At 69.0% G+C, this 55,580-nt stretch carries 51 protein-coding genes, 1 tRNA gene and 1 pseudogene; 25 read left to right on the top strand and 28 right to left on the bottom strand.

What is annotated here, in order from left to right; all coding sequences use genetic code 11:
- The 4 genes and pseudogenes from CFN17_RS01940 to CFN17_RS01955 form a co-directional block, all read right to left on the bottom strand.
- Positions 1-224, bottom strand: a pseudogene (locus tag CFN17_RS01940) (IS5/IS1182 family transposase); the annotation flags it as partial.
- 105 nt (positions 225-329) lie between these two features.
- Positions 330-1,010 carry a CoA pyrophosphatase gene (locus CFN17_RS01945; protein ID WP_208749722.1) on the bottom strand — a complete coding sequence of 227 codons (681 nt, stop codon included), beginning with the start codon at positions 1,008-1,010 and terminating at the stop codon, positions 330-332.
- Positions 1,007-1,795 (bottom strand): endonuclease III, encoded by a 789-nt coding sequence (gene nth, locus CFN17_RS01950; protein ID WP_208751288.1) that lies wholly within the window; start codon positions 1,793-1,795, stop codon positions 1,007-1,009. Before nth ends, CFN17_RS01945 begins: the two co-directional genes overlap by 4 nt.
- An 84-nt stretch (positions 1,796-1,879) precedes the next feature.
- The gene (locus CFN17_RS01955; RefSeq protein WP_208749723.1) at positions 1,880-3,205 is read right to left on the bottom strand and encodes a hypothetical protein; all 1,326 of its coding nucleotides are present in this window, start codon (positions 3,203-3,205) and stop codon (positions 1,880-1,882) included.
- A 420-nt stretch (positions 3,206-3,625) separates the two neighbouring features.
- Between CFN17_RS01955 and acs the strand changes: the two genes are divergently transcribed.
- The 3 genes from acs (at position 3,626) to CFN17_RS01970 (ending at position 7,392) form a co-directional block, all read left to right on the top strand.
- On the top strand, positions 3,626-5,632 hold the full coding sequence (acs, locus tag CFN17_RS01960; protein ID WP_208749724.1) for an acetate--CoA ligase: 2,007 nt from the start codon (positions 3,626-3,628) through the stop codon (positions 5,630-5,632).
- A 168-nt stretch (positions 5,633-5,800) separates the two neighbouring features.
- Entirely contained in the window at positions 5,801-6,277 is a 477-nt protein-coding gene (gene aroQ / locus CFN17_RS01965; RefSeq protein ID WP_208749725.1) for a type II 3-dehydroquinate dehydratase, read from the top strand.
- 2 nt (positions 6,278-6,279) lie between these two features.
- Positions 6,280-7,392, top strand: a complete 1,113-nt coding sequence (locus CFN17_RS01970) for a DUF2332 domain-containing protein (protein ID WP_208749726.1) — start codon at positions 6,280-6,282, stop codon at positions 7,390-7,392.
- 112 nt (positions 7,393-7,504) lie between these two features.
- Here the strand turns inward: CFN17_RS01970 and CFN17_RS01975 are convergent, their stop codons facing one another.
- Positions 7,505-8,689: a MarP family serine protease gene (locus tag CFN17_RS01975; RefSeq protein WP_208749727.1), complete on the bottom strand. Its 1,185-nt coding sequence runs from the start codon at positions 8,687-8,689 to the stop codon at positions 7,505-7,507.
- Between the two features lie 222 nt (positions 8,690-8,911).
- Between CFN17_RS01975 and CFN17_RS01980 the strand changes: the two genes are divergently transcribed.
- The gene (locus CFN17_RS01980; RefSeq protein ID WP_011693220.1) at positions 8,912-9,589 is read left to right on the top strand and encodes a Crp/Fnr family transcriptional regulator; all 678 of its coding nucleotides are present in this window, start codon (positions 8,912-8,914) and stop codon (positions 9,587-9,589) included.
- A gap of 437 nt (positions 9,590-10,026) precedes the next feature.
- On the opposite strand, the gene CFN17_RS01985 is transcribed toward CFN17_RS01980, so the two are convergent.
- Genes CFN17_RS01985 through CFN17_RS01995 form a run of 3 tightly spaced genes read right to left on the bottom strand, consistent with a single transcriptional unit; the run spans position 10,027 to position 11,631 of the window.
- Positions 10,027-10,938, bottom strand: coding sequence for an NUDIX hydrolase (locus CFN17_RS01985; RefSeq protein ID WP_208749728.1), 912 nt, complete (start codon positions 10,936-10,938; stop codon positions 10,027-10,029).
- 16 nt (positions 10,939-10,954) lie between these two features.
- Positions 10,955-11,473, bottom strand: a complete 519-nt coding sequence (locus CFN17_RS01990; RefSeq protein WP_208749729.1) for a RidA family protein — start codon at positions 11,471-11,473, stop codon at positions 10,955-10,957.
- A gap of 2 nt (positions 11,474-11,475) precedes the next feature.
- Entirely contained in the window at positions 11,476-11,631 is a 156-nt protein-coding gene (locus CFN17_RS01995; RefSeq protein ID WP_009359196.1) for a DUF4177 domain-containing protein, read from the bottom strand.
- Between the two features lie 38 nt (positions 11,632-11,669).
- Here CFN17_RS01995 and CFN17_RS02000 point away from each other — a divergent pair, with 38 nt between their 5' ends.
- The 5 genes from CFN17_RS02000 (at position 11,670) to CFN17_RS02020 (ending at position 19,195) form a co-directional block, all read left to right on the top strand.
- On the top strand, positions 11,670-13,952 hold the full coding sequence (locus CFN17_RS02000) for a transglycosylase domain-containing protein (RefSeq protein ID WP_208749730.1): 2,283 nt from the start codon (positions 11,670-11,672) through the stop codon (positions 13,950-13,952).
- Between the two features lie 3 nt (positions 13,953-13,955).
- Positions 13,956-14,909 (top strand): metallophosphoesterase, encoded by a 954-nt coding sequence (locus tag CFN17_RS02005; protein ID WP_208749731.1) that lies wholly within the window; start codon positions 13,956-13,958, stop codon positions 14,907-14,909.
- A gap of 358 nt (positions 14,910-15,267) precedes the next feature.
- Positions 15,268-17,115: an ABC transporter ATP-binding protein gene (locus CFN17_RS02010; protein ID WP_208749732.1), complete on the top strand. Its 1,848-nt coding sequence runs from the start codon at positions 15,268-15,270 to the stop codon at positions 17,113-17,115.
- Complete coding sequence (locus CFN17_RS02015; protein WP_208749733.1) at positions 17,112-18,977, top strand: ABC transporter ATP-binding protein; 1,866 nt, start codon at positions 17,112-17,114, stop codon at positions 18,975-18,977. The genes CFN17_RS02010 and CFN17_RS02015 overlap by 4 nt, the downstream gene beginning before the upstream one ends.
- A 141-nt stretch (positions 18,978-19,118) precedes the next feature.
- Positions 19,119-19,195: transfer RNA gene (locus CFN17_RS02020), tRNA-Pro, on the top strand.
- 129 nt (positions 19,196-19,324) lie between these two features.
- Here CFN17_RS02020 and CFN17_RS02025 read toward each other — a convergent pair.
- Positions 19,325-19,543: a hypothetical protein gene (locus CFN17_RS02025; protein WP_208749734.1), complete on the bottom strand. Its 219-nt coding sequence runs from the start codon at positions 19,541-19,543 to the stop codon at positions 19,325-19,327.
- 130 nt (positions 19,544-19,673) lie between these two features.
- Here CFN17_RS02025 and CFN17_RS02030 point away from each other — a divergent pair, with 130 nt between their 5' ends.
- Positions 19,674-20,939: a helix-turn-helix transcriptional regulator gene (locus CFN17_RS02030; RefSeq protein ID WP_208749735.1), complete on the top strand. Its 1,266-nt coding sequence runs from the start codon at positions 19,674-19,676 to the stop codon at positions 20,937-20,939.
- 95 nt (positions 20,940-21,034) lie between these two features.
- Here the strand turns inward: CFN17_RS02030 and CFN17_RS02035 are convergent, their stop codons facing one another.
- Both CFN17_RS02035 and purD read right to left on the bottom strand, forming a co-directional pair.
- Positions 21,035-22,015, bottom strand: a complete 981-nt coding sequence (locus tag CFN17_RS02035; protein ID WP_208749736.1) for a phosphoribosylaminoimidazolesuccinocarboxamide synthase — start codon at positions 22,013-22,015, stop codon at positions 21,035-21,037.
- A complete protein-coding gene (purD, locus tag CFN17_RS02040; RefSeq protein WP_208749737.1) occupies positions 22,012-23,322 on the bottom strand; it encodes a phosphoribosylamine--glycine ligase in 1,311 nt (436 codons plus the stop codon). Before purD ends, CFN17_RS02035 begins: the two co-directional genes overlap by 4 nt.
- Before the next feature lie 681 nt (positions 23,323-24,003).
- On the opposite strand from purD, the gene CFN17_RS02045 reads away from it, so the two are divergent.
- The 3 genes from CFN17_RS02045 to CFN17_RS02055 are packed head-to-tail and all read left to right on the top strand — an operon-like array spanning position 24,004 to position 27,086.
- A complete protein-coding gene (locus CFN17_RS02045; protein ID WP_208749738.1) occupies positions 24,004-25,593 on the top strand; it encodes a molybdopterin-dependent oxidoreductase in 1,590 nt (529 codons plus the stop codon).
- A 36-nt stretch (positions 25,594-25,629) separates the two neighbouring features.
- Positions 25,630-26,646, top strand: a complete 1,017-nt coding sequence (locus tag CFN17_RS02050; RefSeq protein WP_208749739.1) for an asparaginase — start codon at positions 25,630-25,632, stop codon at positions 26,644-26,646.
- A gap of 17 nt (positions 26,647-26,663) precedes the next feature.
- The gene (locus CFN17_RS02055; RefSeq protein ID WP_208749740.1) at positions 26,664-27,086 is read left to right on the top strand and encodes a sterol carrier family protein; all 423 of its coding nucleotides are present in this window, start codon (positions 26,664-26,666) and stop codon (positions 27,084-27,086) included.
- A gap of 36 nt (positions 27,087-27,122) precedes the next feature.
- On the opposite strand, the gene CFN17_RS02060 is transcribed toward CFN17_RS02055, so the two are convergent.
- Together CFN17_RS02060 and CFN17_RS02065 are read right to left on the bottom strand one after the other, a co-directional pair.
- Complete coding sequence (locus tag CFN17_RS02060; RefSeq protein ID WP_208749741.1) at positions 27,123-27,884, bottom strand: SDR family oxidoreductase; 762 nt, start codon at positions 27,882-27,884, stop codon at positions 27,123-27,125.
- A gap of 162 nt (positions 27,885-28,046) precedes the next feature.
- Positions 28,047-28,376 carry a hypothetical protein gene (locus CFN17_RS02065; protein ID WP_208749742.1) on the bottom strand — a complete coding sequence of 110 codons (330 nt, stop codon included), beginning with the start codon at positions 28,374-28,376 and terminating at the stop codon, positions 28,047-28,049.
- A 63-nt stretch (positions 28,377-28,439) separates the two neighbouring features.
- Between CFN17_RS02065 and CFN17_RS02070 the strand changes: the two genes are divergently transcribed.
- Positions 28,440-29,357 carry a CHAD domain-containing protein gene (locus CFN17_RS02070; protein ID WP_208749743.1) on the top strand — a complete coding sequence of 306 codons (918 nt, stop codon included), beginning with the start codon at positions 28,440-28,442 and terminating at the stop codon, positions 29,355-29,357.
- Between the two features lie 7 nt (positions 29,358-29,364).
- Here the strand turns inward: CFN17_RS02070 and CFN17_RS02075 are convergent, their stop codons facing one another.
- Both CFN17_RS02075 and CFN17_RS02080 read right to left on the bottom strand, forming a co-directional pair.
- Entirely contained in the window at positions 29,365-29,673 is a 309-nt protein-coding gene (locus CFN17_RS02075; protein ID WP_208749744.1) for a hypothetical protein, read from the bottom strand.
- Positions 29,674-29,770: 97 nt separating this feature from the next.
- Entirely contained in the window at positions 29,771-31,633 is a 1,863-nt protein-coding gene (locus CFN17_RS02080; RefSeq protein WP_261792311.1) for a glycoside hydrolase family 15 protein, read from the bottom strand.
- A 148-nt stretch (positions 31,634-31,781) separates the two neighbouring features.
- Here CFN17_RS02080 and CFN17_RS02085 point away from each other — a divergent pair, with 148 nt between their 5' ends.
- Positions 31,782-32,549 carry a DUF72 domain-containing protein gene (locus tag CFN17_RS02085; RefSeq protein WP_208749745.1) on the top strand — a complete coding sequence of 256 codons (768 nt, stop codon included), beginning with the start codon at positions 31,782-31,784 and terminating at the stop codon, positions 32,547-32,549.
- Positions 32,550-32,635: 86 nt separating this feature from the next.
- Positions 32,636-33,703 carry an App1 family protein gene (locus CFN17_RS02090; RefSeq protein WP_208749746.1) on the top strand — a complete coding sequence of 356 codons (1,068 nt, stop codon included), beginning with the start codon at positions 32,636-32,638 and terminating at the stop codon, positions 33,701-33,703.
- An 8-nt stretch (positions 33,704-33,711) separates the two neighbouring features.
- Here CFN17_RS02090 and CFN17_RS02095 read toward each other — a convergent pair whose 3' ends face one another.
- The 4 genes from CFN17_RS02095 to CFN17_RS02110 all read right to left on the bottom strand — a co-directional run bounded on the left by CFN17_RS02095 (position 33,712) and on the right by CFN17_RS02110 (position 36,689).
- Complete coding sequence (locus CFN17_RS02095) at positions 33,712-35,214, bottom strand: GH1 family beta-glucosidase (protein WP_208749747.1); 1,503 nt, start codon at positions 35,212-35,214, stop codon at positions 33,712-33,714.
- 136 nt (positions 35,215-35,350) lie between these two features.
- Entirely contained in the window at positions 35,351-35,740 is a 390-nt protein-coding gene (locus tag CFN17_RS02100; RefSeq protein WP_208749748.1) for a hypothetical protein, read from the bottom strand.
- Positions 35,741-35,805: 65 nt separating this feature from the next.
- Positions 35,806-36,198, bottom strand: a complete 393-nt coding sequence (locus tag CFN17_RS02105; RefSeq protein ID WP_208749749.1) for a DnaJ domain-containing protein — start codon at positions 36,196-36,198, stop codon at positions 35,806-35,808.
- A gap of 62 nt (positions 36,199-36,260) precedes the next feature.
- Positions 36,261-36,689: an Hsp20/alpha crystallin family protein gene (locus tag CFN17_RS02110; protein WP_315968648.1), complete on the bottom strand. Its 429-nt coding sequence runs from the start codon at positions 36,687-36,689 to the stop codon at positions 36,261-36,263.
- A gap of 137 nt (positions 36,690-36,826) precedes the next feature.
- Between CFN17_RS02110 and CFN17_RS02115 the strand changes: the two genes are divergently transcribed.
- A complete protein-coding gene (locus CFN17_RS02115; RefSeq protein WP_208749750.1) occupies positions 36,827-37,114 on the top strand; it encodes a MerR family transcriptional regulator in 288 nt (95 codons plus the stop codon).
- A 22-nt stretch (positions 37,115-37,136) separates the two neighbouring features.
- On the opposite strand, the gene CFN17_RS02120 is transcribed toward CFN17_RS02115, so the two are convergent.
- Positions 37,137-37,919 (bottom strand): phosphatase PAP2 family protein, encoded by a 783-nt coding sequence (locus CFN17_RS02120; RefSeq protein WP_208749751.1) that lies wholly within the window; start codon positions 37,917-37,919, stop codon positions 37,137-37,139.
- Between the two features lie 303 nt (positions 37,920-38,222).
- Between CFN17_RS02120 and CFN17_RS02125 the strand changes: the two genes are divergently transcribed.
- Positions 38,223-38,432 carry a hypothetical protein gene (locus CFN17_RS02125; protein ID WP_208749752.1) on the top strand — a complete coding sequence of 70 codons (210 nt, stop codon included), beginning with the start codon at positions 38,223-38,225 and terminating at the stop codon, positions 38,430-38,432.
- Between the two features lie 100 nt (positions 38,433-38,532).
- Here the strand turns inward: CFN17_RS02125 and CFN17_RS02130 are convergent, their stop codons facing one another.
- On the bottom strand, positions 38,533-39,564 hold the full coding sequence (locus CFN17_RS02130; RefSeq protein ID WP_208749753.1) for an aldo/keto reductase: 1,032 nt from the start codon (positions 39,562-39,564) through the stop codon (positions 38,533-38,535).
- A 53-nt stretch (positions 39,565-39,617) separates the two neighbouring features.
- Complete coding sequence (locus CFN17_RS02135) at positions 39,618-40,490, bottom strand: NAD(P)-dependent oxidoreductase (RefSeq protein WP_208749754.1); 873 nt, start codon at positions 40,488-40,490, stop codon at positions 39,618-39,620.
- 175 nt (positions 40,491-40,665) lie between these two features.
- On the opposite strand from CFN17_RS02135, the gene CFN17_RS02140 reads away from it, so the two are divergent.
- Together CFN17_RS02140 and CFN17_RS02145 are read left to right on the top strand one after the other, a co-directional pair.
- Positions 40,666-41,130, top strand: coding sequence for a universal stress protein (locus tag CFN17_RS02140; RefSeq protein WP_208749755.1), 465 nt, complete (start codon positions 40,666-40,668; stop codon positions 41,128-41,130).
- The gene (locus CFN17_RS02145; protein WP_222612652.1) at positions 41,127-41,858 is read left to right on the top strand and encodes an SRPBCC family protein; all 732 of its coding nucleotides are present in this window, start codon (positions 41,127-41,129) and stop codon (positions 41,856-41,858) included. The genes CFN17_RS02140 and CFN17_RS02145 overlap by 4 nt, the downstream gene beginning before the upstream one ends.
- 29 nt (positions 41,859-41,887) lie before the next feature.
- On the opposite strand, the gene CFN17_RS02150 is transcribed toward CFN17_RS02145, so the two are convergent.
- Both CFN17_RS02150 and mgtA read right to left on the bottom strand, forming a co-directional pair.
- A complete protein-coding gene (locus tag CFN17_RS02150; RefSeq protein WP_208749756.1) occupies positions 41,888-43,258 on the bottom strand; it encodes a phosphoribosyltransferase in 1,371 nt (456 codons plus the stop codon).
- Positions 43,259-43,377: 119 nt separating this feature from the next.
- Complete coding sequence (mgtA, locus tag CFN17_RS02155) at positions 43,378-46,110, bottom strand: magnesium-translocating P-type ATPase (protein ID WP_208749757.1); 2,733 nt, start codon at positions 46,108-46,110, stop codon at positions 43,378-43,380.
- Between the two features lie 243 nt (positions 46,111-46,353).
- On the opposite strand from mgtA, the gene CFN17_RS02160 reads away from it, so the two are divergent.
- Positions 46,354-47,088, top strand: a complete 735-nt coding sequence (locus CFN17_RS02160) for a GAF and ANTAR domain-containing protein (protein ID WP_208749758.1) — start codon at positions 46,354-46,356, stop codon at positions 47,086-47,088.
- A 38-nt stretch (positions 47,089-47,126) separates the two neighbouring features.
- Here the strand turns inward: CFN17_RS02160 and CFN17_RS02165 are convergent, their stop codons facing one another.
- The 3 genes from CFN17_RS02165 to CFN17_RS02175 form a co-directional block, all read right to left on the bottom strand.
- Positions 47,127-47,336 (bottom strand): hypothetical protein, encoded by a 210-nt coding sequence (locus CFN17_RS02165; protein WP_208749759.1) that lies wholly within the window; start codon positions 47,334-47,336, stop codon positions 47,127-47,129.
- Positions 47,337-47,407: 71 nt separating this feature from the next.
- Positions 47,408-47,821: a VOC family protein gene (locus tag CFN17_RS02170; RefSeq protein WP_208749760.1), complete on the bottom strand. Its 414-nt coding sequence runs from the start codon at positions 47,819-47,821 to the stop codon at positions 47,408-47,410.
- Between the two features lie 114 nt (positions 47,822-47,935).
- On the bottom strand, positions 47,936-48,502 hold the full coding sequence (locus CFN17_RS02175) for a type 1 glutamine amidotransferase domain-containing protein (protein WP_208749761.1): 567 nt from the start codon (positions 48,500-48,502) through the stop codon (positions 47,936-47,938).
- Between the two features lie 185 nt (positions 48,503-48,687).
- On the opposite strand from CFN17_RS02175, the gene CFN17_RS02180 reads away from it, so the two are divergent.
- From CFN17_RS02180 to CFN17_RS02190, 3 genes are all read left to right on the top strand, one after another.
- On the top strand, positions 48,688-50,556 hold the full coding sequence (locus CFN17_RS02180) for a Na+/H+ antiporter (protein WP_208749762.1): 1,869 nt from the start codon (positions 48,688-48,690) through the stop codon (positions 50,554-50,556).
- 108 nt (positions 50,557-50,664) lie between these two features.
- Entirely contained in the window at positions 50,665-50,916 is a 252-nt protein-coding gene (locus tag CFN17_RS02185) for a DUF2630 family protein (protein WP_208749763.1), read from the top strand.
- 32 nt (positions 50,917-50,948) lie between these two features.
- Positions 50,949-51,932, top strand: a complete 984-nt coding sequence (locus tag CFN17_RS02190; RefSeq protein ID WP_208749764.1) for a CapA family protein — start codon at positions 50,949-50,951, stop codon at positions 51,930-51,932.
- A 27-nt stretch (positions 51,933-51,959) separates the two neighbouring features.
- Here CFN17_RS02190 and CFN17_RS02195 read toward each other — a convergent pair whose 3' ends face one another.
- Positions 51,960-53,015: an LLM class flavin-dependent oxidoreductase gene (locus tag CFN17_RS02195; RefSeq protein WP_208749765.1), complete on the bottom strand. Its 1,056-nt coding sequence runs from the start codon at positions 53,013-53,015 to the stop codon at positions 51,960-51,962.
- Positions 53,016-53,139: 124 nt separating this feature from the next.
- Here CFN17_RS02195 and CFN17_RS02200 point away from each other — a divergent pair, with 124 nt between their 5' ends.
- Positions 53,140-55,323, top strand: a complete 2,184-nt coding sequence (locus CFN17_RS02200) for a transglycosylase domain-containing protein (protein WP_208749766.1) — start codon at positions 53,140-53,142, stop codon at positions 55,321-55,323.
- The last annotated feature ends 257 nt before the right edge of the window (positions 55,324-55,580 follow it).

The following is a 55,580-nucleotide window of genomic DNA, read 5'->3' on the forward strand; positions in this document are numbered from 1 at the left end:
GAAAGGCCCTGCAACGCCTGCAGCACCAGCACCGACCCGATCACCGGCGCCGGAACCGAAGGCCGGCCCCTCCGCGACGGGAAGAGGTCCTCCATCATTGAATCCGGAAACAACCGCCCCCGATGACTGGCCAGAAACGCGAAGACGCTGCCCGGAGCCAACAACTCCCCGGCCAGCGCCTCCACATCCAAATACCCGCGTTGCGCGTCCTCGCGTCCCTGCATAAGACCAGTCTTAACCACCAGGCCCACCAGTCCAGCGGACACGCCCGCCCCGCGACTAATTCAGCAGTCTCCTAGCGGACCGGCCTCAGGGCCGGCGTACCGGTCCTACACATCGATTCCGAACAGCCGCGAGCGGTCCCACGGCACCGCCCAGCCCAGCTGATCAAACAGCTGGTTCAGGATCATCCCGGTAAACCCCCACACCACCACGCCATTGACGGTGAACGCGGGGCTCTGGAAGGTCTGGCCGGCCCGGGTGACGGTGGCCATCACGCGGTTGTCCGGGTCCAGCAGGTCCCGGACCGGGACGCGGAACACCTGGGCGGATTCGCCGTAGTCCACAACCCGCACCGGTGACTGGGCGGCCCACCAGGCCAGGACCGGGGTGACGAGGAAGTTGCCCCGGGGCAAGGCCAGTTCGGGCATGACCCCGAGCACGTCCACACCCGTCGGGTTCAGGCCGGTCTCCTCTTCCGCCTCGCGCAGGGCGGCGTCAATCACAGACTCGCCCGGGTCGATGCCGCCGCCGGGAAACGCCACCTGGCCCGGATGGTCATCCAGGGTCTGCGCCCGCTGCAGGAGCAGCACGTCGAGGTCGGCCGGGGCCAGAAGCTTCCCCGACACCGCGGGAACGTTGTCCAGCGTCCCGAAAAGCATCAGCACGGCAGCTTTGCGGATCCGTTCGCCGGGCTCGACGGCGAGTTCCCGCCAGCGCGGGTCCGCCGCCGGGGCCGTGCCGGCCGCCACGGCGGCAACGAGGTCGATCAGGTCCTGCCGGGCGGTCACCGCGGCTTCCTCTGCGATTCCATCCGGATTTCTGCGGCGCGGTGCGTCTCGGCCAGCAACTGGGCCAGGAGCGCCTCCTGCCCCGGCGCGAGTTCGTACTTCAGCAGCTTCCGGGCCTTCTCCGGGTCGGTCTCGCCGGCGCCGTACGAGGGGCACCAGTTGGCGACCGCGCAGGCCCCGCACGCCGGTTTGCGGGCATGGCAGACGCGCCGGCCGTGGAACACGACCCGGTGCGAGAGCATGGTCCAGTCCCTGGGTTCGAACAGCCCGGCGACGTCGGACTCGATCCGGACCGGATCATCGGACTCCGTCCAGCCGAAGCGCCGGGCCAGGCGGCCGAAATGGGTGTCGACGGTAATCCCGGGGATGCCGAAGGCATTGCCCAACACCACGTTCGCGGTCTTCCGTCCGACGCCGGGCAGCGTCACCAGGTCCTCCAGCCGGCCCGGCACCTCGCCGTCGTATTCGTCCACGAGCCGGTTGCCGAGGGCCAGCAGGTTTCTGGCCTTGGCGCGATAGAAGCCGGTGGGCTTGATGATGGCCTCGAGCTCGGCCGGATCCGCCTCCGCCATCCGCCGTGCATCCGGGTAGCGGGCGAACAGCAGGGGCGTGATCTGGTTGACCAGCACATCCGTGGTCTGGGCGGACAGCACGGTGGCCACCACGAGCTCGAACGGGTTGCGGAAATCCAGCTCGGCGTGGGCATACGGATACTGTTCCGCGAGTTCCCGGTTGATCCGCCGGGCGCGGCGCTTGAGCGCCAGCAGGGATTCGGAGGGCCTCAGGGCACCGGTCCGGGTCCTGCCGGACCTCCTGGTTCCGGTGCTTCCGGCTTCGATACTGGCGGGTTCCGTGGTCACGTCCGCGGACTAACCGCGTTCGATGTTGCTGAGGTCCCGCAGGACACCGAGGCGCCCGTCCGTGTGCTGGACCAGGAACTCGTTACCGCGGTCCTCCAGGGCCAGGACCCACCCGCCGGGCTCAATGACGAACGCCGGCGCCCCGGTGCGCTCGTCGACGGCGGTACGGGGCTGCGCGACGGCGAACCAGAACGCCTCGTGGACCGGGTGACCCTGGTCTTCCGCGGGCCGGCTGGCGGGATCGACGGTGGCGCCGATGGGCTCCTGCGGCCGGACTTCCTCCTGCCGCTTGACCTGCGGGTGGACGGCAGTGGGGGCGCTGCCGCCGGAGGATGCAGGAAGGTCGGCTGCCTGGGTCTGCTCCGCCGCGGCCGGCGTGGCTTGGCCGGACGCAGCGCCGGCGGCCTGGGTCGGTCCCGCGGCGGACGCGGCCGCCGCGTCGGCGGACGGTTCGAACCGGGCGGCGGGCGCCGACTCGGCGGACGGTGCGGGGTTGCCCGCGCCCGCTGCCGGGACGGTGTCGGAGAGCTGGGTCGCCGGCGCGCTCGAAGCGGCAACCGCAGCCGCCGGGGCGGCAGCGACCGGCGCACCCGCCGTCGGTACGGCCGGTGACGCTGCGCCCGTCTGCCCGCCGGCGGCCGGGCGCTTGCCCCAGCCTGCGCCCGGTTCGGACGCAGCCGCCCCAACTGCGCCGGCAGCCGCAGCGTCCTTGGCCGGTTTGGGTTCTTTGGGCTTTTTGGGCGCGCGGGGTTTCTGCACCGGCGGGGCCGCTTCCCGGGCCACCACGTGGGCGGGCGTTTCCTCCCGGCCCAGGAAGTCTCCGGCAAAAATCGGGATCCAGCGGGCCAGCACCGTGGCCGAGAACAGTCCCGCGGCGCCGATGACGGCGATGAGCATGCTCGGAACGAACGCCTCGGCGGCGGCGAGGAAGTAGAACGCCAGCGCGAACGACGCCACGACGGAGGCGAACTGGTCAATCGAGAGGGACCCGATCCTGATCCGTGTCCCGGGGCTGAGCCGACGGGCCACGAACAAGGCGGTGACAATGAGCGGCAGGGCAACGCCCAGGCCCAGAAAGAACAGGCTGCCCAGGTTCCACAGGTTGTAGGAGAACGCGAACATGGGAATCAGCGAGGCAATGAAGAGCAGCAGCGTGGAACCGAAGACGGTCAGGTCCCGGATCGTGAAGGGACCCAGGACAGCCTCGTTCTTCTTCGCGGACTTCTTGTCAACCGTGAAGCGCGGCGCGTCGCCGAAGCCGGCGGGTCCGGGTTTCGCCGTTCCGTCCTGGCCCGGGGCCGGTGCCCGGAGCTGCCCGTTGTCTTGCTGGTTCATTCCGTATCTCCTTAGCATGGCGGCGCTCCGGACGGCACCTTCCAGGGCGTCGTCCACAGTGCCGTCTAACGGCAGGCAGAGACAGGACCGCCAGCGGGTCCTGCCGCCTCCCATCGGATGTCACAACTTCATCTCAGCCTAGCCAAGTGGATGGCCGATCACTAGCTGACAAGCCGAGAGCGGACGCGGCAGATCGGCCCGAAAATAGGCGTCCCGGTGCCACTCGGCGCTTAACAAACACCGCTCACGGCGCCCTTTGTGACGGGGCGCACGTTTCGTCGGACCCAAGTACTAGTGTTTATTTCGGAACAGCGCTTGCGGCACCGCCGTGAACTGCCGCCGCCCGACGTCGCGCACGCGGCCCTGCGCGGAGGCTCCACGAACGTCCGCAGCCCGGATCGATGAATGATGAGGTTCACCATGTCGCAGCAGACACCCGGCTCCACGGCCACGCAGGCGCCGCAGGGCGATGCCTTCGAAAACCTGTCCCAGGAGAACCGCCGATTCGCGCCGTCGGCCGAGTTCGCGGCGAACGCCGTCGTCACCGCCGCTGACTACGCCGAGGCCGACGCCGACCGTCCCGCCTTCTGGGCGAAGCAGGCCCGCGAACTGCTGACCTGGTCCAAGGACTTCACGCAGGCGCTCGACTGGTCCAACCCGCCGTTCGCGAAGTGGTTTGTCGGCGGGGAGGTCAATGCCGCGTACAACGCCCTGGACCGCCACGTCGAGGACGGGAACGGGGACCGGGTAGCGATCTACTTCGAGGGCGAGCCCGGCGACACCCGCACCTACACGTACGCGCAGCTGACCGAGGAAGTGAAGAGGGCCGCGAACGCCTTCGAGTCGCTGGGCGTGGCCAAGGGCGACCGTGTGGCGGTCTACCTGCCCATGATCCCGGAGGCCGTCATCACCTTGCTGGCCTGCGCCCGGATCGGCGCAATCCACTCGGTGGTCTTCGGCGGCTTCTCCGCCGAGGCCCTGCGGTCCCGGATCGACGACGCCGAGGCCAAGCTCGTCGTCACCGCCGACGGCACCTACCGCCGAGGCAAGCCCAGCGCCCTGAAGCCCGCCGTGGACGATGCCCTCGCCCACGACGGGCACACGGTGCAGAACGTCGTGGTGGTCAGGCGCAACGGCCAGGACGTGGACTGGCACGAGGGCCGGGACCACTGGTGGGCCGACACCGTCGGCGCCGCGTCCGCCGAGCACACCGCCGTCGGACACGACTCCGAACACCCGCTCTTCATCCTCTACACCTCCGGCACCACCGGAAAGCCCAAGGGCATCCTGCACACGACCGGCGGCTACCTCACCCAGGGCGCTTACACGCACAAGGCCGTCTTCGACCTCCACCCGGAGACCGACGTCTACTGGTGCACCGCCGACGTCGGCTGGATCACCGGGCACTCCTACGTCGCCTACGCCCCGCTCATCAACGGCGCCACCCAGGTCATATACGAGGGCACCCCGGACTCCCCGCACCAGGGCCGCTGGTGGGAGATCGTGGAGAAGTACAAGGTCTCGATTCTCTACACCGCCCCCACCGCGATCCGCACGTTTATGAAATGGGGCAAGGAGATCCCGGCCAAATCCGACCTCTCTTCGATCCGGGTCCTCGGCTCGGTGGGCGAACCCATCAACCCCGAGGCCTGGATGTGGTACCGCGAGGTCATCGGCGCCGACAGCGGCCGCAAGCAGGTCCCGGCACCGATCGTGGACACTTGGTGGCAGACCGAGACCGGGGCACAGATGATCGCCCCGCTGCCCGGCGTCACCGCCACGAAGCCCGGCTCCGCGCAGGTCCCGCTGCCCGGCATCGCCGTGGACGTCGTGGACGAACTCGGCGAATCGGTGCCCAACGGCACCGGCGGCTACCTCGTCATCCGCGAACCCTGGCCGGCCATGCTGCGCGGCATCTGGGGCGACCCGGAACGGTTCAAGGAAACCTATTGGTCCCGCTTCGAGACGATGTACTTCGCCGGCGACGGCGCGAAGAAGGATGAGGACGGCGACGTCTGGCTGCTGGGCCGGGTCGATGACGTCATGAACGTCTCCGGCCACCGCCTCTCCACCGCGGAGATCGAATCCGCCCTCGTCTCCCACCCGGCGGTCGCCGAGGCCGCCGTCGTGGGCGCCGCGGACGAAACCACCGGCCAGGCCGTCGTGGCGTTCGTGATCCTGCGCGGCGACGCCGTGGACTCCGGGGACGCGATCGTCCAGGAACTCCGCAACCACGTGGGCAAGGAAATCGGCCCGATCGCCAAGCCCAAGACCATCCTCGTGGTGCCGGAACTGCCCAAGACCCGCTCGGGCAAGATCATGCGCCGGCTCCTCAAGGACGTCGCGGAAGGCCGCGACCCGGGCGACGCCACCACCCTGGCCGACAACACCGTCATGGCCCAGATCGCCCACTCCCTGAAGAAGTAAGCGGCAGCACCGCAGCCTCCCGGACCCGGTGCACGGGCGACGGCGGCGGCGCCCACCTTGGTGGGCGGCGCCGCCGTCGCCGTGTCCGTCTGCCATCCGCGCGCCCCGGGATGCAGGAACCCGAGTCACGAACGGTCCCGGCATGCCGCGGCGCGATAGATTGGCAGCATGACTGAAGCCACCCCCGCCAGCGCTGCCGGCCGCGGCACCATCCTGGTCCTCAACGGACCCAACCTGAACCTGCTCGGAACCCGCGAGCCCGAGAAGTACGGCACCGCCACCCTCGCCGACGTCGAGCAGCTCGCCAAGGACGCCGGCGCCGCGCACGGCCTGGACGTCGAGTGCTTCCAGTCCAACCATGAAGGTGCCCTCGTCGACGCCATCCACGCCGCACGCGGAAAAGCCGTGGGGATCGTGCTCAACGCCGGCGCCTACACGCACACCTCCGTCGCCATCCGCGATGCGGTCTCCGCCGTGGCGCTGCCCACCGTGGAGGTGCACATCACCAACGTTCACGCCCGCGAGCCGTTCCGGCACCACTCCTACCTCTCGGACATCAGCAAGGCCGTGATCGCCGGTGCCGGGATCCTGGGCTACCGTTTCGCGGTGGAGTACCTCGCCGGGCTGCACACGGACAAGGACTGAGCATGTCCCCCGGGGGCGCCGCAGCAGCGGGCGGGCCGGGCACGCCGGAGGAGTCCGGGCCGCCCGGGGCGCCGGACCCGGCAAAGTGCGACCCCGCACAGTGGGACACAGCCCAGTGGTACCGGCATTTCGGCACGGAAGACGCGCCGGCCTCCTCGCCCTGCTACGCCGAATGGTCCGTGGGGATTGCCGGGGACGCCGAGCTGATCCGGCGCATCGACCGGTGGCCGCACAACAAGCGCCAGCCGCTGCTGATTCTCGCCGCGGCCCGGTTCCTCGGCGCGCAGATCAGCCCCTACCAGGACTTCCGGGAGTTCCTGCTCACCCGCTGGGACGAGGTCTCCGGCGTCGTGCTCTCGCGCGCCACCCAGACCAACGAGGCCGGACGCTGCGCCGCCCTGCTGCCCTCCCTCGCCCGGATCGCGGCCGCCGAAGGCAGGCCGCTGGCGCTGATCGAAGTGGGCGCCTCGGCCGGGCTTGGGCTGTTCCCGGACCGCTACGGGTACGAATATGTCGACGCGCAGAGCGCACGGACGACGCGGCTGGTCCCGGCCGGTGCCGTGCCCGGCACGTTCCCGGTCCTGCGCTGCGTCACGGCGGGCCTGGTCCCGCTGCCGGCGGAACTTCCCCGCGTGGCGTGGCGCGCCGGGATCGACCTGAACCCGTTGGATGTCGCCGACCCGGACGACGTCGCCTGGCTGGAGGCCCTCGTCTGGCCGGAGCAGGAGTTCCGCCGCGAGCGGCTGCGCCAGGCGATCGCGATCGCCCGGGAGCGGCCGCCGCTGCTGGTGGCCGGCGACCTCAACGAACAGCTCGTGGAACTCGCCGGCCGGGCCCCGGCCGATGCCGCCCTCGTGGTCTTCCACAGCGCCGTCATGGCCTACCTGGACGCCGCCGGCCGGTCCCGGTTCCGCCGCACCATGGCCGACCTCGCCACGGAGCGGGGCTGCCACTGGCTCTCGAACGAGGGCCACACGGTGATTGCCCAGGCGGACGGGTCCACGGTGGTCCCGGAGATGGATGATGCCCGGCTCCGCGGCCGGTTCCTGGTGCTGCAGGACGGTCAGCCGACAGCCATCGCCGGCCCGCACGGGCAGAGCCTGGAGTGGCTCTGACGCGGCGCGGCACGCACGCACAGCCGGCCGGGACCTGAGCGGCGCCCGGCCGGGCGCCGCCGTCGTGTGCCGGAAGTTTCGTTCGGGCTGCGTCGCGTCTGGATCGCGGCCGCTATTTCTTGACACACTGCCCGGAGGAGACGGCACTGTCCAGACCCGGCGCCTGCGAGGCGACGGGGCCCAGATCCGCCATGGTGATGGCGAAGCCGAGCGAGGACTCGGTGGTGGCCTTGGCAAAGATGACGCCCGCCACCTGCCCGTCCGTGGTCAGGAGCGGGCCGCCGGAGTTGCCCGGCTGCACGTCACCGGCGAGCCGGTAGACGTCCTCGGGTGCCGCGTTGTTGCCGTAAATATCGGGCACCAGCACGGTGGCGATGTCCTGCACCGTGGCCGGTTTGGACTGGAAGGGACCGCCGTGCGGGTAGCCTGCGAAGGCCGCGGCGCTGCCCGGCGGCAGGTCGGAGGCCAGCGCCAGAGGCGCCGAGCGCAGTCCGTCGACCGCGACGACGGCGAGGTCGTGCTGGGTGTCGAAGTACACGACGCGCCCGGGGAGGGCCCCGCCGCCGGGGGCCTCGACCACCGGCTGGTCGACGCCGGCGACCACGTGGGCGTTGGTCACCACCCGCCCGGGGGCCACCACAAAGCCGGTTCCGGTCTGGTTCTGGCCGCACTGGTAGGCGGTCCCGGCGATTTTCAGGACCGATGCGGCGGCCCGGTTCAGCGCGGGGGTGTCCGTGTCCGTGTCCGGGACGGCAACGGGCTGGCCCTGGCCGAACCCGTCGAGCAGGGTGGGGATGCCCTCGCCGATCACGGCGGACCGCAATTGGGCCATGGAGGCCTTCACGGGTGTAGGCGTGACGCCGTCGATGAACCGGATGACCTTGGATTCGGCAAGCTGCTGGGACACGAGGGGCACGCCCAGTGCCCCGATGCTGAACGCCAGCATCGACATCACCAAGGCGGAGACCGCCACGTTCACGCCGCCGCCAACAAGCCGGTCCGCAGCCCGAAGGGGACGGAACGGCATCACGCTGCGGACCCGCCGGCCGATCATAGTGCCCACTGCGTTCCCTACGACCATCAGCAGCACTGCGGTGGCGATGATCGCCGTCAGGCGCCAGCCGCTGTCCTCAACGAGGCCGCTGACGACCGGAACGGACACGAAGGCCGCGACCGCGCCCGCCGCGAATCCGGCGATGCCGCCGAGCGTCACCAGGAAGCCGTTGCGGAGGCCGTGGATCAGGTAGGACAAGAGCGCCACAACCAGCAGCAGGTCCAAAATGGTCAAGCCAAACACCGGGGCTCCTCACAGACAGTTCAGCCACGATTCTAGCGGTGTAAGCTGAACGTTTGCCGACCGGCCGCCCGCTCGCGGGACTCACCGGGATCGGCGGGGACTTCCCGGGCCGTGCGCTTTCGAGCCAGTCGGGCGTTTCGGTGCCAAGTACGTCACAGAAGCGCAAAAATTCTGAAAGAATGGCTGAAGCGCCCCAGCCGACACAGCTAGTCAGGAGATTTCATGGATATCGAGGTATTGCGCCGCGCCCCCCTTTTCGCCACGCTCGACGACGAGGCGTTCCGTCTGCTGACGGACGAACTCACCGAGGTGGACCTCTCACGCGGTGCCTCGGTATTCCGGGAAGGCGACCAGGGCGACCAGCTGTACTTCATCGTCTCCGGCAAGGTGAAGCTCGGCCGGACGTCGCCGGACGGCCGCGAGTCACTGCTGGCGATCCTCGGCCCGGGTGAACTGTTCGGTGAAATGGCGCTCTTCGACCCGAGCCCGCGCACGGCCACGGCCACCGCCGTTTCCGAGACGCGCCTGGCCGGCCTGAAGAACGAGAGCCTCAACGCCCTGCTGCGCACCCGCCCCGAGGTCTCGGCCCAGCTGTTGCAGGCCCTGGCACGCCGCCTGCGCCGCACCAACGACTCCCTGTCCGACCTCGTTTTTTCCGATGTGCCGGGCCGCGTGGCCAAGGCGCTGCTGGATCTGGCCGACCGCTTCGGCCGGCCGGCGACCGACGGCGTGCTGGTGGCCCACGAGCTGACCCAGGAGGAGCTCGCCCAGCTGGTCGGAGCCTCTCGCGAAACGGTCAACAAGGCCCTCGCCGAATTCGTCCAGCGCGGCTGGCTGCGCCTGGAAGCCCGCGCCGTCGTCATCCTGGACATGCAGCGGCTGCGCCAGCGTTCCCGCTAGTCAGCAGTAGTCCGCAGTACTCTGGAGGCCGGTCCCGTTCACAACGGGGCCGGCCTCCGTCGTTCGCCCCGCGGGTTCTCCCCCGGGGGACATGCTCATTCTTTGCCCCCGGCTCAGAGGGACATGCTCATTCTTGGTGGCGAGCACTGGGCACAGTGCCAGTATGTCCACTGGTCAGACCCAGCGGAGGGCATGCCCGGTGCTGGCAGGAGCCCGGCAGGAGCATGCCCAGTCTTCGGGCACAGGACGGGGCATGCTCCGGGCCAACGGAAGCCACCGGGGCGCATGCCCAGTCTTCAGGCACAGGACGGGGCATGCTCCGGGCCAACGGAAGCCACCGGGGCGCATGCCCAGTCTTCAGCCACAGGACGGGGCATGCTCCGGCGCTCCGGGGGCAGCATGGGACGGGCCACACTCAGGTGCCCGCCGGTGCCGGCCTAACGCTCGCGCTGGGGTTCGCCGGCCACGGTCTTGGCGGCCTCGACTTCGAGCATGAGCCGGCCTTCCTCCTCGACGAGCTTCGGCTGGTAGACGTGGGCCTTGCGCTTGTAGCTCAGATAGGCGATGCAGCCGTTGGCCTTGGCCATTTTCTCGAGCATGATCTCCGAACCGGGCACCAGGAGTTCGCCCAAAGTCCGGCCCACGGTGTTCTCCTGGCCCACCTCGTCACCCAGCGCGGTCGTGTCCCGCTCACCCACAACCTTGCGCACGCACACCCAGCGCCCCCACACGCCCTTGCTGGCCAGCAGGGAGGGCTGCTGGTTCACGGGCAGCGTGGCGGCGAAGTAGCGCGTATCGAACCGGCGGTGCGCAAAGTTCGGGCTGAGCCAGTTGACCAGCGGCTTGAGCAGGTCCGTGCGCAGCGAGAGCCCCCGCTTGGCGAGGACCTCGGCGAAGGATTTCTCCTGGTCCGCCACGGCTTCGCGGGCGCGCATCCATTCGGCGCTTGAGGTCGACTCCACCGTGGTGGACAGGTCCGGGCCGGCCAGCAGGATGCCGGTTTCCTCGAACAGCTCTCGGATGGCCCCGACCACGTGCCGGCGCGCCAGCACGACGTCGTCCGTTCCCATCTGCTCGGCCCAGTGCTGGGGCGAGGGGCCGAGCCAGCCGACTGCGTCGTCGTCGGTTGCGTCCAGCGACCCCCCAGGGAAGGCGAGGACACCGAGCGGGGAGGACCCGGTCCGGTAGCCGAGCCATGTCTCCAGGCCTGTGGGTGAGTCCCGCAGCAGGATCACCGAGGAGGCGAATCGCGGGGCGCGGGGTGTGCGTTCCCCGTGTTCGAGCCAGCTGCGTGCCGCGCCCTCGAGGTCGGGGGGCAGAACGAACAAACGACGTGCTAAGTGAGGCAAAGAAGTGACCGGCCTTCTAAGCGAATTCCGCGATCAGTTCGACTTCAACAGGCGAGTCGAGCGGCAGGACGGACACCCCGACGGCGGAGCGTGCGTGCTGGCCGGCGTCGCCGAAGACCTGGCCCAGCAGCTCCGAGGCACCGTTGATGACGCCGGGCTGGCCGGTGAAGGACGGATCGGAGGAGACGAACCCGACTACCTTGACGATCCTGGTGATGCGGTCGAGATCCCCGATCACGCTCTTGACGGCCGCCAGGGCGTTGACGGCGCATACGGTGGCGTAGGCCTTCGCGTCCTCGGGGGACACGGTCGGCTCGTCCGAAGTGCCCTCGGTGCCGGCGGCGACCTTGCCGGTGGCTTCCAGCTTGCCGTTGACGAACGGCAGCTGACCGGAGGTGTAAACGTGGTTGCCGGAGATGACGGCCGGAACGTAGGCCGCGACGGGGGCGGCGACGTCGGGCAGCGTGAGACCCAGCTCCGCGAGCCGCTGTTCGACGGCGGACGTCGCGCCCGTGGCTTCTGTTGGTGTGCTCATGGCTACTGCTTCTCCCGCTTCAGGTAGGCGACCAGGCCGTTGCCGTCGGGGCCCGGAACGACCTGGACTAGCTCCCAGCCATCCTCGCCCCACTGGTCCAGAATCTGCTTCGTTGCATGGATAATGAGCGGAATCGTGGCGTACTCCCATTTGGTCATGACCTAAAGCCTAGTTCGTTGCCGGTAAAGTGGAAAACATGGCGACTGGTAAGAACCCTTTATTCGACACGGCCACCACCCTCGGAAAGATCCTCATGTTCCTGGGCGTGAGCGCCATTTGTGGTGTCCTGGTGGCGGGGCTCCTGGTCCCGGCCGCGGCCGTTTCGGGCAGCGCCGCGAGCGGTTCGATCCAGTTCTTTGACACCCTCCCCGCCGAGCTGAAGGTGGACCCGCCGAGCCAGTCGACCACGATCCTGGCGTCCGACGGCAGCGTGATCGCCAACCTCTACGCGGAAAACCGCACCCGGGTCTCGCTGGACCAGATGTCCCCGTACATCAAGGACGCGATCATCGCCATCGAGGACAGCCGCTTCTACGAGCACGGCGGCGTGGACACCACCGGCATCCTGCGCGCAATCGTCAGCACCGCCCGCGGCAACAAGCAGGGCGCGTCGACCATCACGCAGCAGTACGTCAACAATGTGATCAACTCCTCCCTCGAAGCCGAAGGCAAGGGCGACGAGGTCCTCCTCAACGGCGTCAACAAGGGCGTCGGGGACAAGCTGCGTGAAATGAAGCTGGCCATCGCGCTGGAGAAGAAGTTCACCAAGGAGCAGATCCTTGAGGGCTACCTCAACATCGTCTTCTTCAACCGGGACGCCTACGGCATCGAGGCCGCGTCCAAGTTCTTCTTCAGCACCACTGCCAAGGACCTGACGCTGCCGCAGGCCGCGCTGCTGGCCGGCGTCGTGAACAGCCCGTCCTTCTACGACCCCATCACGAACCCGGACAACGCCAAGGCCCGGCGGGATCTCGTCCTGAAGGCCATGCTGACCCAGGGCAAGATCAAGCAGGCCGACTACGACGCCGCCGTCGCCACCCCGGTGCAGACCAAGGTCACCCAGCCCCGTCAGGGCTGCGCATACTCGACCACGGCGCCGTACTTCTGCGACTACGTGCTGCACCTGCTCCTGAACAACCCCGCATACGGCGCCGACGCCGCCGAGCGTGAGCGCAAAATCTTCCGCGGCGGCCTGACCATCAAGACCACGCTGGATCCGAACGCCCAGGCCGTGGCCCAGGCCCAGGTCGACGGGTCGGCCGGCGCCAACCCCGACAAGTGGGGCGCCTCGCTGGTCTCCGTTCAGCCGGGCTCCGGCAAGATCATCTCGATGGCCCAGAACACTGTCTGGTTCCCGGCCGACGGCAAGTTCGACCAGACCCAGAACTTCAACGTGGACAGCCAGGACGCCAAGGGCAACGACCTCAACGGCCTCGGCGGCTTCCAGCCCGGCTCCACCATGAAACCCTTCACGTTCGCGGAGTGGCTTGACGAGGGCAACTCCATGAACACGCAGCTCAACGGCGCCGTACGCCGCTACCCGCAGAACTTCCCCTGGAAGAACACCTGCCCGGCACCGACCGTCGGCTGGTACGACGCAACCAACGGCACCCACGACCTGCAGAACGCCGAAGAAGGTTATTACAAGTACATGTCGGTCGTTGACGGCCTCGCGAACTCCATCAACACCATCACGTTTGCCACCGCCGCCCGGGTGGACCTCTGCGGGATCCAGAAGATCGTCGACGCCGTCGGCATCCACGGCGGCCTGCCCACCGCGGACAACCCCAACCCCCAGGTGCCGATGACCACCCTTGGCAACCTCATCGGTTCCACGCAGACGGCGCCGCTGACGATGGCCAGCGCCTTCGCCACGTTCGCCGCCGACGGCAAGTACTGCGAGCCGATCGCCATCGATTCGGTCACGGACGCGTCCGGCGCCCAACTGCCGGCCCAGACGCCGAACTGCAAGGACGCGATCAAACCCGAGGTCGCCCGGGGCGTCGCCTACGCCATGCAGGAAGTCCTGAACCGCGGCTCCGGCTCGCTCATCCAGCCCCGGATTTCCACCCGGACCACTTTCCCGATCGCGGCAAAGACCGGCACCAACGACAACAACAGCTCCACCTGGGTGGCCGGCTACACCACCGGCCTGGCGACGGCCACGTGGTTCGGAGATCCGCTGGGCAACCAGCAGCGGGCCGGCCAGAACGTCACCGTCAACGGCAAGTTCTACAAGGGCATCGACGGCTACATGATCGCCGGGCCTCAGTTCTCGAACTACATGGCCCAGGTGGCGCCGGCCTACGGCACCAATCCCTTCCCGGCCCCGCCGTCGAGCATGCTCAATTCGCCGGTAGCGCCGCCGCGTGCATCCACCCCGACGTCGGAGAGCACGGCACCGGCCACCGACGCGGCCACTCCGCCCTCAGCCGACCCGTCGCCGGCGCCGGAACCGACGAAGTCCAAGAAGAAGTAGCCGATGATCCGGGGGAATGATCTGGCGGGCCGCGTCCGACGCATCGGGCGCGGCTTTGCCGTGACCGCGGCGATCGGCGCGGCCGCAGGGGCGGCCGCCACGGGCTACGGGCTGTGGGAGAAGAACCAGTTCGTGCTGCGGGAGGAGACCCTGCCCGTCCTGCCGGCTGGCTTCGGCCCGTTCCGGGTGCTGCATCTCTCGGACATCCACTTTGTGCCGGGCCAGCACCGGAAGGCCCGTTGGCTGTCCTCCCTGGCGGAACTGGGGCCGGACCTTGTGGTGAACACGGGCGACAACCTCAGCCATCCCAGGGGTGTGCCCCCCCTTGTGGCGGCGCTGCGCCCGCTGCTGGAATTCCCCGGCGTCTTCGTTCCCGGCTCCAACGACTACTTCGGGCCGCGCTTCAAGAACCCGGCCTCTTATTTGTTCGGACCCTCCGCCCAGCGCAAGGACCCGGAGAAGCTCGACTGGCCGTTGCTGCGCTCCGAGTTCGGCATGTCCGGCTGGCTGGACCTGACCAATCGCTGCCAGTCGGTTGTGCTCAAGGGCATCCGCTTCGACTTCTCCGGCGTCGACGATCCCCACCTGCGCCTGGAGCGGTACGCCGGGTGGCCGCGCGGGACCAAGGGCCGGGCAGCGGATCCGCACCTGCGGGTGGCCGTCGCGCATGCCCCCTACCAGCGCGTCCTGGACCACTTCACCGAAGACGGCGCCGACCTCCTGCTGGCTGGCCACACCCACGGCGGGCAGATCTGCGTTCCGGGTTACGGGGCCCTGGTCACCAACTGCGACCTCCCCACTTGGCGGGCCAAGGGCCTGCACATGTGGGAGAGCAAGGGACGTTCGACGCCGGTGAACGTCTCGGGCGGCATCGGCACCTCCCGGTTCGCCCCGGTCCGGATCGCCTGCCGTCCCGAGGCCGTCCTGCTTACGCTGACCTCCCGCACCCAGGCCTGACCGCCCCGCGGGACATGCCCTCCCCTGGTAACAAACAACGGACATGCCCTCCGGTGTACCCCGCCACCACGGGACATGCCCTCCCGTACCCGCGAGCACTGGACATATGACCTTCCCGCTCATTCCTAATGCCCAGCACTGAGCATGTCCCCCTCGGGATCGCAGCCACACTGAGCATGTCCCCCATGGCAGGGAGCGCAGCGCGGCGGCCCGGCTCCATTGCGGATCGTGATGACTGGGCAAGTTCACGGCACGCCCCTCTGCCATGTGAATCGGGTCACCGCATGGCCTAGGGTGGTTGCTACAGGAAACTACATCCATCGGTGCTGTCCCGGCACGGGCGTCATAAGAAGCAGGCATGGCCAAGCAGACTTCATTCTTCACCTCCATCAGCCGCCTCTACCCGCATGTCCGGCCGATCCTGCCGCGCCTCGTCATGGGACTGCTCTGTGCCCTGCTGGCCAGCGTGATGGCGCTGGCCATCCCCCAGGTGCTCCGCGTCCTGGTCAATGAATCTCTCAACCCCGGCGGGAGCGCGGACGCCGTATGGACCGCCTCCCTGGTGGTCCTCGGGCTGGGCATCGCCGAGGCCGGACTCGTGGCGCTGCGCCGGCAGTTCGTCATCAACCCGGCCACCACGGTGGAAACCCGGATGCGGGTGTCCCTCTACGGGCACCTGCAGGACCTCACGGTGTCCTTCCACGACCGCTGGGGCTCCGGCCAGCTGCTCTCCCGTGCCATGACGGACCTGAACTTCCTGCGCCGCTGGATGGCATTCGGCGCGATCATGCTGGTGGTCACCACACTCACGGTTGTGATCGGCGTGGCCGTGATGTTCTGGATGAGCTGGCAGCTTGCGCTGATCTTCCTGGCCGCGGCCGTGCCGATCATGATCTATGGATTCCGGTTCCGCACCCGGTTCTCCAAAGCGGCCCGCCGCAGCCAGGACCAGGCCGGGGACCTCGCCACGACGGTCGAGGAATCCGTCCACGGCATCCGCGTCCTGAAGGCCTTCGGCCGCAGCCGCGAGGCGCTGGAGAACTTCAACGAACAAGCCGAGGAACTCCGGCAGACCGAGATCGCCAAGGCCAAACACCTGGCGACCTTCAGCCTGGTCGTGACGCTCCTGCCCGAGCTCGCCCTCGGAGCCGGGCTGGTGGTCGGCATCATGCTGGCCTACACGGACCAGCTCTCCATCGGCTCCCTCGTGGCCTTCTTCGCCACCGCCGCCGTCGTGGCCGCCCCGGTCGAGTTCTGCGGCATGCTGCTGGCCATGGCCCTCACCGCGAAGTCCGCGGTGGACCGGCACTTTGAGGTCATGGACGCGCAGAACACGATCACCAGCCCGGACCGGCCGCGCCGGCCGGCGGACCTCAAGGGCGCCCTGAGCTTCCGCAACGCCTCGTTCGCGTTCGACGACGCCCCGGGCAAACCGATCCTCAGCAACATCAACCTCGAGATCCGGCCCGGGGAAACCATGGCCCTGGTCGGCATCACGGGCAGCGGCAAGAGCACGCTGCTCCAGCTCGTGCCCCGCCTCTACGAGGTGACGGGCGGCTTCATCACGATCGACGGCGTGGACCTGCGCGAGTTCAGCGTCGAGGATCTGCGCTCCGTGGTTGCCGTGGCGTTCGAAGACACCACGCTGTTCTCCAGTTCCGTCCGGGACAACGTCCTGCTCGGCGTGCCAGACGGGGTGCCCGACGGCGGCCCGGCGGCCGGCCGCGACGCAGCCCGGGAGGCGGTCCTCGAGGAGGCTCTGGACGTCGCGCAGGCCCAGTTCGCGTATTCCCTGCCGGACGGGGTGGACACGCTGATCGGCGAGGAGGGGCTCAGCCTCTCCGGCGGCCAGCGCCAGCGCATCGCCCTGGCCCGCGCCATCGCCGCGAAACCGGCCGTGCTGGTCCTGGACGACCCGCTCTCGGCGCTGGATGTGAACACGGAGGAGATCGTCGAGCGCAGGCTCCGCGAGGTCCTCGCCGACACCACCACCCTGATCGTGGCCCACCGGCCCTCCACAGTGGCGCTGGCCGACCGCGTGGCGCTGCTCGAGGACGGCCGGATCACCGCCGTCGGAACCCACACCGGGCTGCTGGCCACCAACAGCCACTACCGCTACGTGATCGCCAGCCTGGACCGGGAACCGCGGGACCTGGATTCGGAACTGTCCGCCTTCGAGGACCAGTCGGAGGAGATTTCCCGATGAGCAGCGCCACGTTCGGCACCGCAAACGAAGACAACGCCCACCTCAGCAGGACCGAGAGCAAAGCCGTCCGGCGGCGCTCCCTCGCCCTGCTGGGCTCCCTGATCCGTCCCGTCCGGGCGCGGTTCTGGCTGACCATCGGCGCCGTCGTCCTGTCCCAGGCGGCCCGCGTCGCGGGGCCGGCGCTGATAGCCTTCGGGATCGACCACGCCCTGCCGGCCCTGCGCGCCGGCAACAGCCAGCCCCTGGTGGTCACCGGCGTCGCCTACCTGGCCGCGGCGGCGGCCGCGGCCGGCCTGACGGCCCTGTACGTGACGTCGACGGCACGGCTGAGCCAGGCGATGCTGCTGGACCTGCGGGTGCGGGTCTTCCGCCACACGCAGCGCCTCAGCCTGGAGTTCCACGAGAAGTACACCTCCGGACGCATCATCGCCCGGCAGACCTCGGATTTGGAGGCCCTGCGCGAACTGCTCGATTCCGGCGTGAGCTCGCTGGCCTCGGGGCTGCTGTTCATGGCGTTCACGGCCGTCACCGTCTTCGCCCTCGACTGGCGCAGCGGGCTGCTGGTGCTGGCCGCGGGCGTGCCGATGTTCTTCCTGTCCCGCTGGTACCAGAAGCACTCCCAGATTGCCTTCCGTGAATCCCGGGTGGTCTCGGCCCGGCTGATCGTGCACTTTGTGGAGACCATGACCGGCATCCGCGCCGTGAAAGCGTTCCGCAAGGAACGCCAGAACGCCGCACAGTACGCCGGTCTCGCCGAGGACTACCGCCGCGCGACCGTCCGCTCCATCAACCTCAACGGCATTTTCCAGCCCGGCCTGGTCCTGATCGGCAACGTGTGCGTCGCCGTCGTCCTGCTCACCGGCGGTTTCCGGGTCCTCAGCGGCGGCCTTGAGGTGGGCGTGCTCCTGGCCCTGATCCTGTCCACCAAGCGCTTCTTCCAGCCGGTGGACCAGATGGCCATGTTCTACAACTCCTTCCAAAGCGCCCAGGCGGCCTTGGAAAAGGTCTCCGGCCTGCTCGAGGAAGTGCCCACCGTCCGGCCGCCGAAGACGCCCGTGCCGCTGCAGAACGCCCGCGGCAGCATTGACTTCGATGGCGTCGAGTTCCGTTACGGCGACGGCCCGGTGGTCATTCCGCGGCTGGACCTGCACATCCCCGCCGGCCAGACGGTCGCGCTGGTCGGGCAGACCGGGGCCGGCAAGTCGACGCTCGCGAAGCTGATCGCCCGCTTCTACGACGTCTCCGCCGGGGCCGTGACGCTCGACGGCGTGGACCTGCGCGAGCTCGCCACCGACGACCTGCGCCGGAACGTCGTCATGGTCACCCAGGAGGCGTTCCTGTTCAGCGGATCCGTGGCGGACAACATCGCCCTGGGCCGGCCCGGGGCCTCCCGCGAGGAGATCGAGGACGCGGCCCGGGCGGTGGGGGCACACGCTTTCATCACGGAACTTCCGGACGGCTACGACACCGACGTCAACAAGCGCGGCGGCCGCGTCTCCGCCGGGCAACGCCAGCTGATCAGCTTCGCCCGTGCGTTCCTGGCCCGCCCCGCCGTCCTGATCCTGGACGAGGCCACGTCCTCGCTGGACATCCCGTCGGAGCGGTTGGTCCAGCAGGGCCTCGCGGGGCTCCTGCGCGGAACGCGGGAGACTAGTACGCGGGCGGCCGGGGAAGGCTCCGCTGGCGGCGCCGACCGGACCGCGCTCATCATCGCCCACCGGCTCTCCACGGTGGAGACCGCGGACCGGGTTCTGGTGGTCCACGACGGCCGTGTCGTCGAGGACGGCACCCCGGCGCAGCTGATCGGCGACGGCGGCGCGTTCGCCCGGCTCCACGGGGCGTGGAAGGACTCGCTGGTCTGATCGGGCCCCTTGGCGCCGGAGGATGCGTCCGGTCGGGCAGCCCGGCGTCACATCCGGTCATCAGCGGGCCTCGCCGGCCCCGATTTCACATCCGGGGCCATGATCGGATACTCTTGTGAAGTTGCTTTTGCAGCAACGGATCGGGATGTGGCGCAGCTTGGTAGCGCGCGTCGTTCGGGACGACGAGGTCGCAGGTTCAAATCCTGTCATCCCGACCAGTTAAAAAGAGGGTCCTCTACGGAGGGCCCTCTTTTGTTTCCCCGGCTTTTCGTTCCACCGGCGCCCGGGACGCAGCACGGCCCCGGAAGGGCGTCTTCCGGGGCCGTGCTGCAGTTGGATCGGATTTCCTACATGGGATCGGGCCAGTTCCCGACGTTCGTCGACGCGACCATCGGGTCGGGCCAGTTGCCCACCGCCTGGGCGGTGCGCATCGGATCGGGCCAGTTGCCCACTGCGGCAACGTGGGAGACATCGGCAAGTGAAGCGGCGGACAGGACGGCCGGAGCCGCGGCGGAGAATGCCAGTGCGCCCGCTAGTACGGCGCCGGCTGCAATCTTCTTCAACATAGGTTTCCTCAATTTGGGTTGGGGTCCTTCAGCAAGTCAGCACTACCCTTGTTGACACACATTGTAAAATTGTTTCCACAGAGACTGTCAAGCATTTAGTACAAAGAATGTCCGGAATTAGGAGGTATCCGTGGGGAACGGATTTGGGGAGAAGCTCCGCGCGGAACGGCTCGAACGGGGCCTGACGCAAGCGGAGCTGGGCCGTGACCTGTACTCCCCCAGCTACATCTCTCTGCTGGAAACCGGACGCCGCGAACCGACGGCCGATGTCATCGAAGAGCTCGCCCACCGGCTCGAACTGGCCCCCAAAGCGCTCGAGGCCTGGAGCCAGCCGGTGTCCGTCAGCGACGCCGAATACGTGCTCGCTGGACTCTATGCCCGGCAGGCCTGGGACCTGCGGGACTACCCCGTCGCCGCCGCGCACGCCGCTGCGGCCGCCAAGATCGCCCTCGAGGCCAAGAACACCAGCGCGTGGTGGAACATGACCTACATGCAGGCCGAGTGCCTGATCAAGCAGGGCCTCTGGCAGGAATGCAAGGATGTCGTGCAGAACCTCCTCGAGCACCCGATGGCCGCGGAATCGGCCGGCCTGGGTGTCCGGGCCGAACAGATGCTCGCCGCCGCCTCGCAGGGGCAAGGACAGCTGACCGCCGCCGTCGAGCACGCGCAGGAAGCGGTGCGGCTCTGCGCCCAGCTGCCCAAGGGCTCCACGATGATCATCGGCGCCCTGCGCGCCCTCATCGGTGCCCTGGCCGAAAGCGGCCGGCTGGATGAGGCCTGGGACTACTGCCAGGCCATGAACGAGCAGATGGACGACCACTCCATGTCCCAGCTCGCCGGCGAGGTAGCCTGGGTGATCGGCAACGTGGCGTTCATGCGCCACGACTACCCCGAGGGCATCAAGTACCACGAGCGTGCCGGCCGCCTGCTCTCCCCGGCGAACGACATCGACCTGTGGGCCCGGTTCAACAAGGCCTCCGCCGCGGTCCGGCTCTCCTCGGGAATCGTCGAACCGGAAACCCTCTCCTCGATCGAACGCGCGGAACTGGCCCTCTCGATTGTGGGCGGGAACAAGACCGACCAGCTGGAAGTGGCGTTCATCCGGGCACGCTGGCTCTACCTCACGGGAGACATCGTGGCCGCCGTCCAGAAGCTGCGCGAGATCCATGCGGAACGGCAGTCGCTGGCACGGCACACGGCCGGCGAGGTTTCGCTGCTGCTCGGCAAGGCGCTCAAGGCCGCCGGGGAGTCGGCCGAGGCCCTCGTCTACCTCGAGGAAGCGCAGAAGGAATTCAGCGCGGCGGGCGCCTCCGACCGGGTCCAGCAGGCCCTGGACGCCGTGCTCGAGATCCGGCTGGCCCAGCGCCGGGCCGAGGCGGCCTCCACCGAGGCCTAGCCCCGGCGGAGGCAGGCTCCAGCGAGGACTGGCCCCGGCGGGCGCCGCACCCGGTGACGGACCCGGGTGCGCCGCCGGAGTGCGCCGCGGACGCCCTAGGCGAACGTGCGGCCGGTGAGCTTCTCGTAGGCCTCGACATAGCGGCTGCGGGTGCGCGCCACGACGTCGGCCGGAAGGGCCGGCGGGGGCGTGTCCGAGGCCTTGTCCCAGCCGGATTCCGCCGAGGTCAGCCAGTCACGCACATACTGCTTGTCGAAGGACGGCTGTGCCTGCCCGGGCTGGTACGTGACCGCATCCCAGAAGCGCGAGGAATCGGGGGTCAGCACCTCGTCGCCGAGGGTGATCACGCCGGTCGCCGCGTCGACGCCAAACTCCACCTTGGTGTCGGCCAGGATGATGCCGCGCCCGCGCGCGATTTCCTCGGCCTTCGTGTAGATCTCCAGGGTCAGCTCGCGGAGCCTCGCGGCGACGTCCGCACCGACCAGGCCGACGACGGCGTCGTAGGTGATGTTCTCGTCGTGCTCGCCCACTTCGGCCTTCGCCGAGGGCGTGAAAATCGCTTCTTCGAGCCGCGAGCCGTCCACCAGGCCGGCGGGCAGCGGGATGCTGCACACGGTGCCGGAGTCCCGGTACTCCAGGAGCCCGGAGCCGGTCAGGTAGCCGCGGGCGATGCATTCGACCGGGAACATGTCCAGTTTTTTGCAGATCATCGCCCGGCCCTCGACGGCGGCGGGAACACCGCCGTCGACCGTGGACGCCAGGACGTGGTGGGCGACACCGAGCTGTTCGAACCACCAGAGGCTCAGCTGGGTCAGGATGCGCCCCTTGTCCGGGATTTCGCTGGCCAGCACGTGGTCGTAGGCGCTGATGCGGTCGCTGGCCACGACCAGCACGCAGTCCTGGCCGAAGCGCTCGGTGAGGGCGGCGTTGGCGGGGATGTAGAGGTCCCGGACCTTGCCGGAATAGACGTGCTGCCAGCCGGGCAGGTCCAGGGTGGCGGTGTCCAGTCCGCCCCTGGGCGCGGTGCCGGACTGCGGGGTTTCAGGCTTCGGGGTTGCGGAGTCCGTCACGTTCATGCCTGCGCTTTCGACGGCGCGGCCGCGCCCGGCACCGTCACGCGGATCTGGCCGCGGGCGGCCTTGCGGCCGATGTCGGTGCGGAACTGGCTGCCGTCCAGCTGGACGAGCTCGACGCCGTCGTACGCCCGTTCCCGGGCCTCGACGAGATCGGTGCCCAGCGCCACGACGGCCAGGACGCGGCCGCCGGCCGAGACCACGCGGCCCTCGTCGTCGAACGCCGTGCCGGCGTGGATGACGTGGACGCCCTCGAGCGCGTCAACTTTCTTCAGGCCGCGGATGCGGTCGCCCGTCCGCGGGGTGCCGGGGTAGTTTTCCGCGGCCACGACGACGGCGACGGCGGTGTCCTTGGACCAGCGCAGCGGCTGCGCCTTGTCCAGTTCGCCCTTCGCTGCGGCCATGAGCAGCCCGCCGAGGGGCGTCTTGAGCCGGGCGAGGACGGCCTGGGTCTCGGGGTCGCCGAAGCGGACGTTGAATTCGATGACCCGCGTGCCGCGGGAGGTCAGGGCCAGGCCGACGAACAGGACACCGACGAACGGCGTGCCGCGGTGGGCCATCTGGTTGACCGTGGGCTGGGCCACGCGGTCGATGACTTCCTGGACGAGGCCCTCCGGGGCCCAGTCCAGGGGAGTGTAGGCGCCCATGCCGCCGGTGTTGGGGCCTTCGTCGTTGTCGAAGATGCGCTTGAAATCCTGGGCCGGGGACAGCGCCACGGTGTTGCGGCCGTCGCAGAGGACGAACACCGAGACCTCGGGTCCGTCCAGGAACTCCTCGATCACCACGGTGCCGCCGGCGTCGAAGCAGCTCTGCGCGTGGGCCAGGGCCTCGGCGCGGTTGGCGGTGACCACAACTCCCTTGCCGGCGGCCAGTCCGTCATCCTTGACCACGTAGGGGGCGCCGAAGGTGTCGAGGGCGTCGGCGGCTTCCTCGGCGTTGGAGGCCACGCGGGCCATCGCCGTGGGAACTCCGGCCTCGGCCATGACTTCCTTGGCGAACGCCTTGGACGCTTCCAGCTGGGCGGCGGCCTTGCTGGGCCCGAACACGGGGATGCCGGCGGCACGGACGGCGTCGGACACACCGGCGGCGAGGGGCGCCTCCGGCCCCACCACCACGAGGTCCACGGTGAGCTTGACGGCCAGGGCGGCGACGGCGTCGGGGTTGTTCGCATCGATCGCATATGTGGGGACCAGCGCGCTGATCCCGGCGTTCCCCGGGGCGGCGTGGACCTCGGACACGTTGGGGTCTGCAAGCAGGGATCGGACAATGGCGTGTTCGCGGCCGCCGGGGCCGATGACAAGTACCTTCACAGTCTCCAAGGGTACGTGGTGCACCCCGCAGGCTCCTAAGCTGTGTCGGCCGGGGGACATGCTCAGTCTTGGGCTCGCGCTATCCACGGGACATGCCCAGCCTTGGGCTCGCGCTATCCACGGGACATGCCCAGCCTTGGGCTCGCGCTATCCACGGGACATGCCCAGCCTTGGGCTCGGGCACTGGACATAGGGCCACCATGCCCGCTCGTGCACGCCAAGGGTGGGCATGTCCTCCCGGACCGGGATGCATGTCCGTTCCTCGTGAGACGGCCAAGACGCATGTCCAGTCCTGATGACACTGCCAGGATGCATGTCCGTCCCTCGTGACACGGCCAAGACGCATGCCCGGCTGCGTGTGATGACGTCGCCCTGCAGCGCGGGCCCCTCCCGGCAACGCCCCCGGGACATGCCCACTCCTTGCCTCCGGCATTGGACATAATGCCACCATGCCCGCTCGTGAGCGCCAAGACTGAGCATGCCCTCCCCGGGCAAGGAGCATGCGCACTCGCACCTGCCAAGACTGAGCATGCCCTCCCCGGGCAAGGAGCATGCGCACTCGCACCTGACAAGACTGAGCATGTCCTCCGGGCCCGGGGGCATGTCCGGTCGTTGCGGCCTGGGGGGAGCATGTCCACTCGCCGGACAAATCCGCCCGCGGCGCAGCTACGAATGTCGTGTATGAACAAGCCCGGTATGAAGCCCAGCAAACGGCCCCGCGGTGCGACAGCGCTGGCCGCCGTGGCGGGGGTGGCCGCCGCCGCCGTCGTCCTGTCAGTCGCGGAACTGACCGGCGCGTTCTTCACCGCCCGGGCGACGCCCCTGATTGCGTTGGGCTCGACCTTCATCGACTTCACGCCGCCGTGGATGAAGGATTTCGCCATCGCCACGTTCGGCACCAATGACAAGGCGGCGCTCTTCGCCGGCATGGGGGTCACGATCCTGCTCCTGGCCTGTGTGCTCGGCATCGTGGCCTACCGGAAGTGGGCCCTGGGCGTGGCCGGGGTGCTGCTGATGGGCGCGGTCATTGTCGCCAGTGTGGTGACCCGGGCCGGGGTCAGGCCGGTCGACGCCGTTCCTTCGCTGCTCGGCGCCGCGGCGGGCCTCGCTGTGCTGCGGTTCCTGCTCGCCCGGCTGTGGCGGACGCGGGAATGGCCGGATGAGGCAGCCGGACTCGCCGCGAAGGACCCCGACCGCCCGAGTACCACCCGGCGCGCGTTTTTCGCCGCCGCCGGCGTCACGGCTGCCGTTTCGGCCGCCGCCGCCACGGGCGGGCGGATGCTCAGCGCCGCCCGCAGCAACGTGGCCGCGGCGCGCGAGCAGCTCCGGCTGCCCGCACCCGCCACGGCCGCGCCCGCCGTCCCGGCCGGCGTCCAGTCCAAGGTTTCCGGGATGCCGCCGTGGCTGACCCCGAACAAGGATTTCTACCGGATCGACACGGCCCTCAGCGTGCCCGAGATCAACGCGCAGGACTGGGAACTGCGCGTCCACGGCCTCGTGGAACAGGAAGTCCGGCTCACATTCCAGGACCTTCTGGACGCCCGGCTCATCGAATCCCATGTCTCGCTGACCTGTGTGTCCAACCCGGTCGGCGGCAACCTGGCCGGCAACGCCAAATGGTTGGGCATGCCCATCCGCGACGTCCTGCAGATGGCCCGGCCCACGGCGGGCGCGGACATGGTGCTGTCCACGTCGGTTGACGGATTCAGCGCTTCCACCCCGCTGGAGGTGCTCCAGGACGGCCGGGACGCGATGCTCGCCATCGGCATGAACGGGGAGGCCCTCCCGCTCGAACACGGCTACCCGGTGCGGATGGTAGTGCCCGGGCTGTACGGCTTCGTCTCGGCCACCAAGTGGGTGGTGGACCTGGAAGTGACCCGGTTCGCGGACAACACGGCGTACTGGACCCGGCGCGGCTGGTCCGACCACGGCCCGATCAAGACCATGGCCCGGGTGGACGTCCCCCGCTCCTTCGCCCGGCTCCCCGCGGGGACGGTGGCAATCGGCGGCGCTGCGTGGGCCCAGACCCGCGGCATCGCCAAAGTTGAAGTGCAGATCGACGGCGGGCCCTGGACCGAGGCGGTACTCTCCGACGAGGCGTCGCTCAGCACGTGGCGGCAGTGGTCCGTGGACTGGGATGCCGCGCCGGGCCCGCATTACATCAGGGTCCGCGCCACGGACGGTACCGGCGAGGTGCAAACGGACAAGCGGGCGGATCCGGTACCGGACGGCGCCTCCGGCTGGCAGTCCGTGATGGTGACCGTGGAATAACCGGGGTATCCGTACCCGGCACCATAGACTTGCTGCATGGCTTTGAACCCGCATGCAACCTTCACAGTCGACTCCGCCGTCGAACTGGCAGTCATTGAGCGCAGCGGCTTCGTGGAATCCCGCCACATCGGTTCGGCCGTTGTGCTGGCCGCGGACGGAACCGTGGTGGTCGAACTCGGCGACGTCACTGCCCCCATTTTTGCCCGGTCCACGCTCAAACCGCTGCAGGCCCTGGCCTCGATGCAGGCCGGTGTCCCCCTGCGCGGCGCCCAGGTGGCCATCGCCTGCGGCAGCCACATCGGCTCCCTGGACCACATGGACGTGGTGGAGGGCATGCTCAAGGCGGCCGGCGCCAAAGAAGACCAGTTGCAGTGCCCGGCCGACTGGCCGCAGGACGAGACCGCCCGGAACTGGCTCGTCCAGACCGAGCGGGGCAAGACCCGGCTCGCGTTCAACTGCTCGGGCAAGCACGCGGCGTTCCTGTGGGCGTGCTCCGAGAACGGCTGGGACAAGCACAGCTACCTCGAGCCCAACCACCCGCTGCAGCAGCGCATCCGCTCCGTGATCGAGGAGTACTGCGGCGAACAGATCACCCATCTGGGCATCGACGGCTGCGGCGCGCCGGTTGCGGCGGTGTCCCTGACCGGCCTGGCCCGCGCCTATTCGAAATTGGCCAAGGCACCGGGCGACAAAAACTCCAACGCGCGGGCCGCCACGATCGCCACGTCCATGCTGGACTACCCGTGGGCCGTCCAGGGCCGCGGCCAGTCCAACACGATCGTCATGGACGAACTCGGCATCCTGGCCAAGGTCGGTGCCGAGGGCGTGCTGGTCATGGCCACCCGCCAGGGTGTCTCCGTTGCCATCAAGATGCTCGACGGCAACATCCGGGCCGCCACCCTGGTCGGCCTGACCCTGCTCGCAGCCTCCGACGCCGTCGACATCCCCGAAGTCTCCAGCGTCCTGGACAAGGTGGTGGATCCGGTACTGGGCGGCGGCCGCCCGGTGGGCAAGATCCGGCTCGGCCGCGCCGTCGCGGCCCTGCTGGACTAGGCCCGGGGGACCGGACCATGGCTGTATCCCGCCGCCGCATCGCCCTGGATGAGGGCCGCGCGGCGCTCGCCGCCTGGCAGGACGCCACCCCGGCCACCCCGGCCACGCCGGAAACCACAACCCCGGAAACCACAGTCGGCACCGGGGGATCCGCCGTCCCGCGCGCCACGGTCGCGACGGCGGTGCGCTACTCCCTGGAGGAAGTCACCGCCCGCGCCCCGGGCAACTCCGTGGAAGTGCGCGTCCCGCCGTTCGGCGTCACGCAGTGCGTGGAGGGCCCGCGGCACACGCGCGGCACTCCCCCGAATGTCATCGAGTGCGACGCCGCCACGTGGCTGGCGATGGTCAGCGGCCGGTTGAGCTGGGCGGACGCCGTCGCGGCCGGCAAGGTTGCCGCGTCGGGACTCCGCGCGGACCTGTCCGCCCTCCTGCCGCTGTAGACGCCGCCCCGTCACTCCCGCCCGCGGCCCGCGCCCTTATCCGCGTCCGATGAACGGCATCCCGGCGGCCGTCACCACAAGGGAACCGACATTGGCCGACGCCGGCATCCCGGCCATGAGCAGCACGGCCCGGGCGGCGTCCTGCACCGGGAACGTCGGCTCGGGTTTGCGCGTGCCGTCGGCCTGGACGGCGCCGGAGCCGACCCCGATCTCGTCCATGAGGTCGGTGGCCGCGTTGCCGATGTCGATCTGTCCGCTCGTGATGCCGAACCCGCGCCCGTCGAGCTCAATGCTCTTGGTCAGCCCGGTGATCGCGTGCTTGGTCACGGTGTAGGCCACGGTCCGGGGCCGGGGTGAATGGGCCGCGATGGAGCCGTTGTTGATGACCCGCCCGCCCTGGGGCGACTGGGCCTTCATGGCCCGCACGGCAGCCGCCGCGCAGAGGACGGACCCCGTGAGGTTCACCGCGACCGTCGCCTCCCAGTCCGCCACACTGATCTCGTCCACCGAGGCGGCGGGGCCGAACACGCCGGCGTTGTTGAACAGCACGTCCACCCGCTCCCACTGCTTCATGGCCGCGGCGAAGAGACGTTCGACGTCGGCCGGGTCCGTGACATCGCATGGAACCACAAGCGCCTGCCGGTGTCCGGCGGCGGTCTCCCGCAGGGGTTCTTCCCGCCGGCCGGCCAGGACCACCCGGTAGCCCTCGGCCAGCATGAGCCGCGCCACCGCACGGCCGATGCCGGAGCCCGCTCCGGTGACGACGGCGACCCGTCCGGGAGTGTGGTGCTGGCTCATGGGTCCTCCTCGACTGGTTGCGCGCTTGCGCCGTTGCCCGGCAAGCCTACCGCCGAGATGGCATTTCGCGGCAGTGTTTCGCGCCCCGACTGCCGCGACGTGCCAACTCGCGGCGACGGGCGGGCGTACGGGGCGGGCGGGCGTACGGGGCGGGCGGGGGCGCTAGCGGGAATCGCCGCCGCGGTCCCCGCCCGGGCGCTCCCTGGCCTGTCTGCCCGCTCGGTAGCCGGTCCAGAAGGCCAGCACCAGCAGTCCGGCGCCGGTCAGCGCGACGCCGGCCCAGGCCCCGGCCCCCATGAAGACCAGCCCCTGCGGCAGGACGGGCCGGGCGGGCAGCGGGGTATAGGCGAACCAGCCGACGTCTTCCCGGGGCGCCGGCCAGGCGAGCAGGATAAGGCCGGCGAGCAGCATGGCCAGGGCAGCAAGCGGCACCACCAGGCCGGTCCGATGCTTCCGGGCCCGGCCCGCATCGCTGTTCCCCCGCGGTTCCATGGCCATACTGTAACCGGTACGGATGACCCTGTCCGGGCATCCGCGAAGTCAGTACAGTGAAGCATGGCGACCACGACGGGCGATGTCCTGAAGGACTATCTTGGCCAACAGCTTGGCGAACTGCGACGCCACAGCCCCGGCGCCTTGGCGGGTCAGCCGGAAGGCATCCACCAGATGCGCGTCGCGGCCCGGCGGCTCCGTTCCCTGCTGGCCACGGGGCGCTCTCTCCTGGCAGCCGGCGCCTCTGACGGCATCCGGAGCGAACTCCAATGGATTTCCGGGGTTCTCGGGGCTGCCCGGGACCCGACCGTGGTCGAGGACCGGCTCAGGGAACTGCTGGCCGAGGAGCCCCCGGGGCTGGTGGTCGGTCCGGCGGCGGAACGGATCAACGAATCCTTGGATGCCTCCGCCGCTGCGGGGATGAAGGAGGTGATCGTGGCGCTCGAAGGCGAACGCTTCGCCCTCCTGCTGGACCGGCTGTCCGGGTTCGTCGCCGACGCTCCATGGACCGACAAAGCGTCGCAGCCGCCGGAGACGACCGTCCGGAAACTCGTAGCCAAGGACGAAGCCCGGCTGCGGCGTGCCGTGGACGGGCTGGCGCCCCGGGAGGGCCGAGGAACAGACGAAAGCTCCGGCACCGTCTCCGCGGCGGAGTCCCGGGATGCCGGGCTGCATGAGATCAGGAAGTCAGCCAAGCGCCTGCGCTACGCTGCCGAGTTCGCCGCGACCGTGGCCCGGAAGAAGGACGCGAAACGCCTCGCCAAGACGGCCGCGGCGTCGCGCAAGATCCAGACCGCCTTGGGGCTGCATCAGGACAGCGTGGTGGCGCAAACCCTGCTGACTGAACTCGGCCGAAGCGCCGCCGGCAACGGCGAAGCCGGGTTCACGTTCGGCCGGCTGCATGCCCGCGAGGGGCAGCTGGCCGCCCGGGCCGAGGCGGACTTCGCCAAGGCCTGGAAGAAGTTTCCAGCGCCGCGCTGAGGCCGGCTCAGTGCCGGGCGCGGGGTCTCTTTGCTGTCACCGCGGGTCCTCCGGTGGCCGACACTGAACGCCCGGTGCCGCCGAGCGTCCGCCGGGTCACCCGGGGCGTGGGCCCCAGCGTTGCGGGCCGGCCGCCGGCCGTCCGGTCCTTCACCAGGCCCGTCCCTGCGATCTCCCGGGCCTGGGCGACGCCGGCGACGGCCGCCTTCTTCGTGGGAAACGTCACCGACACGGCCATCAGCTGCCCCGCCCCGTCCATCATCCGGAGGCGGTAGCCGCCCTCCGGCGCGTCCACGAGCTCGAAATACCCCGCCATTGCACACTCCTTGTTCCCTGTATCCCCCGCCGGGATTTTAGTAAGTATACTTACTTCGCGGTTGGAGCACAGCCCCGGGGGCACGTCGGCGGGCGCGTCAGTGGTGCTGTTGGTGCGGACCGGAGCTGGCCCCCGGGCGGCCGGCGCCGCCGCCGCGGGACCTGTGCCCGCCGGAGTGCAGCGGGATGTCGCTGCGGCGGACGCCGTCGTTGTGCAGTTCCAGTGCGCTCCGCACCAGGGCGAAGTGGCTGAACGCCTGCGGCGTGTTGCCCAGCTGCCGGCCGGACCCGACGCCCCACTCCTCGCTGAGGAGTCCGACGTCGTTGCGCAGCGCCAGCAGGCGTTCGAACAGTTCCCGGGCCTCGTGGCGCCGGCCGGCGCCGATCAGGGCCTCGACCAGCCAGAAGGAACAGGCCAGGAACACCCCCTCCTCGCCGGGGAGCCCGTCGTCGCTTTCGGCCGGCCGGTAGCGGCGCAGGAAACCGTCGTGCGTCAGGTCGCGCTGGACGGCGTCGATGGTTCCGATGATCCGGGGATCATCGGGCGGGAGGAACCCCACCCGGGGCAGCAGCAGCAGGCTGGCGTCGAGTTCGGGCCGGCCGTAGGACTGCACAAACGTGTTGCGTTCGGCGTCGAACCCGTTGGCCATGACTTCAGCATGGATGGTGTCGCGCAGTTCCTCCCAGCGGTCCGCCGGGCCGGGCAGCCCGAAGTCCCGGACCCCTTTGACCATGCGGTCCGCCGCCACCCACGCCATGACCTTCGAATGCGTGAAGTGCCGCTGCGGTCCGCGCATCTCCCACAGCCCGTTGTCCGGACGCTGCCAGGTTGTCTCGAGGTGTTCCATCAGGGCCACCTGGACGTCCCAGGCGTCGTCGCTGTGCTTGAGCAGGGAATTCCGCGTCAAGGACAGGCAATCGAGGACCTCGCCCCAGACGTCCAGCTGGAGCTGGCCGGCCGCGCCGTTCCCGGTCCGCACCGGGGCGGAATTTTCATAGCCTTTGAGCCAGGGCAGATCAAGCTCGGGCAGCCGGCGCTCGCCGTGGAGTCCGTACATGATCTGCAGGTCCGCGGGGTCCCCTGCGACGGCGCGCAGCAGCCAGTCGCGCCACGCGCCGGCCTCCTCCGTGTAGCCCACGGCCAGCAGCGCCTGCAGCGTCAGGGTGGCGTCGCGGAGCCAGCAGAAGCGGTAGTCCCAGTTCCGGGTGCCGCCGATCTCCTCCGGCAGCGACGTGGTGACGGCGGCGACGATGCCTCCCGTGGGGGCGAAAGTCAGGGCTTTGAGGGTGATCAGCGAGCGCTGGACGGCGTCGCGGTACGGCCCGGTGATCTTGCACCTGGCCGACCAGGCCTTCCAGAACTCCTCCGTGGACGCCAGGACCGCCTCCGGGTCCACGCAGCGCGGCCGGGGCAGGTGGCTGGGGCTCCAAGTCAGCACGAACGGCACGCGCTCCTCGGCCGTGACGCTGAACTCGCTGATGGTCTGCATCCGCTCGCCGCGCAGGGGTGCCCCGGTCACCAGGTAGGCGGCGTCGGGACCGGCCACCGCATGGATGCCGTAGTCGTCCCGGCGGACCCACGGCACGATGTGACCGTAGTCGAACCGCAGGGCCAGTTCACCGCGCATCCGCACCGTGCCGCGCAGCCCCACCACGATCCGCACGATGTCCGCCACCTCGTCGCGGGGTGGCATGAAATCAATGATCCTGACCTTGCCCTCGGGGGTCTCCCAGTCCGTTTCCAGGATCAGCGTGCCCTTGCGGTAGCGGCGCCGGGTGCATTCGCCGCCGTCTTCGGGCGCCAGCAGCCACCGGCCGGCCGCGGGCGTGTCGAGCAGGGCGTTGAAACAGGCCGGCGAGTCGAAGCGGGGCAGGCACAGCCAGTCAATGGAGCCTTCGGTGCTGATCAGGGCCGCCGTGTGCAGATCCCCGACCATTGCGTAGTCCTCGATACGTGCCATGACACTTACAGTGCCACACCGTACCGCCCGGTTCGAGCAAGGTCCGGGGACGCGGCTGCGGGACGGTGCTGCGGGACGGTGCTGCGGGACGGTGCGCGGACGCAGCCCGGGTTGCGTTCCCCCCGTCCCGGCAGAATAGGATCCGGTCATGCTGGAACGGAGCTTCGCCGGACACGGCGCCCTGCGGATCGGGACGTCCGGCTGGAGCTATGACCATTGGGAGGGCGTTCTCTACCCGCCAGGCCTGCCGGCCCGGGACCGGCTGGCGCACTACGCGGCCCGCTTCGACACCGTCGAGCTCAACGCCAGCTTCTACCGCTGGCCCAGGGAGGCCACCTTCGCCGGCTGGCGCCGCCGCCTGCCCGAGGGCTTCGCCCTGTCGGTGAAAGCCCCTCGGGGACTGACGCACGGCAAGAAGCTCTACGCCCCGGAGGTGTGGGTGGAGCGCATCACCCGGTGCTGGCACGAACTCGGCGACAAACGGGCCGTCCTGCTGGTTCAGCTGCCGCCGGACTTCGCACGGGACGACGCCCGGCTGGACTACTTCCTGGCCGTCCTGCCCGGCTGGATCCGGGTCAGTGTGGAGTTCCGGCACCCGAGCTGGCACGACGACGCCGTGTACGCGCTGCTGGAGCGGCACGGCGCGGCGTACTGCGTGATGAGCGGCGCCGGGCTGCCCTGCGTCCTGCGGGCGACGGCCCCGTTCGTCTATGTCCGGCTGCACGGCCCGGACCACGACGTCCTCTACAGCGGTTCCTATTCGGACGCGGACCTGCTCTGGTGGGCCGGGCGGATCCGGGAATGGCGGACTGCGGGCAAGGACGTCTTTGCGTACTTCAACAACGACGGCGGCGGCAACGCCGTGCGCAACGCCGCCGCCCTGCGCGGACTCCTGGGTGATCCGGTTCCCGGGTGAGCCGGGCACCGGGCCCGGGAGCCGCCGTCGTCCGCGGCGCGCTTCACACGCACGGCGGGGTGCCGGCGCTGTGAAAGAGTGGAGGCATGGAATTGGCGTCAAAACCAGCGCAGCAGCGGCCCGTGTCCGGCAACCGGGCGTTCCGGCTCGCCCACTGGGTGTCCGACACCGTCAACGGGATCCGCCTCAAGACAGCCCGGCGGTGGAAGTTCGCCCCGCAGACGGTCGCGTACCAGGGCTACGGCTCGACGGAGTGGGCCCGGGTGCTGGGCCGGGTCGTGCTCACCAGCAAGCCCGTGCCCGGCAGCAAGGCCGAGCGGGTTGCCAAGAACGGCAACCAGAACTTCCGCGGCTGGCGTGCCTTCACGTCCGTCCCGGTCCAGTACACCGAGGTGGAGATCCAGCTCGGCGGCGTCACCACCCGCGTGCAGGCCGACCGCGGCGGGCTCGTGGACACCGTGGTTCCGGTGGCTTTGACCCCGGGCTGGCACACGGCCGTGCTGCGCGCCGACGGCACGGACCCTGTCGAGGCCCGCATTTTCGTGATCTCCCCGGAGACCCGTCTGGGCATCGTTTCGGACATTGACGACACCATCATGGTCACGGCCCTCCCCCGGCCGTTCCTGGCCCTGTGGAACACCTTCGTCCTGAACGAACGTGCCCGGATGGCGACGCCGGGCATGGCCGTGCTGATGGACCGGCTCAAGGTGGAGCACCCGGATGCCCCGGTGATCTACCTGTCCACCGGGCCGTGGAACGCCGCGCCCACCCTGGGCCGTTTCATCGCCCGGAACCTCTACCCCCCGGGCGCGCTGCTGCTCACCGACTGGGGGCTGACCCACGACCGCTGGTTCCGCAGCGGCCAGGACCACAAGCGGCGCAACCTCGAACTCCTCGCCCAGGAATTCCCGCACATGCGCTGGCTGCTGTTCGGCGACAACGGGCAGCACGATGAAGAGATTTACTCCGGCTTCGCCCGGGAACACCCGGACCGGGTGGCCGCGATCGGCATCCGGCAGCTCTCGGCCAGCGAAGCCGTCCTCGCGGGCGGCCATTCCAACACCGGCGACCACTCGGAATCGTCCGTCCCGTGGATCTATTCCCCCGACGGTGCCGGGCTCGCCAGGGGCCTGCAGGACCTGGACCTGCTCTAGGCGGCCCCTCAGACCGCCGGGAGCGGAGGTTCGGCGTCGGCGGTTGCCGCAGCAGGGGGCGGGGGCGCCGAAATCCGGGCCGCGATCACTTCCTGGAGCCAGTAGTAGGAGGCTTTGGGCGTGCGGACCTGCGTGTCGAAATCGACGTGCACCAGGCCGAACGGCTGCTTGTAGCCGGCGGACCACTCGAAGTTGTCCATCAGGGACCACACGTAATACCCGCGGAGGTCCACGGATTCGGCCGCGCCGCCGGGTCGGGTGGCTTCCAGGGCCGCGCCGAGGTGGTCCGAGAGATAGCGGACGCGGCGCTCATCCGGAATGATCCGCCGGTCCGCCGCGGCATCCCGGACCACGATGTCCTCGAAGCTCGCGCCGCCCTCGGTGATATAGACCGGCGGGAGGTCCGGATAGCGTTCAGCCATCTCGGCCAGGGCGACGGGCATGTACTCGGGCTTGACCGGCCAGCCGTAGGCCGTGGTCTCGGTGTCCGGGAAGGACGCGATGTGGAAGGGCGCACCCGGCGTGCCGCTGAGGTCCTCCCCCATGGCCTCGGCCATCCCGGGCGGCACGGCCCCTTCCCCCGGGCCCGAGGCTACGCGGGTGGGCATGTAGTAGTTCAGTCCGTAGAAGTCCAGCGGCTGGGAGATCAGCGCCATGTCTTCGGCGGACGGGTTGAAGGAGGACGAAAAGAACGTCGCGGCCCGGATGACGTCGGGGTACTTGCCGAGCAGCACCGGGTCGGCGTAGAGCCGGTTCTGCGCCACGTCCATGAGCCCGGCACTGAGCTTGTCCAGCGGGTTGGCGGTGGCCGGGACCATTGGCGAGTAGACGTTTGTCATGCCGATCCCGCCGGAAACGTTGGCCGCCCGCAGCGCCTGGAGCGCCAGGCCGTGGCCCAGCAGCTGGTGGTGCACGGTCGGCAGGGCCTTGAGCAGGAGCGATTCCCCGGGCGCGTGCATGCCCAGGGCGTAGCCGTTCGTGGTGACGGTGGCCGGCTCATTGACCGTCACCCAGCGGGCCACGCGGTCCCCGTAGGCGGCCGCCGCGATGGCGGCGAACTCTCCGAGCCGGTAGGCCGTGTCCCGGTTCATCCAGCCGCCTGCCTCATCAAGCGGCAGCGGGGTGTCCCAGTGGTAGAGCGTGGCCATGGGGGAAATGCCGTTGGCGAGCAGGAGGTCGATCAGCCGGTCATAGAAGTCCAGTCCGGCCTGGTTCACGGGGCCGCTGCCGCCGGGCTGGATCCGGGGCCAGGACAGCGAGAACCGGTAGGAATCGATCCCGAGATCCTTCATCAGCGCCACGTCCTCGGGCATCCGGTGGTAGTGGTCGCAGGAAACCGCCGGACTCTGGTCCTCGACGATCGACCCGGGCTTGGCGGCGAATACGTCCCATCCGGAGGGGCCGCGGCCGTCTTCGTCGAGCGCCCCCTCGATCTGGAAGGCGGACGTCGCCACGCCCAGCGTGAAACCGGGCGGTAGCAGGGCAGCCAACTCCTTGGCGGAAGCGTTCATCGCGGGACCTCTATGTAGTTTCGGTGGTGGTGGACTGATCTTAGGCCCCCACCGGGCCCGGCGCCACGATTTCGCGGGGCCGACGGCGCCGGGTCGCGTGCCGGGCCCGGCGCCGTCCGCCGCTCAGGACACGGGCTCAGAACACCTGCGTCTCCGGCCCGAAGAGGAAGTCCTTGGCATGTGCCACGGCCTTCCGGAAGGCGTCGTTCCGCAGGCCGACGAGTTGCCCCGCCTCGTCCGCGGAGGGTTCCAGGTACTCGGTGAAGCCGGGCCGCAGGACCCAGATATCGCCTGCGGGCGGCAGGTAGAACACGCCGAAGGAACGGTGCTGGCTGTCCTCGGCCGTCCAGACCGGAACGACGGCCAGCGCCGCGCCGGTGTCAATGTTGATCCACTGCGCCCGGGGCAGCGGGGCCTCATGCGCCTCCGGATCCAGGAAAGGGGCCGTGCCCGTGCCCCAGCGCTGTTCAAAACGCTCGTGGAACACCGGCATTAGGTGTGAGTCGTAGCGGCGCCACGCGCTCATGGACGATCTCCTCCTCGGTGACGGGCGGGACTGGTGGGTTGGCAGGTCTGATGGGGCGGTGGCGGTCAGGGTTCCCAGCGGACCGGGAACACGCGCACCAACGGATCCCGACGCCGGATGATGTGCACCGGGATGTCCCGGCCGCCCGCACCGGCAGTCTCCGCGGTGGCGCCGCCGGCTTTATGCTCGCCGGATTCAGCACCGGATTCGCCGGCCGCCGGGCCCATGCCGGCGTCGTAGGCCGCCCGCGCCACCGGATCGCGCAGGACTGCGAAGGCGTCCAGAATCGCACGCACGTCGCTGTCAGGACCCCCCGCGCCCGCGTCGGGATGGCCGACGTCGGGATGGCGCCGGCGCATCAGGGCCCGGAAGGCACGACTGATCTCCTGCCGGCTCGCGTCCGGGGAGACCCGCAGCAGCGCATAGTAGCCGCGCGAATCGGGATTCCTCTCAGACATGGCACTCCCCCTGCGGGCAGCAGGGCCGGCGCCGCGCTGTCCGCGCGGCGCCGGCCCCTGCGCTACTTGCCGATCTCCTGCATCTTGTCCTGCGAATGGGTGATTTCTATCTTCCTCGGCTTGGCCTGCTCCGCCACGGGGATGCGCAGCGTCAGCACGCCGTCGGCATAGTTTGCCTTGACGTTCTCCGTGTCGAGGGTCTCCCCGAGGATCAGTTGACGGCTGAAGACGCCGCGCGGGCGCTCCGAAACTGTGAGCTCCACGTTGGGCTGCGCCGGATCGCGACGCTCTGCCCGGACCGTCAGGACATTGCGTTCGATATCGAGCCCGATCGAGTCGACGTTGACCCCCGGGAGGTCGAACGCGACGACGAATTCACCGTCCTCCTGCCACGCGTCCATGGGCATGGCGGCGGGGCGCGCCGTCGTCCCAAGGACTTGCTGGGCCAGCCGGTCAAAATCACGGAACGGATCCGTCCGAAGTAACATCATTTCCCACTCCTTCAGCGCGGGTTGGTCTGTATTTCTCTCGGTCATCCACCACTCTTTTTCTATGGTGGTGGATATAGATTTTTTATAGCACCAGTGACAGACTGAGGCAAGGAAAAAATTGCCGTGCGGGAGGAAAAATGGCGCAGCGCAGTTCCGGGGCGGGCCTCTACGCCATTTCCGTTGTGGCGCAACTAGTGGGCACGGGTCAGCAGAACATCCGGCTCTACGAGCGTCGCGGATTGCTCAGCCCCGAGCGCACCGCGGGCGGCACCCGCCAGTACAGCGAAGCGGACCTCGCTGTGCTGCGGCGGATCGGCGAACTCCTGGAGGAGGGCCTGAACCTGGCCGGGGTGGCCAAGGTGATGGAGCTGGAGGCTGCCAACGCGCGGCTGCGCGCCGAACTCAAGCAGGCGCGCAGCCGCTGACAGCTCAGTCCGTGCCGGGGGCTCAGTCCGTGCCGGCCTCGGCGGTGGAGAGCGTGCCGGTGATCTGCTCGCCCGGAATGCGGGCCGTTCGCCAGGTATCCAGAGCGATCACCGCGCCCAGCACCACGAGCGAAATCGAGAAGGCGCCCAGGGCGTCGGTCAGCCAGTGGTAGCCGAGGTAGAGGCGGCTGACCGCGGCGAAGAAGATGCCGATCCCCGCCACGATGAAGGCGATGACGGCGGACATGGGGTTCTTCCGGCGGGAAAAGACCAGGTAGGTGGTGACCAGCAGGAAGTCGCAGGCGCCGAGGACGTGGCCGGACGGAAAGGAGAAGGTGGAGTCGGCGCCGAAGAGCATCAGGTCCTGCGGGGGCCTGTGGCGTTCCACGATCCGGCCGATCACCTGGGCCAGGATCACACCGGTCAGCATGGCGCCGGCGAGGAGCATCGGCCGCCAGGCGTGCTTGGCGGCCAGCCCCCAGGCCACGGTGACGATCAGGACGATGATCGGCAGGCCGACCGGTCCGAAGACGATCGCCAGGATGATCATGATGGTAGTGGCGGGTTCGCCGCGCATGCTCACGAGCCAGGACCGCACGGGCTCGTCCGCGGCCGCGATGCCGCCGTGCTGCAGGACACTTGTCAGGATCACGACGAACAGTGCGGCGCCGAGGATCATCAGCCCGACGGCGATGCGGTAGAGGTTCCGGCGGGCCGTCACGCTCATGTACCGCTCTTCAACGACGAACTTCTCGTGGAAGGTCCGCCACCGGCCTTGCGATGTTCCTGATTGGGATTCTGTCATGGTGCCGTGCCGCCTTCGCGCCGTATGTGGACATTCTCTGCTGAAGATTATCCCGGTTGTCCGCCGGGTGGCACGAGGCGGTCTGTGGACACGCCTCGGCGCCCGACTGCCTGCGCGGATTTTGCCAAGTGCCGAAGGTCCCGGGTTGAGAAGGAACCGCAGGTCACCGTCGCGGGACGCCCCGACACGGTGTTTTGAGGGCCAAAAACGGCTTTCAGAGGACTTGACGGCCCTATAAATATGACGTTATTGTTCCTTCAACTATTGGGGCCAAGAAATGGAAACTCCAAGAAAGACTGTGCAATGACCCAAGTTACCCCGACCATCGAGATCCAGGTCGACAGCCGGAAGGTCCTCGACGACCGCCTCAACGACGCCGTGAACGGCCTCCAGCGGCTCGCGATGAAGACAGGAACCCACGGCATCCTGCTGACGCGGCACAAGCCGGGACACTACACGGCGGCCCTGTCTGACCAGGTGCCCTTCGGCATGACCCGCGAACTGGTTCACTGAGCCGGATTCCACCGACCACAGCAACGCGGGGTCATTTCCGGCCCGTCCGACCGCTTCGGATGGGCCGGAAATGACCCCGCGTTGGTTCGTTTAACGGCAGCTAGCGGCCGCCTTCGAGCTTCCGGTTGCGCTGCTCCTGGGCCATCGGCCCGTAGGGATAGACGCCGACGCACGGCCGGCTGACCTCGGTCAGCCGGTCCGTCTCGTCCGCGGTGAGCCGGAGTTCGGCTGCCGCGAGGTTGTCGGCGAGCTGCTCGGCCGTCCGCGCGCCGAGGATCACCGACGTGACGGCAGGCCGGTCCGCCAGCCAGGCCAGCGCCACCTGCGACGGGCTCACACCGTGCCGGCCGGCGGTTTCCTCGACCGCGCCGATCACGTCCCAGGTGCGCGGGTCGGCATTCCGGGCCTCCCACGCTTCCATCCCCCGCTTCGGATTCTCGCCGAGGCGGGTAGCGCCGACCGGCGCTTGGTCACGCTTGTACTTGCCGGACAGCCAGCCGCCGCCCAGCGGGGACCAGGGCAGCAGCCCGATGCCGGCGTCGAGCGAAGCCGGCACGATTTCCGACTCGATGTCGCGGACCAGCAGGCTGTACTGCGGCTGCAGCGTCACCGGCGCGCTCCAGCCGTGGGCTTTGGCCACGTGGACGGCTTTGGTCAACTGCCAGCCCAGGAAGTTGGAGAAGCCGTAGTAGGCGATCTTCCCGCTCGTGACGGCGTCGTGCAGGAACCGGAGGGTCTCCTCCAGTGGGGTGACAGGGTCCCACGCGTGCAGCTGGTAGAGGTCGATCTGCTCCACGCCCAACCGGCGCAGTGAATCATCCAGGGCCCGGACCAGGTGCCGGCGGGAGGTTCCGACGTCGTTCGGGGCCAGGCCCATCGGGAAGCGGCCCTTGGTGGCGACGACGGCCCGGTCCCGGACCTCCGCCCGGTCCGCCAGCCAGCGGCCGATGATTTCCTCCGAGACGCCCGAGCTGTAGACGTCGGCGGTGTCGATGAAGTTGCCGCCCGCGGCGAAGTAGTCGTCCAGGATGGCCCGGGACTGTTCCTCGGTGGCCTCGGCGCCGAAGGTCATGGTGCCCAGTGCGTAATTGGAGACAACAGCGCCGCTGTTGCCCAGGGTGCGGTATTCCATGAAACTCCTCTGTGCCCGGGGCTTCCGTGCCGGGCGACTCTGTGCCGGGCGGTTCAGTCTTCGGTGGGTGTGGTGCGGTTGGAGTGGTAGTTCCGCCAACTGTGTTCAGGCGCGTAGCCCAGGAGTCGCTTGGCTTTGTCGATCGAGAGCAGGGTCTCGTGCTCGCCCAGGTCCTTAGCGACCTTGACATTCGGGAAAACCTCGGCGGCCAGGCTGGCGCTGGACCGGCTCATCACGGTGTCCTCGTTGGCGATGATGAACGCCTCGAAGCCCGGCCGGCCGTGCACGAGGGCGAGAGCCACCGCCTGCGCGCCGTCACGGCCGTCGATGTATCCCCAGAGGTTCCACTTCCGCAGGGTCGCGTCGCGGTCGAACGACGGGAACTCCTCATAGTCCTCCGGGTCCATCACGTTGGAGAACCGCAGGCCGGTGATGCTCAGCTCCGGATCCCAGCGAGTCAGCTGGATGGCCATCTGTTCCTCGAGGTGCTTGACCAGCGAGTAGGTGCTCTCCGGCCGGGCCGGGTACTCCTCGTCCACCGGCATGTAGGGAGGGTCGACGTCGAACGGCAGACCCAGCACCGTCTCGCTGGAGGCGTAGACAATCTTCTTGATCCCGGCCCGGCGGGCGGCCTGGAAGACGTTATAGGTGGACTGCATGTTGTTCTCGAACGTGGCGGCATCCGGGGCAAGGCCGGGAGCGGGAATCGCGGCCAGGTGCACGACGGCGTCAAAGCCGGCGTGGCGGTCCTCGAGGCCGAGGAAGACGTCCACCACCTGGCCGTAGTTGCGCAGGTCCACCTCCGTGAAGCCCGGGCCGCGCGCGCCGGCCCGGTCTAGGCTCGTCACCTCATGGCCGTCCTCCACCAGCCGCCGGACGACGCTCCGTCCCAGCTTTCCGCTTCCTCCGGTCACAGCAACTTTCATCAGGAACTCCTCGGGTGGCAGGCGCGGCGGACCGTCATGGCCCGGCAGGTGTCCGGCCCCTTCTCCGGGGCCGGCAGTCACCGTCCCACCCTACGGGGAGCCGCGGGCGGTGCCCAGACCCCCGCGTGACTTTCGGCCCTAGGCAGTTCGGGCAGCCCGGGGCAGGCTGGGGCCCATGAACGGTGATCAGCGCATTGTCGTGGGCGTGGACGGTTCCGAGTTTTCGACGACGGCGCTCCGGTTCGCCGGGCGCTTGTCCACGAGCCTGAACGTCCCGCTGGAGGTCGTCACGTGCCTTGGCACGTCCGATTTCTTTCTGGCCTCCCACCTGCCGGAGGAAAGTACGCCCACCACCACGCAGCTGGAGGAGACCGCCAAACGCCTCGTGGACCAGGCCCTGGAACGCGCTTTCGGCGACTCGCGCCCGGAAGGACTCACCCGGTCCGTCAAGTTCGGTCCCGCGGCGAAGGTCCTCGTCGATGAGAGCCGGAACGCCCAGATGCTGGTGGTGGGCCGGCGCGGCAAGGGCGGGTTCCTGTCCCAGGTCATGGGTTCGGTCAGCGGGGCCTGCGCGGCCCACGCGCACTGCCCGGTACTGGTGGTCGGCCAGGGCGCGGAAGACCGCCGGACCACGGAATGAACGACGCCGGAGCCGTTCCGGCGTCCTCCCGGATGCGCGGACCGCTCGCGGCGCTTGCCGCCGCCGCGGCCGGGGCGGTGTACGTGCTGGCTGTCCGGCCCCGGATCCTGCGCTGGGGAGCCAGCACCCAGGAGGCCGCCGGCCCCCTCCCCGGGGACGAGATGGTCACCGCCCCGCGCATGCAAAGCACCCGGGCCGTCACCATTGCGGCCCCGGTGGCAGACGTCTGGCCGTGGCTTGTCCAGCTGGGCGCCGGACGCGGCGGCCTGTACTCCTACGACTGGCTGGAGAACGCGGCGGGCCTGGACATTCACAGCGCGGACCGGATTATCCCGGAACTGCAGCAGTTGCGGGTCGGCGACGTCGTTCCGCTGACCCCTGACGTCGGCCTGGCGGTGCGCGTCCTCCAGCCCGGGGAAGTGCTGGCGATGGGCGGAACGATCGATGCGCGCGCCGGGGGGATGGCGCCGGACGGAGTGATTTCGACGGGGCCCCGGGTGGAGGTCGGCTGGACGTTTGTGCTGCGGCCGGCCGGTGCCCATGCCACCCGGCTGGTGTCCCGCACCCGGTACGACTACTCGCCGCTGGCCGCGGGGCTCGTCCTGCGCCCGCTGCTGGAGCCGGTGCAGTTCGTGATGGAGCGGCGGATGCTCCTGGGCATCCGTGCCCGCGCTGAACGGTCCGCCAGGGGTCATGACACGGGACACCGCAAACGGCGCGGCGCCTGATCCCTCACGCGTCTATTGCCTTACGTCCCTTACGCGCCTGCGGCGCGGGGTGTCGGGGCCCCGCTGTCCCGGGGCAGCAGGTAGTCGACGAACCAGTCCCGTGCGAGGATGGCCGCCGCGGCGAGCGTGCCGGGCTCTTCGAACAGGTGTGTTGCTCCCTGCACGACGGCGAGCTGGTTGGGGCAGCGCATCATGGCCTTGGCCTTGCGGTTGAGCTCCAGAACCTCGTGGTCCAGGCTGCCCACGATCAGCAGCGTTGGCGCAGTCACGGCTGACAACCGCGGTCCTGCGAGGTCGGGCCGGCCGCCGCGGGAGACGACCGCCGCAATCCGCGCCGAGGGCTCCGACGCCGCCCACAGGGCGGCCCCGGCCCCCGTGCTGGCACCGAAGTAGCCCACAGCGCAGTTGGCCGTGTCCGGCCTGGTGGCAAGCCAGTCCGTGGCCGAGGACAGCCGGCGCGCCAGGAGTTCGATGTCGAAGACGTTGGCCCGGTTGCGTTCTTCCGCGGGCGTCAGCAGGTCCAGCAGCAGCGTCCCGAGCCCGGCCTGCTGCAGGACACCGGCCACATAACGGTTCCGGGGACTGTGCCGGCTGCTGCCGCTGCCGTGGGCGAACAACACCACGGCCCGGGCAGCGGCAGGAAGGTGGAGCTGGCCCTGGAGCCGCACTGCGCGGGACGGGATCTCCACCTCCTCATCGACGTCGGCCGCCCTGCCGGCACGGGTGGCCGGCGATGTCCGTGACGGCGGCGGGGCGGTCTCGACGCGTTTGGCCGCACGGTCCAGCAGGCGCACCACCTCGTCGTCCTCGGTCGGCGAGAAGTCCCGGTAGTGGTACCCCACCGCGGTGAACTGGCGCGGCGTCGCCAGGCAGACGACCTCGTCCGGTTCGGTCAGGTTGGCGAGGGTCTCCGCCGGGGCGACCGGAACGGCCAGAATCACCCGGGCGGCCCCCAGTTTCCGGGCGATCCGGCAGGCCACGCGGGCCGTGGATCCTGTGGCGATCCCGTCGTCGACGATCACCGCGATGCGGCCGGTCAGGTCCTGCCGGGTGCGGCCCTTCCGGAACAGGGCCACGCGGTTTTCCAGGACGGCACGTTCGTGTTCTTCAACCGCCTGGAGTTCCGCGCCGCTGACCCGGGCGTGGGACAGGACCTGATCGTCCGTGACCCTGGCTCCGCCTTCCCCGATTGCCCCCATGGCGAGCTCTGGCTGGTAGGGAAGCCCGAGCTTTCGTACCACGATGACATCCAGCGGAGCGTCCAGTGCGGCGGCGACCTCAAAGGCGACGGGGACTCCGCCGCGCGGCAGTCCCAGGACCACGATGTCCTGGCCGCGCAGCTCCCCCAGACGCCTGCCGAGCTGCCTTCCGGCGTCGACCCTGTCTTCAAAAATGCTCATGGGTTACGGCTTTCCAGTCGAAACGTCGGCGCACGGCCACACGGTCCGGTGGTGCTGAAACAGGTGCGTTCCTGCGGGCTTCGCGAGCCCGAAATGGACCAGGTGGCCGTTCTCTCCCACTATCCGCCCGGGGCCTTAACCCTGTGAGGGCCTTTGGGCCCGACTTTGCGCCGGCGGCGCCAGCCCGGCCCGCGGTGGACGAGCAGCGGCCTGCCCGGGATGCTGAAGCGCGCGGCGCGGCGCGCGATGTGGTGGGTGCGGCCGCGGCGACGCACGCCCGGAGGCCTCGGCGGAAGGGGCTGCTGTGCGGCCCGCGAGTAGAACCAGATTTTGGCCAGTTCCACCAGCACCAGGTACACGGCGCCCATGCCGAGCAGGGCCAGGAAGAACGGGACCGGCAGCGGGTCGAACCCCAGCACGCCGGCCAGGGGCGAGAACGGCAGGTACACGCCGAGGGCCACGACGCCCAGGGAGGCGCCGACCAGGCCCGCCGACGGCCTGCTCCGGAAGAACGGGACGCGCCGGGTCCGGATGACGAAGATGATCAGCGTCTGCGTGACGATCGACTCGATGAACCAGCCGGCCCGGAATTCCCCGGGCACGGCGTCGAAGACGAACAGCATGAGCGCGAACGTCGCGAAGTCGAAGATGGAGCTGATGGGGCCGAACAGGAACATGAAGCGCCGGATGAAGCCGATGTCCCAGTGCGAGGGAGCCAGCAACTGCTCCTTGTCCACCCGGTCCCCCGGGATGGCCAGCTGGCCGGCGTCGTAGAGCAGGTTGTTCAGCAGGATCTGGCCCGGCAGCATGGGCAGGAAGCTCAGCAGAACGGAGGCCGTGGCGGCACTGAACATGTTGCCGAAGTTGCTGGACGTGCCCATCAGGACGTACTTGATGGTGTTGGCGAAGATCCGCCGCCCCTCCCGGACGCCCTCGGCCAGGACCGCGAGGTCCTTGTCGAGCAGCACGACGTCGGCGGCGTCCTTCGCGACGTCGGTGGCGCTGTCGACCGAGATGCCGATGTCCGCGGCGTGCAGCGCCAGGGCGTCGTTGACGCCGTCGCCCATGAACCCCACGGCGCCGCCGCTTTGCCGCAGGAGCCGGATGATCCTGGCCTTCTGTTCCGGCGAAACGCGGGCGAAAATGCTGGCCTCCCGTGCGGCGGCGGCCAGTTCGGCGTCGGACATGGCCTCCACCGCGGAGCCGCTGAGTGTCCCGCCGGAGAGGACCCCGAGTTCGTCGCAGACCTTTTCGGCGACCCGGGCGTTGTCGCCCGTGGCAATCTTGACGGTGATGCCAAGCGCCTCGAGCCGGTCCAGGGATTCCCGTGCGTTGGCCTTGGGGCGGTCGAGGAAGACGAGGAATCCGGCCAGGACCAGGTCCTTCTCATCGGCCGGCGTAAGGTCCGCCAGCCCGTCGGCGGGGCGCGCCGCGACGGCCACCACCCGGGAGCCGGCGTCGAACTGTTCGTTCAGCGTGGCCTGTACGTCCGCCGGTGTGTCCCGGCATAACGCGAGCACGTCTTCCGGTGAGCCTTTCGTGATGAGGCGGGCCGGCCCGCCGTCGTCGCGGACCAGCACGCTGGTCCGGCGCCGCTGGTGGTCGAAGTCGATGACGTCGAGGCGCTCGTGGCGACCGGGTTCGAAGGATGCGGCGGCGGCCGACTCCCAGAGGGCGGCATCCAGCGGGTTCAGTCCGGCCGTGGAGAGCCGCGCCTCCGCGTAGTCGGCCTCGGTCGCCAGCAGCCCCAGCGTCAGCACGTCCGCCGGTAACATTTCCGCGCGGGCGGGCAGTGCGGCGGTGAAGCTGATCCTGCCCTCCGTCAGGGTTCCGGTCTTGTCCGTGACCAGGATGTCCATGTCGCCGAGGTCCTCGATGCAGACCAGCCGTTTCACCAGGACTTTCCGCCGGGCCAGCTGCCGGGTACCCGTGGCCAGGCTGGTGCTGACCACGGCGGGCAGCAGCTGCGGGGTGATGCCGACCGCGATCGCGAGGGAGAACAGCAGCGATTCGAGCACCGGCCGCTGCAGCAGCAGGTTCGCGACAAAGATCAGCGACGTCAGCCCGATCGCCACCTGCAGCAGCAGGAAAGAGAAACGTTTGAGGCCCAGCTGGAACTCGGTCTGCGGCTGCCGTTCACCCAGGCCCAGGGCGATCCGGCCGAATTCCGCCCGGCCGCCGGTGGCGACCACCACCCCGGTGCAGCTTCCGGACTGGAGCACGGTCCCCATGAACAGGCAGCTGCTCAGTTCCGCCAGCGGCGCCTCCGGGGGCACGGGCGCCGGGTTCTTGGCCACCGGCAGCGATTCCCCGGTCAGGATGCTTTCATCGCACAGCAGATCCTTCGCGGCCAGCACTCGCATGTCGGCCGGGATGACCGCCCCGATGCCCAGGTGCACGACGTCGCCGGGAACCAGCGCGGTGACGTCCACTTCGCGGCGGGTCCCGTCCCGGACGACGACGCAGCGGTGCGTGACGCGCGAATGCAGCGCCTCCGCGGCGCGTTCGGCCCGGAATTCGTTGCTAAAACCCAGCCCGACGCTGACCAGCAGGATCACGCCGATCACAATCGCGTTGGTGGCGTCGCCGAGGAAGAGCGACAGCCCGGCGGTGACGAGCAGCAGGATCAGGATGGGACTGGCCAACTGCCGGCCCAGTACTGTCCAGCCGCTGGCCACATGGGTCCGCACGGCGTTGGGTCCCAGCTCCGTCAGGCGCCTGCCCGCGTCGGCACCGGTCAGTCCGTCCTCCCCCGAGCCCAGCTCCGCCAGCACGGCAGCCGCGGGCCGGCTGGCGGCGCGGGAAACCGCCAGCGGGAGGGAGCGCGGCTCTTTGACGTCGAGATCTGGCATGCGGCTTCCGTTCACGACACTTCACTTTAGGCACAGACTACGTGCCCGCGGCGGACGGATCAGGAGCCGAAGGGCCCCGGCCTGTCTGGAGCCCCCGGCGTCAGGATGTATATACTCACCCGGTACGGTTTTGCAGCAAGCCGTTGGATTGTTCTTCGATCCGGCCGCTGCCGTATCCGCCCCTGCCGCGGTGGGAAGCACCGCCGGGTCGTCTTGACCTGAGTGAAACGGCACAACAGATACGTGGTTAATGAGCCAACCGCAAATTCCATAAACCAGCACCTGCACGAACTGGTGCTCAGCAGCACCGACGTCGAGGAGTTCCTGGGCGAACTCGCGCGCACCTCGGCGCGCAGCCTGTCCGAGCCCGGCGACGAAGTCCTGTGCGGCATCACGCTGCTGCGGCACCGGAAGGCGGCCACGGTGGCCAGCAGCAGTCCCGCCGCGCAGGCCATGGACGAAATCCAGTACAGCTACGGCGACGGCCCCTGCATGACGGCGTCCCGCGAGCAGGAGACCGTCCATATTGAAGACCTGGAACGCGACGCCCGCTGGCCGCAGTTCGCCGAAACCGTCCGCGGGCACGGCTTCCGGTCCATCCTGGCGCTGCCGTTCCTGCTGGAAGGCGACACGCGGGCCGCCCTCAACCTGTATTCGCACCGGCCGGGCCGGTTTGATGCCCGGGCCATCAGCCTGGCCCGGAACTTCGTGCACCAGACGTCCCTGGCGCTGCGCCTCGCGGTCCGGTTCGCGCACAGCAGCGACACGGCCGCCCACCTCAAAGCGACCCTGGAAACACGGACCGGGATCGACGTCGCCGTCGGCATCATCATGGCGCAGAACAGGTGCAGCCAGGATGAGGCGTTCGAGCTCTTGAAGTCCGCGTCCAGTGCCCGGAACGTGAAACTCCACGCCGTCGCGGCAGGGGTGGTCGAGTCCCTGGGCCAAGGGCCGGCGCGGACCCACTTCGAGGTCTAGGCGCGGCGCCGGGGCCGGCGGGCGGACCGCCCGGGAGATCAGCCCTCCCGCTTGTCCCGCTCCTCGAACTCCTCATTGAGGTCATAGTGACGGAACTCGGTCTCCGGGTTCGGTTCCCCCTCAACGACGTACTCGTAGTCGAGTTGGCGCTGGACCTGGCTGTCCAGGACCTGGAGATCCTTGTCCGCGACTTTGCTGAGGTCCTCGGGGAACTCATCGTCCGGCTCGAGGTGCAGCTTGTCAGTCATGGCATGCCTCTCTCGACCGGGAGGAAGGACTCGAATCTGCTCGTTCCCGGCCGACTTCAGGATAGCCCTAACTAGGCCGGTTCGGAGCCGACGTTGACCAGCCAGTCCACCCCGAACTTGTCCTTGCACATGCCGAAGATGTCGCCCCAGGGCGCCTTCTCCATCGGCACCGTGACGGTGCCGCCGTCAGCCAGCTTGTCGAAGTAGCCGCGCAGTTCGGCCTCGTCGGTTCCGCTCAGGGACACGGAGATGTTGCTGCCGGGGGTGTAGTCCATGCTGTTGGGCGTGTCGGCCCCCATGAGCACCAGGCCGCCCTCGGTCCGGAGCTGGCCGTGCATGATCTTGTCCTGCTCCGCAGGGTCGTCGCTGGCGTGATATTCGCCAAAGGTGCTCATGTTCAGCTCCCCGCCGAATACCGACTGGTAGAACGTCATGGCGTCCTTCGCGTTGTCGCGGAAGCCGAGGTACGGGTTGAGCGTGGTCATGCTGGACTCCTTGCTGCTGGGGCGCCGGCCGGGCCGGCCGCCATGGCGGTGCTGATTACACGCCACATCCTGCCCCAAAATGCACGACGTGGGTAGGCGGCCGGCCCCGGTTTGCTAGGCCGTCTGGCCGGCGTGCTCACCCTCGGCGATCTCTTCAAGGAGTTTGGCGTTGAACGCCGGGAGGTCGTGCGGGTTGCGGCTCGTCACCAGGCCCTGGTCCACCACGACTTCCTGGTCGCTCCAGTTCGCGCCGGCGTTCAACAGGTCCGTCCGCAGCGTGTGGTAGGAGGTCAGGTTCCTGCCGCTGGCCACACCGGCGTCAATCAGCAGCCACGGGCCGTGGCAGATGGAAGCGACCGGCTTGTGCTGCTCGAAGAACGCCCGCGTGAACGCCTGGGCGTCCTTGTCGACGCGGAGGTGGTCGGCGTTGACCACGCCGCCGGGGATGACGAGGGCATGGAAGTCGGACGCATCGGCCTCCGCCACGGCAAGGTCCACGGCAAACGTCTGGCCCTTCTCGGTTCCGTCGTACCCCTGCAGGTGTCCGGTCTTGGGCGAGACCAGGGTGGGTATCCCGCCGGCTTCCTTCACAGCATTCCACGGGCTGGTCAGCTCCACCTGTTCCACCCCGTCGGTCAGCAGGAACGCGACTTTCTTGCCCGAAATGTTGTGCTCTGACATGTGTCCTCCTCGTACCAGGGCAGGCCCCCGGCGGCCTGTGGCCGCGGCCGGCGCCCGCGCAGGATTGTTTGGGCTTGCGGGTTAACTCTAAGAACCGGCAAAATAATAAGCAAGCTGATGATTATGCTTGACCGCACAGTTAGCCGGACCCGCCGGTAGGTGGCGGCGGCTGACAGAATGGGCCCATGGAAGTCGCTTTGGGGTTGCTGGCCCTTGTCGCCATTATCTGCGCCGGCAGTGCGCTGGGCCGCAAAATCAACGTCTCTGTCCCGCTGCTGCTGGTGCTGGCCGGCGTCGTGTGCTCCTTCCTGCCCTTCGTCCCGGTGATCGAGCTGAATCCTGAGCTCGTGCTGGTCGGACTGCTGCCGCCGCTGCTCTACGCGGCGGCCCTGCAGACCTCATTGTTCGATTTCGGTTCCAACCGCCGCGCCATCGGGCTGCTCTCGGTGGGTTATGTCATCTTCGGCACCGTGGGCATTGGCTTCGTGGTCGCCTGGCTGTTCCCCGAAATCCCGTTGGCCGCAGCGATGGCCCTGGGCGCCGTCGTTGCACCGCCGGATGCCGTTGCGGCCACCGCGATCGCACGCAAGGTGGGCATGCCCCGGCGGATTGTCACCATCCTGGAGGGCGAATCCCTCGTCAATGACGCGACGGCGCTGGTCTGCCTGCGGGCAGCGATCGCCGCGATAGCGGGCACGGTGTCTGCCGCGGCGATCGCCGGCGGCTTCCTCCTGGCCGCCGGCGGAGGCCTGGTGGTCGGCATTGCCGCGGCATTCGTTCTGACGGCACTCCGCAAACGGATCCGCAACGTGGCCATCAACACCTCCATCTCACTGATCGCGCCGCTCGTGGCCTACCTCCCGGCCGAGGCGATCCACGCCTCCGGCGTCCTGGCCGTCGTCGTCACCGGGTTGATCATGGGGACCAAGGCACCGTCCATGCCCAACGGGGCCGCGCGGCAGAGCCAGCGCAGCAACTGGCACACCGTCCAGTTCCTGCTGGAGAACTCGGTGTTCCTCCTGATCGGGCTGCAGGTCCGGACCATCATTGGGGGCGTCCAGGATGACTCGCTGGGCCCGGAGCGGATCTGGCTCGGCTGCGCCGTCGTCCTGCTGGCCGTCCTGGTGCTTCGCCCGGTCTGGGTGTTCCCTGCAACGTACCTGCCCCGGCTCATCCCTGCGGTCCGGCGCAAGGATCCCGCCCCGCCGTGGCAGTTCGCCGCGATCGTTTCCTGGGCCGGGATGCGCGGCGTGGTGACGCTGGCCGCCGTCCTGGTCCTGCCCGCGGAACTGGAGCACCGCTCCGTCCTGATCCTGATGGCCCTGGTAGTGGTGGCCGGCACGCTGACCCTGCAGGGCTTCACCCTCCCGCCCCTGGTCCGGCTGCTGGGCGTGAAGGGCCCGGACCCGCGCGAGGACGCGCTCAACCAGGCCTCCCTCATGCAGCTGGCCACGGCGGCCGGCGTGCAGCGGCTCCAGGAACTGCAGTCCGACGCCGATCCCCCGGAAGTCGTGGCCATGCTGAAGCGGCGCACCCAGGAACGCGGGCTGGCCGCCTGGGAGCGGCTGGGCCGGCCCTCCGCGGAAGCCCAGACGCCCAGCCAGCGTTATGCGCAGCTGCGCCTGGCGATGCTTGATGCCGAGCGTGCCAAAGTCCTGGAACTGCGGCGCGGCGGCGAATACGCCCACGAGGTCCTGGTCGAGGTCCTGGACCGGCTCGACGTCGAGGAGTCCATGCTGGACGCGTCCCTGGAGGAACCGGAGTCGGTCGGCGGCGGAGAAGGCATCGCCCGGCCCGGCGGGATCTGCCCGCACCTGGAGTCCGCCCCGGATCCGGCCGTGCCGCCGGACCCGTCCTGCGCCGCCTGCGAGCGCGACGGGACGACACCCGTGCACCTGCGCATGTGCGTGGAGTGCGGCAACGTGGCCTGCTGCGATTCCTCGCCCGGAACCCACGCCTATAAGCACTACCGGGCCACCGGCCACCCCGTGATGCGCAGCGTTGAACCGGACGAGGACTGGCGCTGGTGCTACCCGGACGAGCTCCTCGGCTGAACGGCCTGTTCACGGCCGCTTCCCCTCCGTAGGCTGGAAAGGGAGCGGGCCGGAAACAGTCCCGGAGAGGACGGACCAGGCCCCGCCGCCGGACGAGAAGAGGACACCGTGGACAACCAAGACATCCTGGAGCGCATCAAGGCACTCGTGGCGGAGGAACACGAACTCCGGGAAGGCCCGGGACAGCCCGGTGACGCCAAGGCCGGAGCCCCCGACGTTCTCCGCCTCCAACAGCTCGAAGAACAGCTGGACCAGTGCTGGGACCTGCTCCGCCAGCGGCGGGCCAAGAGGGACTACGGCGAGAACCCTGACGAGGCCGAGGTGCGCCCCGTCAGCGAGGTCGAGGGCTACCAAAGCTAGCCGCCGGCCATGACCTGACGGACCGCACTGTCATGCGGATCGCGTTCCTGGGGGACGTCATGCTGGGCCGGCTGGTGAACCACCACCTGGCCACGGCAGCCCCCGCCTACCCTTGGGGCGACACGCTCGGGCTCCTCCGGCAGGCGGACGTCCGGATCGCCAACCTCGAGTGCGTCCTGGCCTCCGGCGGAGCGCCGGAGCCCGGCAAGGTCTTCCACTTCCGCTCCGATCCGAAGAATGTCGCCAGCCTGCTGGCCGCGGGGATCGACGTCGTCTCGCTCGCCAACAACCATGTCCTGGATTTCGGCGAGGACGCATTCCGGGAAATGTTCCCGGTGCTGGACGGCCACGGCATCCTGCACGCCGGAGCCGGCCCGGACCTGGACGCGGCCCGGCGCCCGGCCGTGCGGCGCGTGGCCGGCACCGCCGTCGGTTTCCTTGCCTTCACGGACAACCAGCCCGACTGGGAGGCCGGTGCCGCCACCCCCGGGATTTACTACGTTCCCGTGGACGACGGCGGGCCGCGTGTCGCGGCGCTCCTGGAGCAGGTCCGGCAGACCAAGGCACGCGTCCAGTTCCTGATCCTGTCCGCCCATTGGGGCGGCAACTGGGGCTCCGATGCACCAGCCGGGCACCAGGACCTCGCGCGGGACCTCATAGACGCGGGGGCCGACGTCGTGTTCGGCCACTCCCCGCATGTGTTCCGGGGCGTGGGGATCCACCGGAACCGTCCCGTCATCTTCAGCGCCGGAGACTTCGTGGACGACTACGCCGTGGACCCGGTGGAACGCAATGACGAATCGTTCCTGTTCATCCTCGACGTCGAGGCCAACGCGCCCCGCATGCTGCGGCTGTATCCCACGGTCATCACGGGTTTCCAGGCCCGCCTGGCCGGACGGGAGGCCTCCGGCATTGCCGCCCGGATGCAGCGGCTAAGCGGGCAGCTGGGCACGGCGAGCACTTGGAATCCCGCCGGCCGCTGCCTGGAGATCCCGCTCGGCCGGGCCTGCCCTTGAACCGGCGGCCTCTTGCCGGGGCCACGGTCAGGCCGGTTGCGCGGCAATCTCCCGGTTCACGGCGGACATGATCTCGGTGGCGAGCAGCTCGATGGAACGGGCCGTCTCGGCAAACGGGAGGCCACCCAGCCCGATCTGGGCCAGGTACCGGGTGTTCCCGAGAGTCTGGTGGATCTCCAGGAGCTTCTCGGTGACCTGCTGCGGGCTTCCAACCAGTAGCCCCCCGCCCGGCCCGGCCCAGTCATCAAAGGTGGAGCGCGGGAAATGATCCACGGGACGCGGCATGTTTTGTTCGAAATAGGCCCGATAACGGGGGTAGAACGTCTCGCGCGCCTGCTGTGACGTCGGCGCCGTGTAGAAGTGGCCCCCGGCACCCACCGCAAGTGCACCGGCGTCGTGGCCGGCCCCGGCAGCGCTCTGGCGGTAGAGGTCAACGAGGCGGCGGAAGCGGGCGGGTCCGGACAGCAGGGCGATGAACAAGGGCAGCCCCAGCCGGCCGGCCCGGACAAAGCTGGCCGGCGTGCCGCCCACACCCACCCAGACCGGCAGCTTCTCCTGGACCGGGCGGGGCGCGATGTCCATGCCCGGGATGCTCTGGGTCAGCCGTCCTGACCACTGCACCGTCGTGTTGGCCCGGGCGTTGTCGCGCAGGTGCAGCAGCAGGCGCAGTTTCTCGTCGAACAGGGCGTCGTAGTCGTCGAGCTTGTGGCCGAACAACGGGTAGGATTCCACGAACGCCCCGCGGCCTGCGATAATCTCGGCCCGCCCATCGGAAATCAGGTCCAGGGTGGCGAACTGCTCAAAGAGCCGCACCGGATCCTGGGTGGAGAGCACCGTGACGGCCGTGCCCAGCCGGAGGGTGGTGGTTTCCCGGGCAATCGCGGCCAGGACGATTTCCGGGGCCGACAACGCGAAGTCGTGCCGGTGGTGCTCGCCAAGCCCCAGGAATGTGAGCCCGGCCTGGTCGGCCAGCCTGGCCAGGTCGATGATCTCTTTCAGGCGCTGCTGCGGGGATAGTGCGGCGCCGGTGCTGATGTTGCGGGAGAGCTCGCCAAAGGTGAAGATGCCAAAGTCCATATTCATTGAACATTCAATTATTTGCTGTCATTCCCGGGCATCCCGGAAGCCCGTGCGGAAAGTCTCTGGCTGACGGGTCCCACGCGGCGTATTCTGGGCGAAAAATTTTGAGCCTGATAGCGGGACATCCATGGCATCGAAGAACCGAGCACCATTCCGACTGGCCGGAACCTTGGGCAGACTGGGCGGATTCCTGGCGTTGAGTGCGCTGTGCGGTGTCCTGGCCGCAGGGCTTGCGATTCCCGGCGTGGCGGCAGCGGGCGTTTCCGTCAGCAACTCCATCAGCTTCTTCAACAACCTCCCGTCCGACCTGGCGGTGGACACTCCTGCGCTCTCCACCCGGGTGCTGACCTCGGACGGAAAGCAGATCGCCACGTTCTATGCGGAGAACCGGGAGAGAATCCCGCTCGATCAGATGTCCCCGTTCATCAGGGACGCCATCGTCTCCATCGAGGACAACCGCTTCTACGAGCACGGCGGGGTGGATCTCCGGGGCATCATGCGGGCGGTGGTCAACAACCTGACCCGCAGCGACGGCCGGCAGGGGGCGTCGACACTGACGCAGCAGTACGTCTCCAACGTGCTGAACGAGGCGAAAATCTCGGACGACCGGGGCGATCTGGTGCTCCTCAGCGGACAAAAGAACCTGGGCGACAAGCTGCGGGAAATGCGGCTCGCCATGGAACTGGAGAAGAGGTACACCAAGGACCAGATCCTGGAGGGCTACCTCAACATTGTGTTCTTCAACCGGGACGCCTACGGGATTCAGGCCGCGGCACGGCATTTCTACAGCACCTCCGCCAAAGACCTCACGCTGCCCCAGGCCGCACTGCTCGCCGGGCTGGTCAACGGCCCCAGCGTCTACGATCCCGTGCTCTACCCGGAAAACGCGATCAGCCGGCGCAACCAGGTGCTGGACAGCATGCTCCGCCTGGGCAAGATCACCGCGGCCCAGCATGACGCCGCCGTCGCCACCGGCGTGGGCCTGGTCATCACTCCCGGAAAGCAGGGCTGCGCGACTGCGGACATGGCGCCGTACTTCTGCGACTATATTTCGCACCTGATCCTCAACAACCCGGCCTACGGTGCGGACGCCGCCAGCCGGCAGAAGAAGCTGTACCGCGGCGGCCTGACGATCACCACCACCCTGGACAGCCGGCTGCAGGCGGCCGCGCAGGTCCAGGTGGAGGCGACCGCCGGGGCCAACGCGGACAAATGGGGCGCCTCGCTGGTCTCGATCCAGCCCGGTACCGGCAAGATCCTGGCGATGGCCCAGAACACGGTGTTCCTGCCCGAGGACGGAAAATTCGACACCCAGCTGAACTTCAACGTCGATGCCAAGGACGCCCAGGGCAACGACCTCAACGGCGCCGGCGGGTTCCAGCCGGGGTCCACTATGAAGCCCTTCACGTTCGCCGAATGGCTCAATGAGGGCAAATCCCCCACCGCGATCGTGGACGCGTCCCGGAGATCGTATCCGGTGGGTTTCCGGTGGAGGGACAGTTGCGGCCGGGTTCTCGGCGGCTACAGCACGCCGCAGAGGCTCGCCGGGCTCGGCGCCGATGACGACCTCCAGAACAACGACGCCGGCTACTACCGTCCCATGCCCATCAACTACGGCCTGTATAACTCCATCAACACGGCCACCTTCGCCACGGCCGCCCAGCTGGACTTCTGCGGCATCCAAAAGATGGTCAACGCCGCCGGACTCCACAGCGGCCTGGACAACGCTCCTATCAACATGCACCAACTCGGCAACCTGCTCGGCGCCATTGGCGTCTCGCCGCTGAACCTGGTGAACGCCTTCGCCACGTTCGCCAATGACGGCAAGTACTGCACACCGATCGCCATCCAGGAGGTCACCGATGCCGCCGGCAAGAAACTCCCGGCGGAAACCAGCGAATGCCGGGATGCCATCAAGCCTGAGGTCGCCCGGGGCGTGAACGCCGTGCTGCAGGATGTGCTGAAACGCGGATCGGGCGTATACATCAAACCCAAGGTCCAGAGCCGGTACCCCGTGGCGGCCAAGACCGGCACGTCAAACACCAACGGCTCCACCTGGGTGGTGGGCTACACCACCGGAATCGCCACCGCGTCCTACTTCGGCGACACGTTGGAAGGCCAGAAGCGGCCGGGCCGGAACATCACCATCAACGGCAAGTTCTACAAGGCAATCGACGGCTACATGCTGGCCGGCCCGCAGTGGGCGAACTACATGATGGACGCCGCAGGCCTCTACCCGGCCGCCCCCTTCCCGGCGCCGCCGGAGCCCAAATCCAAGCAGCCAACCCCGACGCCGAGACCCTCCCGCTGACGCCCGGCACCCCCGAAATCGCGCTCCGCGGGCACCTCACCGGCCACCGCCGGCAAATTGGCGTCTCGTCCCCGCCGTTCCGCGGGCCGGGCGCCGGCATGCCCCAACGGACCGGTGGGCCCCGGAGATTGCATTTACATTCCTGAAACACGGCGGTCACGTGATCTTCACGCCACGGCCATTCCTGTAACTTGCCTGCAACTTTTCGCCCGACTGCCGGAAACATGGCTCCGCGACGATTAACTCCGGATCGGGGG

Source organism: Arthrobacter sp. PM3 (assembly GCF_003352915.1).
Lineage (GTDB): Bacteria > Actinomycetota > Actinomycetes > Actinomycetales > Micrococcaceae > Arthrobacter.

Excerpts from the sequence above, each read along its gene's own strand:
- CFN17_RS01955 (WP_208749723.1), bottom strand. The coding sequence starts at position 3,205 with ATGAACCAGCAAGACAACGGGCAGCTCCGGGCACCGGCCCCGGGCCAG.
- acs (WP_208749724.1), top strand. The coding sequence starts at position 3,626 with ATGTCGCAGCAGACACCCGGCTCCACGGCCACGCAGGCGCCGCAGGGC.
- aroQ (WP_208749725.1), top strand. The coding sequence starts at position 5,801 with ATGACTGAAGCCACCCCCGCCAGCGCTGCCGGCCGCGGCACCATCCTG.
- CFN17_RS01970 (WP_208749726.1), top strand. The coding sequence starts at position 6,280 with ATGTCCCCCGGGGGCGCCGCAGCAGCGGGCGGGCCGGGCACGCCGGAG.
- CFN17_RS01980 (WP_011693220.1), top strand. The coding sequence starts at position 8,912 with ATGGATATCGAGGTATTGCGCCGCGCCCCCCTTTTCGCCACGCTCGAC.
- CFN17_RS01990 (WP_208749729.1), bottom strand. The coding sequence starts at position 11,473 with ATGAGCACACCAACAGAAGCCACGGGCGCGACGTCCGCCGTCGAACAG.
- CFN17_RS01995 (WP_009359196.1), bottom strand. The coding sequence starts at position 11,631 with ATGACCAAATGGGAGTACGCCACGATTCCGCTCATTATCCATGCAACG.
- CFN17_RS02000 (WP_208749730.1), top strand. The coding sequence starts at position 11,670 with ATGGCGACTGGTAAGAACCCTTTATTCGACACGGCCACCACCCTCGGA.
- CFN17_RS02005 (WP_208749731.1), top strand. The coding sequence starts at position 13,956 with ATGATCCGGGGGAATGATCTGGCGGGCCGCGTCCGACGCATCGGGCGC.
- CFN17_RS02010 (WP_208749732.1), top strand. The coding sequence starts at position 15,268 with ATGGCCAAGCAGACTTCATTCTTCACCTCCATCAGCCGCCTCTACCCG.
- CFN17_RS02015 (WP_208749733.1), top strand. The coding sequence starts at position 17,112 with ATGAGCAGCGCCACGTTCGGCACCGCAAACGAAGACAACGCCCACCTC.
- CFN17_RS02025 (WP_208749734.1), bottom strand. The coding sequence starts at position 19,543 with ATGTTGAAGAAGATTGCAGCCGGCGCCGTACTAGCGGGCGCACTGGCA.
- CFN17_RS02035 (WP_208749736.1), bottom strand. The coding sequence starts at position 22,015 with ATGAACGTGACGGACTCCGCAACCCCGAAGCCTGAAACCCCGCAGTCC.
- CFN17_RS02045 (WP_208749738.1), top strand. The coding sequence starts at position 24,004 with ATGAACAAGCCCGGTATGAAGCCCAGCAAACGGCCCCGCGGTGCGACA.
- CFN17_RS02050 (WP_208749739.1), top strand. The coding sequence starts at position 25,630 with ATGGCTTTGAACCCGCATGCAACCTTCACAGTCGACTCCGCCGTCGAA.
- CFN17_RS02055 (WP_208749740.1), top strand. The coding sequence starts at position 26,664 with ATGGCTGTATCCCGCCGCCGCATCGCCCTGGATGAGGGCCGCGCGGCG.
- CFN17_RS02060 (WP_208749741.1), bottom strand. The coding sequence starts at position 27,884 with ATGAGCCAGCACCACACTCCCGGACGGGTCGCCGTCGTCACCGGAGCG.
- CFN17_RS02065 (WP_208749742.1), bottom strand. The coding sequence starts at position 28,376 with ATGGAACCGCGGGGGAACAGCGATGCGGGCCGGGCCCGGAAGCATCGG.
- CFN17_RS02070 (WP_208749743.1), top strand. The coding sequence starts at position 28,440 with ATGGCGACCACGACGGGCGATGTCCTGAAGGACTATCTTGGCCAACAG.
- CFN17_RS02075 (WP_208749744.1), bottom strand. The coding sequence starts at position 29,673 with ATGGCGGGGTATTTCGAGCTCGTGGACGCGCCGGAGGGCGGCTACCGC.
- CFN17_RS02080 (WP_261792311.1), bottom strand. The coding sequence starts at position 31,633 with ATGGCACGTATCGAGGACTACGCAATGGTCGGGGATCTGCACACGGCG.
- CFN17_RS02085 (WP_208749745.1), top strand. The coding sequence starts at position 31,782 with ATGCTGGAACGGAGCTTCGCCGGACACGGCGCCCTGCGGATCGGGACG.
- CFN17_RS02090 (WP_208749746.1), top strand. The coding sequence starts at position 32,636 with ATGGAATTGGCGTCAAAACCAGCGCAGCAGCGGCCCGTGTCCGGCAAC.
- CFN17_RS02095 (WP_208749747.1), bottom strand. The coding sequence starts at position 35,214 with ATGAACGCTTCCGCCAAGGAGTTGGCTGCCCTGCTACCGCCCGGTTTC.
- CFN17_RS02100 (WP_208749748.1), bottom strand. The coding sequence starts at position 35,740 with ATGAGCGCGTGGCGCCGCTACGACTCACACCTAATGCCGGTGTTCCAC.
- CFN17_RS02105 (WP_208749749.1), bottom strand. The coding sequence starts at position 36,198 with ATGTCTGAGAGGAATCCCGATTCGCGCGGCTACTATGCGCTGCTGCGG.
- CFN17_RS02110 (WP_315968648.1), bottom strand. The coding sequence starts at position 36,689 with ATGATGTTACTTCGGACGGATCCGTTCCGTGATTTTGACCGGCTGGCC.
- CFN17_RS02115 (WP_208749750.1), top strand. The coding sequence starts at position 36,827 with ATGGCGCAGCGCAGTTCCGGGGCGGGCCTCTACGCCATTTCCGTTGTG.
- CFN17_RS02120 (WP_208749751.1), bottom strand. The coding sequence starts at position 37,919 with ATGACAGAATCCCAATCAGGAACATCGCAAGGCCGGTGGCGGACCTTC.
- CFN17_RS02125 (WP_208749752.1), top strand. The coding sequence starts at position 38,223 with ATGACCCAAGTTACCCCGACCATCGAGATCCAGGTCGACAGCCGGAAG.
- CFN17_RS02130 (WP_208749753.1), bottom strand. The coding sequence starts at position 39,564 with ATGGAATACCGCACCCTGGGCAACAGCGGCGCTGTTGTCTCCAATTAC.
- CFN17_RS02135 (WP_208749754.1), bottom strand. The coding sequence starts at position 40,490 with ATGAAAGTTGCTGTGACCGGAGGAAGCGGAAAGCTGGGACGGAGCGTC.
- CFN17_RS02140 (WP_208749755.1), top strand. The coding sequence starts at position 40,666 with ATGAACGGTGATCAGCGCATTGTCGTGGGCGTGGACGGTTCCGAGTTT.
- CFN17_RS02145 (WP_222612652.1), top strand. The coding sequence starts at position 41,127 with ATGAACGACGCCGGAGCCGTTCCGGCGTCCTCCCGGATGCGCGGACCG.
- CFN17_RS02150 (WP_208749756.1), bottom strand. The coding sequence starts at position 43,258 with ATGAGCATTTTTGAAGACAGGGTCGACGCCGGAAGGCAGCTCGGCAGG.
- mgtA (WP_208749757.1), bottom strand. The coding sequence starts at position 46,110 with ATGCCAGATCTCGACGTCAAAGAGCCGCGCTCCCTCCCGCTGGCGGTT.
- CFN17_RS02165 (WP_208749759.1), bottom strand. The coding sequence starts at position 47,336 with ATGACTGACAAGCTGCACCTCGAGCCGGACGATGAGTTCCCCGAGGAC.
- CFN17_RS02170 (WP_208749760.1), bottom strand. The coding sequence starts at position 47,821 with ATGACCACGCTCAACCCGTACCTCGGCTTCCGCGACAACGCGAAGGAC.
- CFN17_RS02175 (WP_208749761.1), bottom strand. The coding sequence starts at position 48,502 with ATGTCAGAGCACAACATTTCGGGCAAGAAAGTCGCGTTCCTGCTGACC.
- CFN17_RS02180 (WP_208749762.1), top strand. The coding sequence starts at position 48,688 with ATGGAAGTCGCTTTGGGGTTGCTGGCCCTTGTCGCCATTATCTGCGCC.
- CFN17_RS02190 (WP_208749764.1), top strand. The coding sequence starts at position 50,949 with ATGCGGATCGCGTTCCTGGGGGACGTCATGCTGGGCCGGCTGGTGAAC.
- CFN17_RS02195 (WP_208749765.1), bottom strand. The coding sequence starts at position 53,015 with ATGAATATGGACTTTGGCATCTTCACCTTTGGCGAGCTCTCCCGCAAC.
- CFN17_RS02200 (WP_208749766.1), top strand. The coding sequence starts at position 53,140 with ATGGCATCGAAGAACCGAGCACCATTCCGACTGGCCGGAACCTTGGGC.